Origin of the sequence: Curtobacterium sp. MCPF17_018 (assembly GCF_003234135.1) — a bacterium.
GTDB lineage: Bacteria > Actinomycetota > Actinomycetes > Actinomycetales > Microbacteriaceae > Curtobacterium > Curtobacterium flaccumfaciens.
In genome coordinates this window covers 57,220-113,794 of record NZ_QKSJ01000001.1, presented here as the reverse complement: position 1 = coordinate 113,794, position 56,575 = coordinate 57,220, and the positions used below count along the sequence as shown (strand labels likewise).

The following is a 56,575-nucleotide window of genomic DNA, read 5'->3' as shown; positions in this document are numbered from 1 at the left end:
CGGCGGGTTCACGACGACGAGCTCGGGCACCGCGTCCGGACGGGCGCGGAGTGCGTGCTCGGTCGCGTCGTCGGCGGCGAACCGGAGGCCCTCGAGGCCGGCCTCACGAGCGGACTGCCGCGCGGAGCGGATCGCCTCGGCACTCGTCTCGATGCCGGTCACCACGCGACCGGGGCGGGCTGCGTGCAGCGCGAACCCGCCGACGCCGCAGTACAGGTCCCACATCGACGCGGGATCGAGCTCGTCGATCCAGGCCGTCGCCTGCGCGTACAACTCGGTCGCGACGCCGGTGTTCGTCTGGAAGAAGCTCTGTGGCCGCAGGTGCATCGTGATCCCGCCGAGCCGCATCGGCAGCGTCTCCTGCTCGGTCAGCACGATCTCGCGGTCGCCTTCCGTGACGGCCTTGTGCTCGGGCAGCAGGTTGACGGTCACCACGACCGCGTTCGGCAGTGCGGCGCGCAGGGCGTCGAGGTGCTGCCGGAGCCGTGGCAGCTGTCCCTCGGAGCGCAGCACGAACCGGATCATCAGCTCGCCGTCGGGCGACTCGGTGACCAGGACGTACTTCAGCTCGCCCCGGCGCGCGGCGACGTCGTACGGGATCAGCCCCGCGGTCGAGACGAACTCGGCCAGCACGGGCAACGCGTGCCGGATGCCGGGCGTGCAGATCCCGCAGTGCCGCAGGTCCACGCCGCGCTGCCGGTGGTCGAGGATCCCGACGGTGGGGTGCTGGACGGATCCGCCCACGACCATCTTCGCCTTGTTCCGGTACCCCGACTCCGGACTGGTGATCGCGGGCGACCAGGAGACCGCTCCGGGACCCCCGGCAGCTTCGACCGCGTCGTGCAGGAGCTCGCGCGTCCGGAGTTCCTTGTCGAGGACCTGGTCGGCGTAGGGCTGACCCATGAGCGTGCACGACCGGCACACCCCGCGGTCGAAGTAGTCGCACTGCATGGCCGAGTCAGGATACGGCAGCGTCCCGCGTCGTCGTGGCGATCCGGTACACCGACGTCGTCGCGGTCAGGAACAGCGTCGTGCCGTCGTCGCCGCCGAAGCACAGGTTCGACGTGACCTCCGGCACGGCGACCGCTCCGATCCGGGCTCCCTCGGGGTCGAACACGACGACGCCGCGGTGGGAGGACGACCAGACGTTGCCGTGCACGTCGACCCGGATGCCGTCCGGCGCTCCCTCTCCGGGCTCGAGCCGCGCGAACACCCGGCCGTTCTTCAGCAGGTCGCCACGGCGGTCGTAGGCACGGATCACCGGCTCGTCGCCCGACGAGCTCGCGATGTACAGCACCCGCTCGTCCGGGGCGAACGCCAGGCCGTTCGGCTCGTCCAGGTCGGTCGCCACGGGTCGCAGGTCCCCGCCCTCCGGTCCGCACCGGAACACCCAGTGGTCGCCGTACTCGCGCACGCCCGGGTGCCCCTCACGCGGCTGGGTGATGCCGTAGGCGGGGTCGGTGAACCAGACGCCGCCGTCCCGCGCGACCACGACGTCGTTCGGGGAGTTGAAGCGGCCCCGGTCCCACACGTCGACGATCGGCGTGACGACTCCGTCGCGGTCACGCTCGACCCGACGCAGGCCGTGCGAGCACTGCACGACGCTGCCGTCCCGATCGAGCGTGCGGCCGTTGGTGAACTCGACACCGTCCGCGTACACCGAGGTCTCCCCCGAGTCGGCGTGCCACTGCAGGATCCGGTCGCCAGGGATGTCGGACCACCGCAGCGTGCGCGTCGACGGGATCCAGCAGGGCCCCTCGGCCCAGGTGCTGCCGGTGGCGATGCGCTCGAGCGCATCGCGGTCCGGCACGAGGTCGTCGAGCAGCACGGGTTCTCCTTCGAACGGGGTGCCCACCCTACTTTCGTCAGGCCGCGGCCGCCGCCTCGCTGCGTCGTCGCAGGGCCTTCTCGATCGCGGAGATCGCGAGGCCGAGCAGGATCGACGCCACGACCGCGAGGGTCGTGACGAGGAAGGGCTGCTCGCGGCTCCAACGCCCGGTGGCCGAGGCGATGCCGACGCAGTACGCCGCCCAGACGACGTCGGCGAGCACGCAGCTGAGCAGGAACCGCCGGAGGTCGAGCCCGCTGTCCGCGCCGACCAGGTTCGTCGTCAACCGACCCATCGGGATGAAGCGTCCGAGCACCGCGATGCGCCCGGGAGCTGCACGGTAGCGGCCGTCGATGGCGTCCCGGGCCGCGCGGACCTTCGGACGCGAGAACCACGACCTCGAGCCGAGGTCGACCGAACGCGCCAGGTGGTAGAGCCCGAGGTCGCCGAGGACCATGCCGATCGACGCCGCGACGACGAGGAAGAGGACCGGCAGGAGACCGCCGTCACCGCCCACCAGGAGGGTGCCGATCGCGACGACGAGTGCCTGACTGGGCAGGAAGACCGCGACACTGCCCACGGCGAGCACGAGGCCGACCACGAAGAACGCCCACGGGGTCCCGACGAGCTGGACGACCAGGTCCTGTGCTGCGTCCACGACTCACCCTCCACGGGCACCGGAGGGGCACACCGGGGTCCATCCTCGCAGGTCCGGGGCGCTCCACTCACGTGCGGTCGACGATCGCCCGCATCGTCGAGGCTGCTTCGTCCGGACGACCGTCGAGGACGGCATCGGCGAGAGCGAGGTGGAGGCCGACGTCGTGCCGGTCCGGGCGGACGCTCCCGCGTTCGCGCAGCACCTGGCCGACGACCTGGTGCAGTCGTCGGTACAGCGCGTTGCCGGACAGGTCGAGCACGAGCGCGTGGAACCGCACGTCCGCGATCACGAAGTCGAGGCGGTCGTCGCGGGTCGCGGCGGCGGCGAGTTCGTCGGCGGTGGTGCGGAGGGCCTCCCGTCGGTCCGCGAACTCGTCGAGCGCTGCCCGCCGGGCTGCTGCGGCAGCAGCGGCGGGTTCGACCGCCGCACGCAGCTCACGGAGCTCGGCCGCCACGCGGTCACCGTCCGGGCCCCGCAGCCGCCACCGCACCACGCGCGGATCCAGGACGTCCCACTCCCGCATGCCGAGGACGGTCACGCCGACCCGCTGCCGCGCGGCGAGCAGGCCGAGGGCGACGAGGACTCGGACGGCCTCGCGGACGATGCTGCGACTGGCACCCGTCCAGGCCACCAGGTCGTCGATGCTCCGGCGGCTGCCCACGGCGACGGCACCGGAGACGACGGCGGCACCGACCTGGTCGAGGACCCGTTCGAAGGTGCTCGTCACCGCTGCGAGACAGGCGACAGCACGAGCTCGTCGATGCGCACGTGCGCCGGCGCCCCGAGCACGAACGCGACCGTCCGCCCCACGTCCTCCGGCTGGAGCATGCGCTGCCGGGCGGCCGCATCGGGGACCTCCGGCCGCTGGTCGAGGAAGTCCGTCGCCACGTCACCAGGACACAGGTGCGTGGCACGGACGCCGTGCTCGGCCTCCTGCTGGTTGAGCGTGCGGACGACCGAGGCGAGCGCGGACTTGCTCGCCGAGTACGCGACACCCGCTCCCGGCTGGAAGGACCACCCGGCGTACGACGACACCACGACGACCACGCCGCCGGCCACGCGGAGTGCCGGCAGCGAAGCGTCCACCAGCGTGACGACGGCGGTGAGGTTCGTGTCCACGATCGCGCGGAAGTCGGTGAGCGACTGGTCGTCCCACCGGCGTCGCGGGGCGTTGAGTCCGGCCGCCAGCACGAGCCCGTCGAGCCGGCCGTGCCGCTCGAGCACGGCGTCTCGCGCGGCGGTGACGGCGTCGGGGTCGTTCGCGTCGAGGGGCAGGACGTGCGCGGTTCCCCCCGCGCCGCGGACGGTGCGCGCGACCTGCTCGAGCCGGTCGGCACGACGTCCGCTGAGCACCACGGTCCAGCCGTCCCGCACCGCCGCCTCGGCACTCGCGGCTCCCATGCCGCTGCCTCCACCAGTGACCCAGAGCACACGCTGATCCGTCATGCTCGAATAGTATGCCTATTGAAGGCACCGACGACGGGAGCAACGATGCACCTCGACCTGACCGACCGAGTGGTCGTCGTGACCGGCGCAGCGCGCGGGATCGGCCGCACACTCGCCGACCGCTTCGTCAGCGAGGGGTGCCGCGTCGTCGCGCTCGACCTGGCCTTCGAGCCGGACTTCCCGCTCGACCACGTCGTGTGCAACGTCGCCGACCCGCAGTCGGTGCACGACGCCGTGGACGAGGTCGTCGGGCGGCACGGCACGATCGACGTGCTGGTCAACAACGCCGGCATCAACGTCACGGGCACCGTCGCCGAACTGGAGTGGGACGCCTGGCGACGCTGCATGGACGTCAACCTCGGCGGCACGTTCCTGATGAGCCAGGCCGTCGCTCCGGTGATGCAGGCGGCCGGACGCGGTCGGATCATCAACGCCGCCTCGTTCGCGGCGATCGTGCCCAGCGTCGGGAGCGCGGCCTACGCGGCGTCGAAGGCCGCCGTCGTCTCGTTCACCCGCGTCCTGGCGTCGGAGCTCGGCCCGTGGGGGATCACCGTGAACGCCTACGCACCGGGCATGGTGCCGACGGCGATGAACGGCTTCGCGACGATGCCGACCGAGGCGCAGGACCGCCTGCTCGACACGCTGTCGCTCCGCCGGTGGGAGACGCCGGACGACGTCGCCGACCTGCTCGTCTTCGTGGCGAGCGACGCTTCCGGGTACATCACCGGCACCCTGCTCGACGTCTCCGGCGGCAAGCTCGCGACGCAGATCCCGGCTCGCGCGCACGGCCGGACCTGAGCGGACTGCTGTCCGGCCGCACAGGTTCTCCACATGGGTCGCTTCGTAAGCTGTGAGAGCCCAGTGAGCCGGACTGCAGCCCGACCCCGAGGAGGTGCCCGATGGTCCTCGTCCTCGTCGCGTTCGCGATCGTCGCCCTGATCGTCCCCGCCCTGACCCCCGTCCTCGGCCGCCGCGTCTTCTACGTCGCGGCCCTCGCCCCCGCCGCGGCGGCGGTGCTGACGATCGCCCAGACCGACGCCGCCCTGCACGGCAGCGTCGTCGAACGGCACCGGTGGGTCCCCCAGCTCGACCTCGACGTCACGCTGCGGATGGACGCCCTGTCGTGGGTGCTCGCACTGGTCGTGTCGATCGTCGGCGCGTTGGTGCTGGTCTACTGCGCCTCGTACTTCGAGCGGGACGAACCCGGGCTCGGTCGGTTCGCCGGGGTCCTGACCGCCTTCGCCGGCTCGATGTACGGACTCGTGATCGCCGACGACGTCATCGTGCTGTTCGTCCTGTGGGAGGCCACGACGGTCTTCTCCTACCTGCTCATCGGGCACGACGCCGCGAAGCGTGCCAGTCGCGCCGCCGCCATGCAGGCCCTGGTCGTCACCACCGCCGGTGGTCTGGCGATGCTCGCGGGCCTCGTGATGCTCTCGGTCACGGCGGGCACGACCTCGCTGTCCGCGATCGTCGCCGATCCCCCGAGCGGCACGGTCGTCTCGGTGTCGGTGGTCCTGGTGCTGCTCGGAGCGCTCACGAAGTCGGCGATCGTGCCCTTCCACTTCTGGCTCCCCGCCGCGATGGCCGCACCGACCCCGGTCAGCGCGTACCTGCACGCCGCGGCGATGGTGAAGGCCGGCATCTACCTGGTGGCCCGGCTCGCGCCCGCGTTCGCGCTGCTCGACGGCTGGCGCGAGACGATCACACTGCTCGGCGTCGCCGGGATGCTCGTCGGCGGGTACCGGGCACTGCGGCAGACCGACCTCAAGCTCCTGCTCGCCTACGGCACCGTGGCCCAGCTCGGGTTCCTCGTGCTCGCCGCCGGCTGGGGTGCCCCCGCGGTCGCCCTCGGTGGGGTCGCACTCCTCGTGGCCCACGCCGCCTTCAAGTCGACGCTCTTCCTCGTGGTCGGCGCGATCGACCACATCACCGGCACGCGTGACCTCGGCCGGCTCAGCGGACTCGGGCGCGCCCGCCCGTGGCTGGCGGTCGTCGCGGTGCTCGCGCTGGTGTCGATGGCGGGGATCCCGCCGACGATCGGGTTCGTCGCGAAGGAAGCCGTGCTGACCGGGTTCACCGAGTCCCTGCACGGCCCCGACGCCGGCTGGGCCTGGTTCGCCCTGATCGGCGTGACGGTCGGTTCGGTGCTGACCGTGGCCTACTCGCTGCGGTTCCTGTGGGGCGCCTTCGCCCGCAAGCCCGGTGTCGCGACCACCGAGCCGCACGCCCTGCACGGCCTCGCCGTCGTGCCCTCGGTGCTCGCGCTGGCCGGGCTCGCACTCGGCCTGCTCACCCCGGTGGTCGCGCACGGCATCGAGCCCGCGGCGACGACCGCAGCGCTCGGCGGCGAGGAGGTCCCGCACCTCGCGCTCTGGCACGGCCTCGAGCCCGCGCTCGGTCTGTCCGCGATCACCCTCGTGGGGGGCCTCGCACTGTTCGCCCTGCGGCGTCCGGTCGAGGCGCTCCAGCACCGGCTCGCCGGGTTCCCGAGTGCCGCGGGCACCTACCGGCACGGCATGCGACTGCTCGACCGCGGAGCGACCGGACTCACCGCGAGCCTGCAACGCGGCTCGCTCCCCTACTACCTGACGGTGATCCTGTCGGTCTTCGTCGCCGGGGCGCTCGCCAACCTGGTGCTCGGCGGGCCGTGGGAGTTCCACGTCCGGTTCGCCGACACGTGGGGCCAGATCCCGGTGATGATCGTGATGTCGATCGCCGGCATCGCGGTGCTCACGGCGAAGACCCGGTTCGCCGCCGCGGTCCTGGTCGGCGTCACCGGCTACGGCCTCTCGGTGCTGTTCGTCCTGCACGGCGCCGTCGACCTCGCCCTGACGCAGCTCGTGGTCGAGACGGTCACCCTGATCGCCTTCGTCCTGGTCCTCCGACGGCTGCCCCCGCGCATCGCCACGACCAACCCGTCGCGGTTCCGGGTCGTGCGGGCACTCTTCGCCGGTCTGGCGGGGCTGACCCTGGCGATCGTCGTCGTCGTGGCCGCCTCCGCCCGCACGGCACGCCCCCTCTGGCCCGACCTGCCCGCGCTGACGAGCTCGTTCGGGCACGGTCTGAACGTCGTGAACGTCGCCCTCGTCGACCTGCGCGGCTGGGACACCCTCGGTGAGCTCACCGTCGTGGTCGCCGCAGCCACCGGCGTCGCCAGCCTGATCTTCGTGAACTCGCGCGAGGACACCCTGCCCCGGTTGCGGGACCTGCCGGAGACCCTGACCGCGAACGGCGAGCGCACCGACGGTGAGCCACGCGCCTGGCTACCGACGAGCGCCGCGATCCCGACCGGCCGCTCGGCCCTGCTCGACGTGGTCGTCCGACTGCTGTTCCACGGCCTGATCGTGCTGTCGCTCTACCTGCTGTTCGCGGGCCACAACTCGGCAGGTGGCGGGTTCGCCGGAGGCCTGGTCGCCGGCATCGCCCTCGCGGCCCGCTACCTGGCCGGCGGTCCCGCCGAACTCGGCGCCGCGGCCCCGGTGCGCGCCGGTCGCCTGCTCGGCCTGGGTGTCGCGACGGCCGCCATCACGGCGATCGTGCCGCTGTTCTTCGGTCGCGAAGCCCTGTACTCCGAGTTCTTCGAGGCAACCGTCCCGATCCTCGGACACGTCGAGTTCGTCACCGCGACGTTCTTCGACATCGGCGTGTACCTGGTCGTCGTCGGCCTGGTGCTCGACGTCCTCCGCAGCCTCGGCGCCGAGGTCGACCGGCAGCGCCTCGAGGACGCCTCGACCCCGACCCGCGACACCACCGAGGAGTCCGTCAGCGACACCCTCGATGCCCCCACCCCGGAAGGGAGCGCCACATGACCGTCACCCTCGTCCTCGTGATCGCCATGGCGGTGCTGTTCTCGTGCGGCGTCTACCTGCTGCTCGAACGCTCCCTGACCCGGATGCTCCTCGGCTTCCTGCTGCTCGGCAACTCCCTCAACCTGTTGCTGCTGGTGATGTCCGGCGCCGCGGGCGACCCGCCGATCGGCACGAGCGCCGAGAACATCACCGACCCGCTCCCCCAGGCGTTCGCCCTGACCGCGATCGTGATCACCTTCGCCGTGAGCGCGTTCCTGCTGGCCCTGATCCACCGGTCGTGGCAGCTGTCCCGCGCCGACGAGGTCGAGGTCGACGAGGCCGACGCCGCCATCGGCCGTGACCGCGACGAGCCGGCCGACGAGGACCCGGAGACCACCACCGACGCAGAACAGGAGGCGACCCGATGACCTGGCTCGTCCCGCTCCTCGTCCTCGTCCCGCTGCTCGGTGCCGCGGTCGCGCTCGGACTCCTCCGCCACCAGAAGCTCCAGCGTGCGATCACCGTCGTGGTGCTCGTCGTGGCGCTGGCCGTGGCCGCCACGCTCATGGTCCTGGTCGACCGGCACGGCACGATCGTGGTGCAGGTCGGCGGCTGGGACGCCCCGTACGGCATCTCGCTCGTCGTCGACCGGCTGAGCGCCCTGCTGCTCACCGTCAGTGCGAGCGTCCTGCTGCTCGTCCTGCTGTTCTCGATCGGGCAGGGCCTGGCCGCCGACGACGAGGACGCCCCGGTCACGATCTTCTACCCGACGTACCTGGTGCTGGCCGCCGGCGTGCTCGACTCGTTCATCGCGGGTGACCTGTTCAACCTGTACGTGGCGTTCGAGATGCTGCTGGTGGCGAGCTACGTGCTCATCACCCTGGGCGGCAGCGAGCAGCGCGTCCGGGCCGGCACGACGTACATCGTCACGAGCCTGATCGCGTCGGCGATCTTCCTCGCCGCCATCGGTCTGGTCTACGGCGCCACCGGCACGGTGAACATCGCCCAGATCAGCGAGCGCGTCGCCGACCTGCCGGAGCACGTCCAGCTGCTCCTGCACACGATGCTGCTGATCGGGTTCGGCATCAAGGCGGCCGTGTTCCCGCTGGCGTTCTGGCTGCCGGACTCGTACCCGACGGCCCCGGCGCCGGTCACCGCGGTCTTCGCGGGCCTGCTGACCAAGGTCGGCATCTACGCGATCATCCGGCTCGAGACGGTGATCTTCCCGCGACCACAGCTCAACGAGGTGCTGCTCGTCGTCGCCGCACTGACGATGGTGGTCGGGGTGCTCGGCGCGGTGTCGCAGACCGACGTGAAACGGCTGCTGTCCTTCACGCTGATCAGCCACATCGGCTTCATGGTGATGGGCGTCGGCCTCGGCACCGTCGCGGGCACGGCGGCCGCGGTGTTCTACACGGTGCACCACATCGTCGTGCAGACCACGCTGTTCCTGGTGTCCGGCCTGATGGAGCGTGTCGGCGGGACGACCTCGACCCGGTCGCTCGGCGGACTACTGAAGGCCGCACCGCTGCTGGCCGCCCTGTACCTGATCCCCGCGTTCAACCTGGGCGGGATCCCGCCGTTCTCCGGCTTCATCGGCAAGCTCGGTCTGTTCCGCGCCGCCGCCGAGGACGGTTCCCCGATGGCGTACGTCACCATCGGCGCCGGCGTCGTCACCTCGCTGCTCACCCTGTACGCGCTCATGCGGGTCTGGGACGCCGCCTTCTGGCGGCCGAAGCCGGCGGCCGAGGCCGCCGCCCCGCACGCGACGAGCGCCGAACCGCACGCCCACCTGCGGTCGCCGGAACCGGCTCCGCTCACCGTCTCCGAGGAGACGGGCGAGGCGTACCACCCGGGAGGCTCGGTGGCGGTCACCGACGCACCGCACGCGACCCGTGCCTCCAGTCCGACCACCGGCGCGACCGAGGCGATCGGCGAGGCTCCCGAGAAGGTGCGCCTGCCGCGCATGCTCGTCGGCGTGACCACCGTCGCGGTGCTCGGGTCCGTCGCCCTGACCGTCGTCGCCGGCCCGCTCTACGGCTACGCGACCCGCGCAGCGGAGTCGCTGGAGTCGCCCGACCGCTACGTGCAGGCCGTGCTCGGAGGTGAACGATGACCGACGTCCGCCGCATCTCCAACGCCAGGCGGATCGCGCTGGCGTGGCGCTACGACGTGCCCCTCGTCGCGGGGCTCACCGTGCTCTGGGCGCTGCTCTGGGGGTCGTGGACCCCGCTGACGCTGCTGTGCGGCATCGTCGTGGCGCTCCTCGTCACCCAGGCGCTGCCGCTCCCGCCGGTCCCGCTGTCCGCACGGTTCTCGATCGTGCACGTGCTGCGGTTCCTGGTCGTGTGGTCCGGGCTCGTCGTCGTGGCGTCTTTCCGGGTCGCGTGGGTCGCGTTCCGTCCCCGCGGTGTGCGGCGCAGCTCGATCACGCTCGTGCAGCTGCACTCCACGTCCGAGATGACCTTCACGCTGGCCACCCTCGCGATCTCGCTCGTGCCCGGCTCGTACGTCGCCGACGTGGACCTGCGGCGCCGTCGCCTGCTGATCCATGTGCTCGACACCGAGCGCCTGGATCAGGTCGAGGACGAACGCCGCGTCGCACTCCGGATCGAGGCCATGGTCATCCGCGCACTGGGGTCGAAGCAGGACGTCTCCGAGCTGTCCGAGCCGCTGCCGGAGGTGACCCGGTGAGCCCCGCCGTCGTCGTGACGGGGATCGCGATCGTGCTCGTCCTCGCCCTGCTGGGTGCCACCCTGGCCCTGGCGGTCTACCGGATCGTGCGCGGGCCGACCATCCTCGACCGCATGATCGGCTCCGACATGGTGCTGACCACCGTGCTCGTGGTGATCGCCGCCGCGATGGTCATCCGCCAGGACCTGACCGGCATCCCCGTGCTCGTGGTGATCTCGGCGACGAGTGTGTTCGCCACGGTCGCCGTGGCCCGGGCCGTCACCCCCTCGGCGGATCCGTCCGACGAGGGACTGACCGTCACCACCCCCGAGCGTGCCGAGGAGGACCAGCCGTGATCGAGATCATCGAGTCGTTCGTGGACGACGCCGGCATCCGCGCCTGGATCGCCATCGGGCTGCTGCTCGTCGGGTCGCTGCTGTCGCTCGGTGCGGGGGTCGGCATCGTCCGGTTCCCGGACCCGCTCGTCCGTCTGCACGCGATGGCGAAGCCGCAGGTGCTCGGGCTCGCGCTCGCGCTGGCCGCCATCGTCGTCGCGGTGTGGACGTGGACGGCGTTCTGGGTCGTGCTGCCGATCATGGTGTTCCAGCTGTTCCTGGTGCCGGTGTCGACGCACATGATCGCCCGCGCCGGGCTGCGCGCCGACGACTACCGGCACGAGGACCTGCTCGTCGACGACACCGAGTCCTGAGCGTTCGCGAGCCTCGTCCATTCCCTTGACGGACCGGAGGCCCGTGGCGGCGTCGCCACGGGCCTCCCGTCCGTCAGGCGCTCACGTTCGCGGTCAGGCGGTCGCGACCCGACGCGGGAGCTGCAGGTTGAGGACGGCGGCGACCACGACGATCGCGGCGGAGACCGCCGGCAGCAGCATCGCTGCGGCGGTGCCGTGGTGCTCGGCGACGTCACCGGTGATGGCGGAGGCGATCGACTGGCCGACGATGACGGCGGACCCGAGGATCGTCATGGTGGTGGCGGACCGGCCGACGGGTGACCGGTCCGAACCGAGGCTGTACTGGGCGACCAGGGTGGGTCCGATCCCGATGCCCATGACCGCGAGGACGACGCCCGCGGCGACGACGGAGTCGGCGCCGGCGAACGCGACCGCACCGGCGAGGAGCACGACGCCGAAGACGAGCCAGCGCCAGCCGAGGCCGAAGGCCCGGGGGAACGCCGCGGACCCGAGTGCCAACCCGGCGGAACCGATGCCCATCAGGCCGTAGAGCAGGCCGGCCTGCGAGGCCTCGCCGTGGGTCTCCATGAACGCCGTCAGCGAGGTGAGGGTCGAGCCGAAGAACAGGCCGATGCCGAGGATGCCGACGACCACGACGACGAGCCGCGGGCGCAGCAGCTGCCGTGCGGGTGCCTGCGTCGACTCCGCGTGCTGGCCGACCACGAGCTTGCCGGTCGGGTGCAGCGCGAACGCCGTGACGAACACGAACGTCAGGACCGAGGCGCCGGCGACGGCCACCCACGGGGCGATCGCGCTGGCGAGGATGCCGACCAGGAACGGGCCGATGATGAACACGGTCTCGTCGGCGGCGGACTCGTAGGCCATGGTGCCGCTGAGGGTCTTCTCGCGCCGCGCCGGGGCCATTCGCTGCCGGATGATCGCGACGAGCCGCGTGCGGGACATCGGGGCGACCTGCGGGGCCGAGGCGCCGATGCAGAACGCGACGGCGAGCACGGCGAGGTCGGGCGCGGTGCCGCTGACGACGAACGGGAAGAACCCGAGCAGCGCCGCGTTCACCAGGCCGACGGGGACGAGCACCGCCCGCTGGCCGAAGCGGTCCGCCGCGGCGCCGACCATCGGGCCGAAGATCGCGGATCCGATGCCGACGGCGGCGGAGTTGATGCCGCCGAGGGCGACGGAGTCACGGGCGGCGACGACGAAGGTCAGGACGCCGACCACCATCATCGCGAACGGGAGCCGGGCGATGAACGCCACGGGGAAGTACCAGCGCCCGGCGAGCGAGACGAGCGAGCGGTCCGGAGCGGGCGGGGCGTCGCTGGTGGGCGGAGTGTCGCCGGTGGAACGGGTCTGGAGCATTGGGGTGTGCCTTCTCGGCCCGCCCGGTTCGGTGGCGGCGGACCCATCGGGTGCCGCCGTTGTCCGCCGGGGAGCCGGCGGCCGGTAGATACACACTGCGTGTTGTCGAACGCTGTCGATGGTACCAATCGGCCGCCGCGCACCGGAGGAGTTCGCTCCGGGCGCCGTCCCGCCGGTCACGACACCCCGTTGGCCGTCCGCGGTGCGGTCGCAGACCGTCGCCTGCGGCACCGCCAGCCGACACTTCATGACCGGTCGGCACGCGGCCCGCGACGTGTCGCGACCGGTCGACGGACGGGAGGCGCGTGACGGGGCGCCCCGCGCCTCCCGGCCGCCGCGCCACGCGCCCAGGGCCCCCGCACCGGTCACGACACCCCGTCGGCCGTCCGCGGTGCGGTCGCGGACCGTCGCCTGCGGTGCCGCCAGCCGACACTTCGTGACCGGTCGGCACGCGGCCCACGACGTGTCGCGACCGGTCGACGGACGGGAGGCGCGTGACGGGGCGCCCCGCGCCTCCCGGCCGCCGCGCCACGCGCCCAGGACCCCCGCACCGGTCACGACACCCCGTCGGTCGTCCGCGGTGCGGTCGCAGACCGTCGCCTGCGGCGCCGCCAGCCGACACTTCGTGACCGGTCGGCACACGACCCGCGACGTGTCGTGACCGGGCCGCCGCGCCCCGTGGCGCTCGGGTCAGGAGACCTCGCCCGCGCGGGCTCCCGCCCACAGGTCGACGTCCGTGATGCCGACGGAGTGCTCGTCGATGACACGGAGCTCCTCGTCGGTGAACGAGGTGTTCGACAGCGCGGCGACGTTGTCCTCGAGCTGCGACACCCGCGAGGCACCGATCACGAGTGAGGTCACCCGCTCGTCGCGGAGCGCCCAGGCGAGGGCGAGCTGCGCGAGGGACTGTCCGCGCGCGGCCGCGACGTCGTTCAGGGCACGGAGGTGCTCGACGACCTCGGGCGTGATGCTCGACGCGTCGAGGGACTTGCCCGCTGCCGCCCGGGAGTCCTCGGGCACACCGTTCAGGTACTTGCCGGTCAGGAGCCCCTGTGCCAGCGCGGTGAAGCCGATGACGCCGAAGCCGAGCTCGCCGGCGGCGTCGAGCAGCCCCTCGGTCTCGATCCAGCGGTTGAGCATCGAGTACGAGGGCTGGTGGATGAGGAGCGGCGTACCGAGGTCGCGGAGGATCTCGGCTGCCTGACGGCTGCGCTCGGCGTCGTACGACGAGATCCCGACGTACAGCGCCTTGCCCTGCTGGACCGCGGTGTGCAGGGCGCCCATCGTCTCCTCGAGCGGGGTCGAGGCGTCGAGACGGTGCGAGTAGAAGACGTCGACGTAGTCCAGGCCCGTGCGCTGCAGCGACTGGTCGAGCGAGGCGAGCACGTACTTGCGCGAGCCACCGCCCTGCCCGTACGGCCCCGGCCACATGTCCCAGCCGGCCTTCGTCGAGATGACCATCTCGTCGCGGTAGGGCCGGAAGTCCTCACGCATCAGGCGGCCGAAGTTCACCTCGGCGGCTCCGTACGGCGGGCCGTAGTTGTTCGCGAGGTCGTGGTGGGTGATCCCGAGGTCGAACGCCCGGCGGCTGATGGCACGCTGGTTCTCGAAGGGCATGTCGTCCCCGAAGTTGTGCCAGTACCCCAGGGAGAGCAGCGGCAGGTCGAGGCCCGAGCGGCCGGTCCGGCGGTACGTCATCGAGTCGTAGCGGTCGTCACTGGCGATGTAGGTCATGGGACGAGCCTGGCACTCGATCGGGCCCCGGCCTCGCATGCTTCGCTTCGCGGACCCATGATGGGTGCACGAGACCACGAGGAGACGACGATGGCACGGACGACGAAGACCGAGACCACCTTCACCGACGAGGAGCGTGCGGCGATGCAGGAGCACGCCGCGGAGGTCAAGCGCGCCCGCGGCACGAGGGGCACCAAGGCCGAGAAGGCAGCGGCCGACGCGGCTGCGGTCGAGGCGAAGATCGCCGAGATGTCCCAGTCGGACCGGGGGCTGGCGGAGCGCATCCACCGCATCGCGCTCGAGGTCGCGCCCGAGCTCGCGCCGAAGCTCTGGTACGGCATGCCCGCCTACGCACGGGACGGCAAGGCGGTGTTCTTCTTCCAGGACGCCGCGAAGTTCAAGGCCCGCTACGCGACGCTCGGGTTCCAGGACTCGGCCGCGCTCGACGACGGCACGTTCTGGCCGACGTCGTGGGCGATCAGCCCCGAGTTCTCCGAGGCCGACGAGGCACGGGTGGCCGACCTGATCCGTCGCGCGGTCGGCTGACGGTGCTCGGGCTGGGCGCCGCTCCGGTCTTCGCCCTGCTGTTCCTGGTGCTGTACGTCCTGGGGCGGCGACGTGACCCGCGGATGCTCCGCAACGGGGTGTTCCTGACGGCGGCCGTGCTGTTCGGGCTCGCGACGGTCGTGGCCGTGCTGACCAGGGTGGTCCCCGGGTTCAGCCTGCTCGTCGCCGTGGTGCTGCTGCTCGTGCCGCTGGCCGTCGTGGTGCTCGGGGTCGCCCTGGTCGCGAACGGCCTGCAGATGCTCCGGGCCGAGGGGCGCAGCGTCGGCAACCTGCTGTCGCTCGCTGCCGGGGTGGCGGTGTTCGTGCTGCCGGCGGTCGCCATCGCCCTGCTCGTCTCGGGCAGCGGCGAGGGCTTCACACTGTGGGACGGCACGAAGATCGCGATCGCCGTGCTGATGGTGTTCGTCTGCGGGTACTTCGCGCTGTCGCTGGTCGCGTTCGCCCTGTACTCCGTGGTCTACGGGCGGACGCGGCACGGCATCGTCCCCGACACGATCGTGGCCCTCGGCTCCGGGCTCGTGCACGGGGAGGTCCCGCCCCTGCTGCAGAGCCGGCTCGACCGGGCGCTCGGCGTCTACCGGGCCGAACGGGCGGCCGGACGCCGCCCGCTCCTCGTGCCGTCCGGCGGACAGGGCGACGACGAACCCCGCCCCGAGGGCACCGCGATGGCCGAGTACCTGGTGGCGCACGGTGCCGACCCGGACGACGTCGTCGCGGAAACCGCGTCGCGCAACACCCGTGAGAACCTCCGGTTCTCGCGGGACGTGCAGACGGCCGCCGGCCGGGACGGCCAGATGGTCGTGGTCACGAACAACTACCACGTGCTGCGGGCCGCGACCCTGGCCCGTCGCCTCGACCTGCCCGCCCAGGTCGTCGGTGCTCGCACGGCGGCCTACTACGTGCCGAGTGCGTTCCTGCGGGAGTTCGCCGCGGTGATCGTCGAGCACCGCTGGCTCAACGTGGTCGCCTGCACGCCGTTCGTGCTGTTCACCGGGTTCCTGCTCTGGGAGTCGTTCCAGCAGTAGAATCTCCACCATGGTCGAGATCTCGGCGCCGCGGCCGACCGACCTGCTGCCCATCGGCGAGATCGTCCGCCGCACGGGGGTCGCCGCCTCGGCCCTGCACTTTTACGAGCGCAAGGGCCTGATCCACCCGGAGCGCACTGACGGCGGCACGCGGATGTACCCGCGGCACGTCGAACGGCGGATCGCGATCATCCAGGTGGCCAAACGCCTCGGCATCCCGCTCAGCGAGGTCGCCGAGCAGTTCGAGGCGCTGCCCGCCGACCGCATGCCCTCGCTGCGCGACTGGAACCGGTTGAACGAACGGTGGCGCGCACGGCTGCGGGCCCGCCAGCTCGAGCTCGAGCGCCTGCAGCAGGAGATGACGCAGTGCATCGGCTGCGGGTGCGTCTCGCTCGGGGCCTGCTCGGTGGTGAACCCGGGCGATGCCCTGGGCGACGAGGGGCACGGAGCGCGTCGCCTGCTGCCGATCCAGGACGAGGCGGCCGACGATGCCGACACCGCTGCCGACGACGCAGCTGCTGCCGCCGACGCCGCCGCGGACGCCGTCGCCTAGCCCGCGCGGAGCCCGTCGTCGATCCGCTGCAGCAGCTCCAGCGCCTCGACCGCACCCCGTTCGTCGCCGCCGAGGGCCGTGCGGAGCTTGCCGGACCAGTGCCGGTGGAGCCGGTCGACGCTCTCCTGGGCCAGGGCGGTCGAGTGCAGCTGCACGGTCCGGGCGTCCGCCGGGTCCTGGCGCCGCTCGACCATGCCCTTCGACACGAGCGACCGGAGTGCGACGCTGAGGTTGCTGCGCTGCAGGGCGGTCGCCTCGGCGGTGGCACTGGGCGAGGTGCCGGGATTGCGGTTGATCCAGCGCATCACGAGCGCTTCGGTGCCGGTCAGCGGCACGATGTCGAGGGTCTCGGAGCCGTGTGGATCGATGTCACGCGCGATCCGGAGCAGGACGTCCGCGAACTCGGCGAGGACGTGGTCGGACACGGCGGAGTGCATGACCGTACTGTACCGATCTCCGGCGATGAGTTATGCTTTCATAACCATGACCACGGACACCGGAACCATCCGCGCGACGATCGCGACACCCACGACCAAGCAGCAGGGCATCACGACCGCGCTGCTCCTGGTGCTCGGCCTGCTCAGTGCCGTCGCCCCCTTCGCCACCGACCTGTACCTGCCGGCGTTCCCGCAGATGACCACCGAGCTCGGGGCGAGCGCGACCGCCGTCCAACTCACCCTCACCGCGTTCCTGGTGGGCGTGACCGCGGGCCAGCTCGTGTTCGGTCCGCTGTCCGACCGGTTCGGCCGCGTGCCGCCGCTCATCGCCGGTGCCGCGGTGTGCGTGCTCGCCAGCATCGCCGCGGTGCTCGCGCCGAACATCGGCGTGCTCATCGCGGCCCGCCTGCTGCAGGGCCTCGGCGGCGCGGCCGGCATGGTGATCAGCCGTGCGGTCATCTCCGACCTGGCGACCGGCAAGTCCGCAGCCCGCGCGTTCTCGCTCATGATGATCGTCGGCGGGGTCGCCCCGGTCGTCGCACCGCTGCTCGGCGGCCTGCTCACCGGCCCGATCGGCTGGCGCGGCCTGCTCTCGATCGTGCTCGGCCTGTCGGTCGTCATGCTCATCGCGGTCCTCGCCGTGATCCGCGAGACCCACCTGAAGGAACACCGCGACGCCCTGCGTGCGGAACGCCGTGGCTCCGGCTCGGCCCTGCGTGCCCTGCGCTCCCGCACGTTCCTCGGCTACACCGCGGTGTTCGGCTTCGCGTTCGCCGTGATGATGGCCTACATCTCCGCGTCGCCGTTCCTGTACCAGGACATGATCGGCTTCGGCACGGTCGGCTACGGCCTGGCCTTCGGGCTGAACGCCCTGGCGCTCATGGGCGTCAGCATCCTGTCCGCCAAGCTCACCGCGACCCGTTCGGTGACGGGCGTGCTGTCGCTCGGCATCGTGCTGGTGCTCGCGTCGACCGTGGCGTTCGCGCTGCTCGTCGTCTCCGGGGCGCCGGTCATCTGGCTCGCCGTGCCGCTGTTCACCGCGGTCGGTTCGCTCGGCCTGGTGCTCGGCAACGCCACGGCACTCGCTCTCGGTGCCGTGCCGTCGGCCGCTGGCAGCGCCTCGGCCGTGCTCGGTGCCCTGCAGTTCGGGCTCGCGGCGCTCGTGTCCCCGCTCGTCAGCATCGGCGGCTCGGACACCGCGGCGCCGCTGGCGATCGTGATGCTCGCCGCGGCCGTGGTGGCCGTCGTGGCGCTGCTCGCCGCGCGGGGCCGGACCAGCACGCTCCGCTGACCCGGAACGGCACCACCCGCTGGCCCACCCGGACCAGCCCACCCCGGACCCCCGGCGTCAGCCCCGCCCCGGCCGCAGGAACGGCACCCGCGGCATGAGCCAGTCGACCCACACCACCCGGACCCCCGGCGCCACGGCCAGTGCCCACAGGATCGAGGCGGCAGCGTCGGTCGGGTAGTGGACCGCGTCGATCGACACCGCGAAGAACACGACCACGATGGCCACGACCCCGAGCGTCAGCGCGAGCCGGTGCCACCGGGTCTCGCGGAGCAGCCAGATCAGGGCGATGACGAACGCCGTGATGTAGACGGTGTGCCCGCTCGGGTACCCGGGGTCGGGCTGCACGGGGAACGGGTGCGGCAGCACGGCGACGTCGGGCCGGGCGCGGTGCACGATCTCCTTCACGATCGCGGACGGCACCCACGTGATCGCGATGGTGCCGCCGAACGCCAGGGCGGGTCGCAGGTCTCGCGTGCGCCACCAGACCACGGCGACGACGACGACCGTGATCCCGATCGCCGGTGCCGGACTGATCACGTGGTAGACCGCCGTGCTGAACGCCCCGACGAACCCGGTGTGCAGCGCGTTGAGGGCCTTCGACAGCCCGAGGTCCACCGTGCCGAGGGTGAACCCGACGATGGTGATGACGACGACCGCGATGACGGCGATCGCCACCGAGACGAGCGGGTACGGCGAGCGCTCCAGGATCCCATACGTGGCTGGCTCCCGTCGGCGGGGACGGAGGAGCGGCGCGTCGTCGGTCATCCGGTCATCGTCGCAGCCCAAGCTCGACAGGCAGGGGCGAGCGGGCCTCACGATGATCCGAAAGCGTTCAGCGCAGCGGTCGCGAGTAGACAGGGCACATGCCAACCGTTGCCGAGAACATCGTCGCCACCCTCCGGGCCAACGACATCCACCGGGTCTACGGTCTGCCCGGGGACTCCCTGAACGGCTTCACCGACGCCCTGCGCAAGGACGGCACGATCCGGTGGGAGCACGTCCGTCACGAGGAGGCAGCCGCGTTCGCCGCCTCTGCCGAGGCCGCCCTGACCGGTGACCTGACCGTCTGCGCCGGCAGCTGCGGGCCCGGCAACCTGCACCTGGTCAACGGCCTGTACGACGCGAACCGTTCGCGGGTGCCCGTGCTGGCGATCGCGGCGCACATCCCCACGGCGGAGATCGGCTCCGGCTACTTCCAGGAGACCCACCCGCAGGAGCTGTTCCGTGAGTGCTCCGTCTACGTCGAGTACGTCGCCGACCCGGTGCAGATGCCCCGCCTGCTCGAGATCGCGATGCGCGAGGCGATCGAGAAGCGCGGCGTCGCGGTCCTCGTGATCCCGGGCGACGTCCTGCTCGCCGAGGCGAAGGACGACCGCGCCACTCGCATCGAGCGGGCCACCCCGCGCATCGTGCCGAGCGAGGCCGAGCTGCAGCGCACCGCCGACCTGCTGAACGGTGCCGACCGGATCACGATCCTGGCCGGAGCCGGCGTCGCGGACGCCCACGACGAGGTCGTCGCCCTGGCCGAGCGACTGCAGGCCCCGATCGTGCACGCGCTGCGCGGCAAGGAGCACATCGAGTACGACAACCCGTACGACGTCGGCATGACGGGGCTGCTCGGCTTCGCGTCCGGGTACCGCGCGATGGAGGACGCCGACGTCGTGCTCATGCTCGGCACGGACTTCCCGTACCAGCAGTTCTTCCCGGCCGAGGCGAAGCACGTGCAGGTCGACATCCGAGGCTCGCAGCTCGGCCGGCGGCACCCCGTCGACATCGGGCTGGTCGGCACCGTCAAGGACACCGCCCTCGCGCTCCTCCCGCTGCTGACCGGCTCGCACCCGACGAAGCACCTGGAGGACTCGCTCGGGCGCTACCGGAAGACCCGCGAGAAGCTCGACGACCTGGCCGTGCCCGCCGGCAGGAAGAAGCCGCTGCACCCGCAGTACGTCACCCGGGTGCTGGACCGGCTCGCCGCCGAGGACGCCGTCTTCATCCCCGACGTCGGCTCCCCCGTCGTCTGGGCCTCGCGCTACCTCACCATGAACGGCAAGCGCCGACTGATCGGCTCGTTCGTGCACGGCACGATGGCGAACGCCGTCCCGCAGGCGATCGGTGCGCAGACGGCGTACCCGGACCGGCAGGTGATCGCTCTTGCCGGTGACGGCGGGCTGACGATGCTCCTCGGTGAGCTCATCACGATCGTGCAGAACAAGCTCCCGGTGAAGATCGTCGTGTTCGACAACTCGTCGCTCAACTTCGTCGAGCTCGAGATGAAGGCCGCCGGCTTCGTGAACTACGGCACCGAGCTGCAGAACCCGGACTTCGCCGCCGTCGCCGAGGCGATCGGCATCAAGGGGTTCCACGTCGACGTGTCCGACGACTTCGAGGACGCGATGGCCGCCGCGCTCGCGCACGACGGCCCCGCGCTCGTGTCGGTCCGCGCGAACCGCCAGGAACTGTCCATGCCCCCGGCGGTCACCCTGGAGCAGGCGAAGGGCTTCACGCTCTACGCCATCCGCACGGTGCTGTCGGGCCGCGGCGACGAGCTGCTGGACCTCGCGTCCACCAACGCGCGCCAGCTGCTGTAGACGCGACCGGACGACGGCCAGGAGGCCCGTGGCGGCGCCGCCACGGGCCTCCTGGCCGTCACGGCGTCACCACCCGAGCGGCTGGCCGTCCTCCAGGAACACACCGGTCGGGCCCTCCGGGCCCGCGTTCGCGGCGGCCGCGATCGTCGCGGCGCTGACCTCGACAGGGCGACCGTGCGGGTTCGGCATGCCACCGAACTCGGTGGCCGTGTAGCCGGGCTCGATCGCGACGAAGTGCACCTCGGGCACGACGCGGGCGTACTGCACCGTCAGCATCGAGACGGCCGCCTTGGACGCGCCGTAGACCACGGCCGGCACGGTGAACGCCGGCTTCGACGGGTCGTGGGTGGCGGTGAAGGATCCGAGCGCGCTCGACAGGTTCACCACGATCGGGTTCGCGGAGCGACGCAGGAGCGGCAGCGCGGCCTCGGTCGCGCGGATGGTGCCGACGGCGTTCGTGTCGAAGACGGCGAGTGCCTCGGGGCCGCTCTGTCCCCAGACGGCGATGCCGGCGTTGTTGACCAGGACGTCGAGGCCGCCGTTCGCGTCGACGTGGGCGAAGGCCGCGGCGACCGAGTCGTCGTCGCGGACGTCGAGCTGGACGGAGCGGGCGCCGACCTCGGTGGCGACGGCGGCGCCCTGGTCGGCGTCGCGGGCGCCGATCCAGACGGTGTGGCCCGCCTCGACGAGCTGGCGGGCGGTTTCCTTGCCGAGGCCGCGGGTGGCCCCGGTGATGAGTGTCGTTGTCATGGGTCCAGCGTCACGCTCGGCGCCGACCTCAGGGAGTCGCCCGGTTGTCGTAGGACCGTCAGGGCCAGGACTCGACCGCTCGACGCGCGCAGACTGGGGACATGGCGGACACGGACTTCGGGCACACCCTGCGGCGGCTGCGCGACCACGTCTCCCCCGACGCTGCCGGCATGGTCGTCGGGCCGCGTCGACGCGCAGCCGGGCTGCGGCGCGAGGAACTGGCGCAGCTCGCGGGGATCTCGGCCGACTACCTGACCCGGCTCGAGCAGGGGCGGGCGACCTCACCGTCCGCCCAGGTGGTCGAGGCGCTCGCGCGGGCGCTGCGGGTCGCCGATGCCGACCGCGAGCTGCTCTACCGGCTCGCCGGGCACGCGGTCCCCGGAGCCGATGTGGTTCCGTCGCGGATCCCACCGAGCGTGCAGCGACTGCTCGACCGACTGGCGGACACCCCCGTCGCGGTGCTCGACGCCGCGGGGAACCTGCTCGTCGCCAACGCCCCGTACGACGCGCTGATGGGGCCGATCGGGGCACTCCGCGGGAACGACCGGAACACGGCGTGGCGGCACCTGGTCGGATCCGGCAGCCGAGCCGTGCACACGCCCGAGGAGCAGGCGGCGTTCGAGGCGAACCTGGTGGCGGGGCTCCGGATGACCGCGGCCCGCTACCCGCTCGACCGCCAGCTGCAGCAGCTCGTGCGGGACCTGCGGGCGGCGAGTCCGCGGTTCGTCGAGCTGTGGGACTCGGGCGCGACCGCGCTCGGCGAGACCGCCCGCCGGAAGGTGATCGACCACCCGGACGTCGGGCTGATCACGCTCGACTGCGACACCCTGGTCGTCGGGCCGGAGGACCTGCGGATCCTGGCGTACACGGCCGTGCCCGGGTCGGTGGACGCGGAGCGGCTGGCGCTGGCGATCGTGGTGGGGACGCAGTCGTTGGTGGAGTGAGGCGAAGTCACTGTGGTTGTGCGGTGCGGGTCCGCAGTGACCCCGCCGGCTTCAGTCGGCGACAGCCGCGACGGCTTCGATCTCGACCAGTTGGTCGTCGTACCCGAGGACCGTGACCCCGAGCAGAGTGCTCGGCACGTCGTGAGTGCCGAAGGCATCGCGGACCACCTGCCAGGCGGTGACGAGATCAGCCTGCCGCGAGGACGCCACGAGCACCCGGGTGCTCACGACGTCCTCGATGGAGGCACCTGCCGCACGCAGCGCCTCCTGCATGGTCTCGATGCACCTGGCGGCCTGGCCCGCGTGGTCCCCGACCGCGACGGTCGACCCGTCCGGGGCGAGCGGGCAGGCCCCGGCGAGGAACACGAGCCGCGTCCCAGCCGGCACGGTGGACGCGTACGCGTACTGCGCCACGTCGCTCAGGACGTCGGACCGGATGAGACGGACAGCGCTGGCCATCGCCCCATCCTGCCCGCGATCGCTGAGCAGCCAGGCCGAGAGAGACCAGCACCTGGTGCTCTGCACGGCCCCGGCCGGTTCACCCGACGCGGATGCCCTGGCGCTCCTCGGGCTGCTCGGCGTCCTCGACGTCGAACACGACGCCCCGGGCACTCGCTGCACCGATGAACTCGGCCACCGGCCGGTGCTCCGGGTGCGGCAAGTACTCGGCGAGCGCGGCACGATCGCGGAACCGGACGACGAGCATCCAGTGGAACCCGCCCTCCAGTCCCTCCGTGCTCACGCTCGTGCCGGACTGCACCGACTCGACCCCCTCGATCCGTGGCAGGTGCTCGCGCGACAGGGCCGATGCCTCGGACGACCGGTCCTCCCCGTCCCACTCGACCAGCACGGTGTGCGTCACTCCGGACACGTGGTCCCCTTCCTCGAACGCAAGAACACGAAACCCAGAACCTCAGAACGCCGGCGTCCCACCGGCGATCGTGATCGTCGACCCGGACTGGTAGCTCGACTCCGGGCTGACCAGGTGCACGTAGGCGGCGCCGAGCTCGGCGGGCTGCCCGGGGCGGCCGAACGGCGAGCTCTCGCCGAAGTGCGACACCGTCTCGGCGTCGTCGGAACCCGGCTGCAACGGCGTCCACACCGGCCCCGGCGCGACGGAGTTCACACGGATGCCCTTCGGCGCGAGCTGCTGCGCGACGGCCTCGGTGAAGAGCTTGATCGCGCCCTTCGACACGGCGTAGTCGATCTTGTCCGGCGAGGGCGTCGACGCCTGGATCGAACCGGTCGTCACGATGGTCGACCCGGGCTCGAGGTGCGGCACCGCGGCCTTGGTCAGCCAGAACAGCGAGTAGATGTTGGTCTTGAAGGTGGAGTCGAACATCGACGTGTCGAGCGTCAGGATGTCCTCGTTGCTCTCCATGCGACCCGCCACCATGACCAGGGTGTCGAGGCCGCCGAACTCGTCGACGCCCTTCTGCACCAGATCCGTGCAGTACTGCTCGTCGGAGATGTCCCCGGGGAACAGCACGGCCCGACGGCCTTCTGACTCGAGCAGGTCGCGGACCTGTTCCGCGTCCTCCTGCTCGTCCGGCAGGTACGAGAGCACCAGGTCCGCTCCTTCGCGCGACAGCGCGATGGCGGCGGCACGGCCGATGCCGGAGTCGGCACCGGTGACGATGCCGCGGTACCCCTTCAGGCGTCCGAGCCCGACGTAGCTCTCCTCGCCGTGGTCGGGCTTCGGGTCCATCTTCCACGCGGCGCCCGGCAGCGACTGCTCCTGCTTCGGGTACGGCGGTGCCGGGTAGAGGGTGTTCGGATCGCGCTTCTCGTACTGGCTCATGGCCCCACTGTCGTCGCAGCGCCCGCACGGGCGCTCAGCTGGTGGGTGACGGACGCTGAGCAGGCGACCGGGTCCTGGAAGACGGGTGGGGACGGACCGGAGGCGCGGTGCGGGCCCGCACCGCGCCTCCGGTCCGTCAGGTGGCTCAGACGCCGGCCGTGGTCCGGATCCAGGACGAGGCCTGCGACAGCAGGGCGTAGTTCGAGCCGGCCCTGGTGTTCGCACCCGGGTCGGCGCTGTCGCCGGTGGAGCAGACGGCGACGACCTTGCCGTTGACGAGCAGCGGGCCGCCCGAGTCGCCGTGGTTCGAGGCGCCGGTCACCCCGGTGAGGTGCTGGGCACGACCGTTGAAGGCGTCGGTGCTCGCGCCGGTGAGCGAGACGGTGGCCTGGTAGAGGCCGTCGGACTGTGTCGCGTTCGCGCGCAGGCCGTAGCCCTGGATGGTGCCGGTGCCGCTCGACTTGGCCGTCACGGTGAGGTCGAGGGGTGCGTAGGTGGACAGCGAGTAGGCGGTCCGCAGGTGCACGAGCGCGATGTCACCCGCCGGCGATGCGCTGACCCGGTCGACGGCGACGGCCGCGCCGCGGTTGACGGTGGAGTTGGAGTGGTACACGTTCATCGCACCGATGCCGTCGATGCAGTGCCGGGCGGTGAGGATCCACGAGGCGTTGAGCTGCTCGCCGGTGCAGTTGCTGACGTAGCCTGCGGGGATGCTCCCGCCCGAGGCTTCGAGCTGCACCGCCCACGAGGTGGTGGGGGCCTTCTCGCCGCCGACGACCTTCGTGCTGACGGGCAGCGCGGACGCGGGCGAAGCGGCGAACACGCCGGCGGTGATGACGGCGACCGCGGCGAACGCGGCTGCGATGGACTTCTTCATGACGACTCCTCTGTCGGTGAAGCACCTGCCAGTTGCTCTGTGCAACTGATGCGTCATCCTGACCCCCTGTCCGGGGGTCGCACCAGTCCGCACTTCGACGGACGCGCCTGCTTGCGGACTCGAGAGCCGTGATCCGGTACGCGAACTGGCTGAGCCGTGCGCCATCGGTCTGGTCGTAGCGTCGAAGCATGACGACCAGTGACGCGATCAACCTGCCGGATCGGTTGACTCCGGCCCTGGACACCGACCTCGAGGTGCTCGACGCCATGGACCGTGTCATCGCGGCGTGCGTGGAGGGGACCTCGGCGACGGAGGCGGGGATCGTGCTGGCCGACCGGTACGGCGTACTGCAGGTCATCGCCTCGACGAGCGAGCGCAGCAGCGAGGCCGAGGAAGCGCAGCTCGGCACGAACGAGGGCTCGTGTCTCGACTGCTACCGGACCGGGAAGACGATCGACGTGCCCGACGTGTCCACGCACGAGTCGGAGTGGCCGACGTTCGCGGCGACGATGCGCGAACGGGGGCTGCAGGGCACGTTCGCCGAGCCGATCCGTCTGCGGGACCGGACCATCGGCTCCCTGTGCGTCTTCGCCGACCACACCCGCGGGCACAACGACCAGGACGTCGTGCTGCTCCAGCTGCTCGCCGACGCGGCTTCGGCTGCCCTGGTCCGACAGCGCGACCGCGGGGTGTCGACCACGATCGAGGAACAGGTCGAGGACGCGCTCGAGGCCCGGGTGCTCCTCGAACAGGCCAAGGGCGCACTCGCGTACCGACGGGGCATCCGGATGGACGAGGCGTTCCAGATCCTGCGACGTACTGCTGCCGGTGCGGGCCGCGGGATCCGGGCCATGGCGGAGGACGTCGTGCACCGGGGTGCCGACCTCGGCAGCACCGGCTAGACCGGTTCCGTCCGGAGGACCAGCCCGTGGTGCTGCGTGGTGAGCGACACCGCGACCACCTCGCCGAACGCATCACCGTCGAGCTGCACACGCTCCGGGGTGTCGACGGTCAGCCGCAGCGTCCGTGCCCGGGTGTACCGGAGCGCACGGGAGGTCGGCAGCACCCGGGCCAGGAGCCGCCCGAACCGGGTGCGCGCGAAGAACCGGTTGAGCGTCAGGGCGTACCCGACCTTGGTCCACCCGAACCACCCGGCCGGCCGGAACGCCACGGCGTCGAGGATCCCGTCGTCCGGGCGGGCAGCGGGGAGCAGCAGGATGCCCGCGGTCAGGGTGCCGCAGTTCCCGACGATGATCGTGTGCGCGCTCATGCTGCGGAGCGGGCCGTCGTCGATCCCGTAGTGCACCGGGATCCGCCGGTTGCCGATCACGGACCGGGCGATGGGATCCGAGTAGGCCACCCACCCCAACCGCTTCTTCACCCACGCGTTCGTGTCCGCGGCCATGCTCGCATCGAGCCCGATGCCGGTCATCACCAGGAACGCGTGCGACGTCGTGGTGCCCGACGGGTCGGTCAGGTCGGCCAGCCCGACGTCGATCGGGCGGTCCGTCCCGCCGAAGCCCGCACGGACGGAGCGCACCAGGTCGCCGAGGGGCAGCCCGAGGTTCCGTGCGAACAGGTTGCCGGTGCCGCTGGGGACGAGCGCGACCGGCGTCCCGGTGCCGCGGAGTTCCTCGGCGACGACCCGGAGCGTGCCGTCCCCGCCGGCGACGAGGACGACGCTCGGGCGGGCGTCGCGCGCGGCCCGTGCGGCAGCCCGTCCGTCGTCGTCGGCCCTCGTGACGAACCAGAGCGACTCGGCCCATCCGTGGACGCGCTCCTCGGCGGCGAGCACCGCTCGGAGGCGCGCCTGGTCGATCTTGGTCGGGTTCACGACCACCGCTGCCCGCAGCTGGTGGGCGTCGTTCGGGAGGTTCGGCACGGGGCAGGGCGGGGCGGGGCTCAGTGGATCCGGAGTTCGGTCACCATGGGGCAGACGAAGGGGTCGCGGGCGGCGAGGCCGACGCGGTTGAGGTAGCGGACGACGATGCCGTAGGAGCGCAGCAGCGTCGTCTCGGTGTAGGGCACGTCGAGGGTGTCGCAGTGGTCACGGACGAGCAGGCGGGCCTGCTTCAGCGCCGGACGCGGCATCGACGGGAACAGGTGGTGCTCGACCTGGTAGTTCAGCCCGCCCATCAGGAACGACACCCACCAGCCGCCACGGATGTTGCGCGAGGTGCGCACCTGACGGGAGAAGAAGTCGACCTTCGCGTCGTGCGCGATGGTCGGCATGCCCTTGTGGTTCGGGGCGAACGAGGCACCCATCATCACGCCGAACACGGCCAGCTGCACCCCGAGGAACGCACACGCCATCCCGAACGGCAGGAACCAGAACACGACCGTCAGGTAGATGGCGAAACGCGCCACGAGCAGGATGCCCTCGAGGACCCGACCCCGGGTGTCGCTGCGGCCACCGGTGCCCCGGAGGACCGACACGACGGCAGCCCGGTGCAGGTTGATCCCCTCGAGCGTGAGCAACGGGAAGAACAACCAGCCCTGGTACTGCACGAACACCCGGAGCGGCCTGTTCGTCACGGCGGCGGCGTCCTCCGGCAGGAACCGGATCGCGTCCGGCGCGATGTCCGGGTCCTTGCCGACGGTGTTCGGGTTGCCGTGGTGGCGCGTGTGCTTGTTCATCCACCACGAGTAGCTGAGGCCCACCAGGAACGTGCCGAGCCAGCGGCCCGCGCGGTCGTTCCACTTCTGGGACTCGAACACCTGACGGTGCGCGGCCTCGTGCGACAGGAACGCGAACTGCGTGAACAGCACGCCCAGCGCACCGGCCACGATGAGCTGGAACCACGAGTCACCGAGGAACGCGAACACGACCCAGCACGCGGCCGTGGCCAGGACGAGCGCGGAGAACAGCGCCCAGTAGAAGCCCCGACGGCGCTCGAGCAGCCCGGCTTCCTTCACCTGCGCCAGCAGCGCGGAGTAGGACGAGGTGCCGCCGGTCCGCGGTCCGACCGGAGAGCCGGTCTTCCGGTAGCCGCTGGCGAGGGGTTTCGAGCTGGTCTCCCGCTGCGGGCTGGTACCGGCGTGCTGCGTCGTCATGGATTCCCTGGTCGTCATCGGAATGGCGGAACGTTCCGGCGGCCGGGGTCTGGGGCAGCTGCTCCAACGCTAGAGCCGCCGCGCTCCCGGGTGCAAGCCACAGGTCCGCGTGTCCGCTGCTCGGTTACGGTTGTCCCGCCTGCTCGACGGAAGGACCGCTCCACATGACCGAGGTACGCGAAGCACGACTGGTCGAGACGTTCGTGACCCTCACCGACAGCCTGGTGGCGGACTACGACGTGGTCGACGTCCTGCAGACGCTGGTCGACCGGGCAGTGGAGTTGTTCGACGCCGCCGCGGGCGCGATCCACCTGCTCGACCAGCAGGACGAGCTGCGCGTCGTCGCGTCGACGAGCGAGCGCAGCAGCTTCATCGGTCTGCTCCAGCTCAACGCCGGTGAGGGGCCCTGCATCACCGCCGTGACCACCGGCCGGCTGGTGACCTCGGAGAACGCCGACGACCTGCGGCAGCACTGGCCCCGGTTTGCCGAGGCATCGAGGGCTCGCGGCTACGCGGGCGTCCACGCCATCCCGCTCCGGCTGCGGGACACCACCGTCGGGTCGCTGAACCTGTTCCGCGAGACGGAGGGAGCGCTGAACGGTGCCGACGCCCGAGCCGCGCAGGCCCTCGCCGACGTCGCGACCATCAGCCTGTTGCAGCAACGGACCCTCGAGCACGCGACACTCACCGCGGAGCAGCTCCAGCGTGCGCTCGACAGCCGGGTCGCCATCGAACAGGCCAAGGGGTACCTCGCACGTGCGGCCGGGGTCGACGTCGAGGAGGCCTTCGGCATGATCCGTCGCTACGCCCGCACACACCAGCGCTCCCTGAGCCAGGTCGCCGCAGCCGTGGCACGCGACGACGTCCCGCTCGCCGACCTCATCGGGGCCGGAGTGTCCTGAGGGTTCCCTCGGGACGGTCCTCACCGGTGCGACGCGCGGGTGCCGGTCGGGTAGCGGCCCCGGCCCGGGATCGTGTGCCGGATGCCCCCGGCCGGGTCCGGCACGTCGCCGCCGTACCGTGGGATCACGTGCAGGTGGGCGTGGAACACCGTCTGCCCGGCTGCCGCGCCGTCGTTGAACCCGACGTTGTACCCGTCAGGTCGGTACCGGTCGTCGAGCACCAGCTTGAGTGCGCGGACGAGCCGCGTCATCGCGGCGACTTCGTCCGCGGTGGCGTCGAACCACGACACCACGTGGCGCTTCGGGACGACCAGGCTGTGCCCGGTCGAGACCGGGTTCGCGTCCAGCAACGCCACGACCAGGTCGTCCTCGACGAGCCGGGAGGCCCGTGGCACGTTGTCGAAGACGCATCCGGTGAGCGCGTCGTCACGGTCTCGGGCGTCGGGTTCGGGGATCAGCGCGTGCTCCAGAACGAGATGGTCCGGCTCTCGTCCCGCACGACCGCGGTGTGCGACGACGCCCGGTCGGCGACCGGGCGGTTGCCCTCGCCGCCGTACCAGTAGGAGACGTACCGGTTCTGGCTGGGTGACCATCCGACCACCTCGACCTTGTACCGGCCGGGGCTCAGGACCACGCCGAAGATGCCGCCGCGCCCCGGCGACCAGTAGACCAGGCGGGTGTCGAAGGTGCTGCCGATCGACTCGCCGTACACGTGCACCGTGGCCCCGGTGAAGTCGGTGTCGAGCTGCGGGTTCACGATGGCGGACAGGGTGACCCCGACGGTCGAGCTCGCGCCGACGTCGTCCAGCACGGTCTCGGCCCGGCCGCCCGCCTGGTTCGCGACGCGGACGTAGGAGCGCGGCGCGGTGGAGCCGGGGTCGCGGTGGAACCCCCACGACTGACCGCGCAGCGCCGGCCACGAGTCGAGGGACTCGTCGTGCGCGTTGACCTGCACGCTGTAGTCGTCGCTCGGCAGGCCGTGCACCCAGTAGTGCCCGTCTCGGGCGGTGACGGTGCGACGCACCGTTCCGGTGTTCCAGCCGCGCACGACGACGGCCGCGCCGGACAGGTCGGCGCCGTACGGGTTGTGTGCGGTCCCACCGATCGATGCGCCGCGTCGCACGACCAGGACGACGGTCTCGTGCGCTCCGGGGCCGACCGTGATGCCGGTGCGCTCGGCGGGGAGCACGTCGTCGAAGCCGTACGAGCCCTCGCGCTCGCCGTGCAGGCTCCACGTGCCGGACGGGACGGCGTCGAACGTCAGCCGCCCGCGTGCGTCGCTCGAGGCAGAGGCCGTGGTCGCGCCCTCCGGGGTCCGCAGGTCGACCACCACCCCCGACATCGGCAGCGGGCGCTTCTCCGGGTGGGTGAGCATCACGGTGAGCGCGCCGTCGTCCGGTGCTGCCAGGGCCGCGGTCGTCGGTGCGAGGATCACCCCGACCAGCGTCAACACGGTCGTGATGCCGACCACCGTGCGTCGTCGAGTCGTCATGGCGTACCCCTGCTCCCCTTGCGAGGCCGCCCCTGACCCCGTTGCAGTGGAGCGTAGACGTGTCGAGGCGCCTGCGCACCGTCGCCGGATGTGCACTGCTCGCGGGGTGCTGGCAACGGCGAAGGACCCCGCGACCGGGGTCACGGGGTCCTTCGGGGTTCGTCAGATGCGGCCGACGGTGCGACGGCGACGACGCAGCAGGACCATGAGGGTTGCACCCGCGGCGAGCAGCGCGGCGGCGATGCTCAGCGGGACGGTCGGGTCCGAGCCGGTGAACGCGAGCTCACCGGTGGGCTGGTCGGTTCCGCCGCCACCACCGCCGGTGCCTGCGGTCGCGGGGCCGCTCGGGGTGTCGGTGGGCGCCACTGCGGGTGCCGTCGGGGTGGGCGTCGCGGTCGGCACCGGAGCCGGGGCGCGGACGGTGATCGTGACGACGCTGGTGTCGTCCGGGCTGGTGCCGTTCGACGCGGTGATCGTCACGGTCGAGGTGCCCGGGGTGGTCGGGGTGCCGGAGATGACGCCGGTGGTGCTGTCGATCGTCAGGCCGTCGGGCAGGCCCGTGGCTGTGAAGGTCGGGTTCGGGGTGCCGGTCGCGGTGACCGTGGACGAGTAGGGCACGTCCACGGTGCCGTCGGACGGGGTGCCCGAGGTGATGGTCGGCGACTCGGACGGGGTGCCCGGCGCGGGGCAGCCGTTCGATGCCGTGATCGTGTTCGTGTCGAGGGTGACCGCGCCGGTGCGGGCCAACAGTCGGCCCTGCACGGTCGCGCCGGTGGTGGCGGTCACGGACTGCTGCGCCAGGACGGTGCCCTGGAACCGGGCGCCGGTGCCGACGGTGGCGGAGCTGCCGACCTGCCAGAACACGTTGCACGAGCTGGCACCGCCGGTGATCACGATCTGGCTGGCGGACCCGATGGTCAGGGTCGACGCGGCCTGGAACACCCACACGGAGTCCGCGCTGCCGGCCAGGGTCAGCGCACCGTTGTTCGCCAGGGCGAGGGCGCCGCCGGAGTACACGCCGGGTGAGAGCGAGAGGCCGTTCAGCTCGGTCAGACCGGTCTGGGTCGGGGAGAGCGACGCGGCGACGTTGTACGCGGTGGTGGTGTCGCGCTGGGCCTGTGCGGCTGCGGCGTCGGTCTGGTGCGTGGTGCCGTTGACGACACCGTCGGGTGCGCCGCCGAAGCCGGTGATGGACGTGCCCGGCGACAAGCCGAGGTCGCCGTTGATCACGGAGGGGCCGGTGTTCGTGACCGCGCTCGCCCCGAGGACGCCGTAGGTCGAGGCCGTTCCGAGGTTGACGGGGCCGTCGATGACCGTGGCGGCCGATGCCCCACCACCGGTACCGAGGGTGATCAACACGGCGGCGGCGGCCGCCGACACGACCAGGAGGGAACTGCGTCTGAGATGGCGAGCGTGCATGGTCCGGCCTCTTCCTGCAAGGAGAGGCGGGGTGACGTCGGCGACGAGCGCGCATTCTCAGTGGCTCGAAGTATGGCCCTCCGCACAGCGATCACCTAGGAATGTCTGGACATTCGCTCAAAGCCTGGCAGTTGGCCTGGCTGTCTAGGCGATCCCGGCCTGTTGGCGCATGCTCACCACAGGTTGACCGGTCGCTCTCACCAGCGGACGGGTAGGGAGTTCGGGTCTCCCGTCAGCCGGTGTGGCACCGGTCCCGGGTAGGACCGGTCGCCCGCCCCCGGCCACACGGCGAAGGGCCCCGCGATGGAGATCGCGGGGCCCTTGCTGGTGCCTGGTGCTACTTGATGACGACCGTGATGGTCGGGCTGGTGCTCGTGGCGATCTCGGAGGTGCCGAGGAAAACGGCGTGCAGCTTGTGCGTGCCCTTCTTCAGCTTGAGCGCCGAGGTGTTCGTGCCGTGCGACACCTTGACGTCGGCGAGGCGCTTCGAGCCCTCGTAGATCCGCACGGTGCCGTCGACACGGAAGCCGGTGGCGCCGACCTGCACGCTCGCCTTCCCGCCGCTGTACTTCAGGACGGCACGGGACGGGGCCTTCGACACGGTCACCGTCGTCGCCTTGGCCGTCGTCGAGTCCGTGCCCGAGTAGGTCGTGTCGGCGTTCGCGAACGAGGCCGTCACCGAGTGCTTGCCGATGGCGAGGGCGCTCGGCAGCGTGGTGCTGGCCGTGCCGTTCTTCACCGGAGCTGTGCCGAGCACCGTCTTGCCGTCACGGAAGGTCACGGTGCCCTGCTGGGCACCGACCCCGCCGCCGATGGTCGCGGTGACCGTGACGGGCGTCTTGGTGCGGTACGTCTGCGTCGCAGCCGACACCGAGAGCGTGGTGGTCGTCGTCGGCAGCGTGGCGTGCAGGTTGAACTTGTCGACCGTCGAACCGATCGCGGCCGGGTCGGCGGTGGCCGTCGGCTGGAGCGTCACGCCGCAGCTGTCGACCTTGCCGTGCTGCACCGCCGAGTTGAGCGTGGTGCAGTCGCTGGCACGGATGTTCTCGACGGCGAGCTTGTCGTCGGTGACCGAGACCTTCACGAAGGTGCGGACGTGCTCCTGGTTCTCGACCGAGTTGGCGAAGTGGCGCTGACCCGTCGGGTCGAGCGGGTCCGCGCCGTAGCCGCCCTGGGTGGCGTCCGGGGTGGTGAGGTCGTAGTACTTCGAGCCCGAGGCCGAGTTCGCCGTCATGTAGATGACGCCGCCGGGGCCGGAGAAGACGTCGGGAGCAGCGGGCTGCTCGTTGACGTTGGCCTTCTTGCCGTTCTTGATCGCGTAGCTGCGCGAGTAGGAGTGGTCGTGGCCCTGCAGGACGAGGTCGACGCCCATGTCCGAGAACGAACGCGTGAAGTCGAACCGGCGCTGCTGGTTGTCACGGTCGTTCGCGTGGTCGGCGGGCGAGTAGATCGAGTGGTGGTAGACCAGCGTGGTCCACTTCGCGTCGTCGCCGTGACGGGTGATGACGTCGCGCACGTAGTTCACGTGGGCAGCGTCCGAACCGGCCGCGTAGGCGTTCGAGTTGATGTCGATGAACAGGACGCCCTTGTACATGTACCAGTAGTCGCCACCCGAGTTCGCGGTCGTGTTGCCGCCCGGGTAGAAGTCCGGCACCTTCAGGGAGTTCGGCACCTGGTTGTGCTGCTCGTAGGCCTTGCCGCCCACGTCGTGGTTGCCGATGGTCGAGGCCCACGGGTAGCGCTTCAGCACGTCGCTGCTGTCGGCGAAGGCGCCCCACTCGTACTCGTTGTTGGCGTGCTCGACCTGGTCGCCACCGGAGACCAGGAGCTCGGCGTCCGGCTCGGTCGACGTGGCGTACTTCAGCGTGTCCGCCCAGCCCGCGCCGTCGTCGTCGGTGAAGCCCGACGATCCGATCTGCGGGTCGCCGAAGAACAGGAAGTCGAAGTCGCCGGAGAAGCTCTTCGTGGTGAAGGTGTACGACGCGGACCAGGCCGAACCGTCCGCCGCACCGACGTGGTACGTGTACGAGGTGTTCGGCTCGAGGGCCGAGATGGTCGCGTGGGCGTTGATGTAGCCCGACTCGGCGGCGATGCCGGGGATGCTCTTGGTGTTCGAGTCGGTCGCGCTCGTGTCGGCTGCAGTGTTCGCGGCCTTCGACGCGGCGATCGTCTGCTTGGCGTCGGTGAAGCCACCGTCCGTCATGGACGCGGTCTTCTGGATCTCGAGCGACTGCGCGACGTTGGTGGGGAAGTACCACGAGGCGATGCGCTGGCTCTCGGTCGCGCCGACGCCGAGCAGGATGTGGATCGGGCCACCGGTCGAGATGTTGGTGGTGGGGGTGTTCGTCGCAGCGGTGGCGGCGTTCGTCCCGACCATCGAGGCACCGGCGATGAGCGCCGCCCCGAGGACGGCTCCGCAGACGCGGAGGGTGGTGGTTCTGCGCCGGGTAGTGGCGCCGGACAGGAGACTCATGTGGGTCCGTTTCTCAGACGTGGGATGGTGCAGCACGGAAGACTCTGCATGCACTGCAAAACGTCTTGGTGAACGCTGAGTGACGGTTCGTCGCTGTTCAGGAACGAGCTCGACCTGTCGACGTTCCCTTGCGACCGTCAGCCCGCCGCCAGCCGTTCGACGAACCAGATCATCCCCATCACGAACACGCCGGCGGTCACGGCGCCCGTCACCCAGAGCGACGCCCGGTGTGCCTTCCGCCGCAGCAGTGAGAGCGGCGGGAACACGATGACGATGATCGCGAGCTGCACGGCCTCGATGCCGACGTTGAAGATCAGGAGCGAGACGAGCAGCTGCCACGAGAACGCCTCGTGGATGCCCAGCGCCCCGGCGAACCCGAGCCCGTGGATGAGCCCGAAGGCGAAGACGACGGCCAGGCGGGTCCACCCGGCACGATCGAGCGAGAAGTGTCCGTGCTCACCGACCACCAGCTCGTCGGCCCGCGATCGACGACGCCAGAGCCGCCACAGGTACCAGCCGGCGACCGCGGCGATCGACAGCGCGATGAGCGGTTCCACGACGATCGCGGGCGGGCTGACCACTCCGAGGGCGGCGAGGATGAACGTGATCGAGTGCGCGATCGTGAACGCGGACGCCGTGTAGACGACCTCGCGCAGTCGACGCGACCCGGCGATGAGCGCCACGAGGAACAGGATGTGGTCGATCCCGGTCAGCAGGTGCTCGGCGCCGAGGCGGAAGAACTCCCAGAAGCGCTCGCCCGCCGACTGCTCGGTCGAGAACGTGCGCTGGGAGGCGTCGAGGGTGGCCGAACCGGTCCGGTCGTCGACGTCGTAGGTGACGATCGTCTTGGTGTCGCGCACGAAGGTCTCGTCGTCGGGGAACAGCTCGGACGACACCACGTGCCCGGACTGCGTCTCCGAGGGTTCCGGGCAGGTGAAGTCCGCGGTCACGTGGGCGTACGGCACCTCGTCCTGCAGATCGACCGTGACGGTGTCGTCGAGCGTGCCCGTGCAGGCCTGCCCGCCGGCTCCGGTCACCGTGAAGCGGTCGAACACGTACTTCCCGATCGCGTCGGTGTGCGCCTCGGCAGCCGTCACCATCCCCGGGAAGTCCCCATCGTCCCAGGCCGTCTGCCCCTGCTCGTGCAGCGTGTCGTCGTGCTCGCTCGTGGCCACCGAGACGAGCATCAGGTCGTACTCGAGCCCGAGCTCCGCCTGCACGACCGTCGGCTCCGTGGACGTGACGTCGGCGTACACGACCGAGCTGAAGCCGTGCGCCGACGCCGGCGCCGCCCCCGCGAGCACACCGATCACGACCACCCCGAGCAGCACGAGCGCGGCGACGACCCGTGCGACGAGCGCGGACGCGGGAGACGAGTGGGCAGGGCGGGCGCGCAGGAGCGCGGCGGTGGTTCCGGAGGGCACGCGCAGACGATCCGGCCCGCAGACGACCGGCAGGTGAACAACCGGTGACCAGCGGCGGGACGGGTGTTGGACAGGTCCCCCGACCGGCCCGGGGCGGCCGTCGGGCGTGCTTGCATGGTGCCGTGACCCGCATCGCCACCCGGACGACCGTCCTGTTGACCGCCGTCGCCCTCGCCGGTGTCGGCGCCGTCCTGCTGGCCGGCTGCTCCGGGGCGTCGGACGGCACCACCGGCGGCGCCGGCCCGACGGCGACCGCGTCGGCGCACGCCTCGGCCGGGGTCCTGGGCGCCGGGTTCTCCGACCCCGACCAGCCGCCGGCGCCCGAGGCCACCATCCACCCGGAGCCCGGTTCGTGGTCCGGTGTGCACGCCCCCACCGGCTACGACGTCGTGCTGCTCTCCGACGCTGGTGACGCCGCCGACGCCCCGACCCGTACCCTGCTCGACGCCGTCGAGTCGTGGGCCGCGGACGAGGACGTCACCGTCACCCCGGTCTCGGCGAAGGACGCCGACGACCGCATCGCCGCGGTCCTGCGCGCCGTCGACGCCGAGCCCGACCTGGTCATCACCGTCGGCAACCACATGGTCGACCCGCTCGCGGCCGTCTCGCCGACCGCGCTCCACCAGCAGTTCCTGGTCGTCGGTGCCGAGATCGCCGAGCCGACGTCGAACGTCACGGCGGCGGACTGGACGGGCGGCGGGTTCCGCGGCGAAGGCCTCGGCCCGTCGAGCCACTACGACCCCGAGACCTTCACCGAGGACCGCGCGGCCCGTGGTCTGCGCGCCGGGCTCGCCGCCGTGCTCCACGACCTGCGCGGCATCGTCGTCTGGGTGCCCTGACCCTGGCGGTCCCCCGCTACGCGGTCTCCGGCTCCAGCACGCGCGCTCGCACCTGCGCCGCCGCGCCGAGTGCGACGGCGTCGGACCCGAGCGTCGACTGCGCGAGCCGGATCGTCGCCCCGCTGACCGGCGGTTCCGCGGCGATCGCCGCCGTGATGGCCGGTTCGAGCAGGTCCCATGACCGTGCGATCCCGCCGCCGATCAGGACGGTCGTGACGTCGAGGATCCCCGCGGTCAGCAGTGCGGCACGGGCCAGGCCCCACCCCGCGGTGGCGAAGACGGCGGCCGCGTCGGCATCTCCGCCGCGCGCGGCGACGGCGACGTCCCGTGCCGAGAGCATCCGCCCGGAGCGCTCGGCGTAGCGGTCGGCGATGCCGCGTGCGCCCGCGATGGTCTCCAGGTGCCCGGTCTGTCCGCAGGTGCACCGGGCGTCGCCGAAGCCGGGGACGTGGCCGATCTCACCGGCGGCGCCGCGCGGGCCGGCGAAGAGCCGTCCGTCGAGCACGAGCGCACCGCCGACGCCGGTACCGAGGGTCATGCCGAGCACGTCGGACTCCCCCACGACCGCGCCGGTGGCGATCTCGCCGAGCAGGAACGCGTTCACGTCGTTGTCGAGGGTCGCGGGGACGCCGAGGGCGTCCGTCACCGCCCGGGTCACGCCGTACCCGGCCCAGCCGGTGAACGAGTTGCCGGTGACCAGGACGGTTCCCGTGGTCCGGTCGACGACACCGGCCGCGCCCACCCCGACACCCGCCAAGGAGGCCCGGTGCGTCTCGAGCAGACCCGTCACGGCCCCGAGTGCGGCCGTCACGATCGCCGCCCCGCCCGCGTGCGCGGGCGTCGGCAGGTCGAGGCGGTCGATGACCTCGAGGTCGGGCGTGGTCAGGACGACCTTCGTGTTGGTGCCGCCGACGTCGACCCCGGCCAGGACCCGGGTCACGCGGTCACCGCCGCGAGCGAGGCGAGGCGCGCGGTCCGACGCTGCCGTTGCAGGACCGGGTCGGGCACCGGTACCGCTGCGAGCAACCGCCGGGTGTAGTCGGTGGTGGGGTGCAGCAGCGTCGTGCCGGTGGTGCCCTGCTCCTCGACGACGCCCTGGCGCATCACCACGACGCGCTCGGCGAAGTGCTGCACGACGGCCAGGTCGTGTGACACGAACAGGCACGCGAACCCCAGGTCGTCCTGCAGCTCGCCGAGGACCTCGAGCACGGTCTCCTGCACGCTGACGTCGAGCGCCGAGGTCGGTTCGTCGGCGACGAGCAACCGCGGTTCGAGCACCAGCGCCCGGGCGAGCGAGACCCGCTGCCGCTGCCCGCCGGAGAGCTCACGCGGCGCACGGGACGCCAGGGTCCGTGGCAGCCGCACCGCGTCGAGCACCTCGTCGATGCGGCGACGGCGGTCGGCCGAGGACATCCCGCGACGGTGCACGGCGAGGGGTTCCGCGATGCACTCGGCCACGGACATCCGGGCGTCGAGGGACGCCACCGGGTCCTGCAGCACGACGCCGATGCCGGAGCGGAGGGCACGACGGTCACGGCCCTTCGCGGTCCGCAGGTCCTGCCCGAACAGCGACACCGTGCCGGACGTCGGCTTGATGAGCCCGAGTGCCACCCGGGCCGCGGTCGACTTGCCGGAGCCGGACTCGCCGACCAGGCCGACGGTCTCACCGGCGTGCACCGCGATGTCGATGCCCGCGAGCGCGTGGACGGCACGCGCCCCGCGCCCGAACGTCACCGAGACGTCCCGCAGGTCGACCACCGGGGCCGCACCGGGCCTCCCGGCCGTCTCGGTCCCCGTGTCGGTGACGGGAGCCGACGGACGATCGCCCGCCACGTCGAGCCGCGGCACCGCGGCGAGCAGCCGCTTGGTGTACTCGTGCTCGGGGCGGAGCAGGACGTCCTCGACCCCGCCGGTCTCGACGATCTCGCCCTGGAGCATGACCGCGACCCGGTCGGCGAAGTCCGCGACGACCCCCATGTTGTGCGTGACGAGCAGCACGCCGGTGCCGGTCTCGACGGCGAGCGCACGGAGCAGCTCGAGGATCTCGGCCTGCACGGTCACGTCGAGGGCCGTGGTCGGCTCGTCCGCGATGAGCAGCTTCGGCGCGTTCGCGATCGCCATCGCGATGACCACGCGCTGGCGCTGCCCACCCGACAGCTGGAAGGGGAACGACCGGGTGCGCGACTCGGGGTCGGGGATGCCGACGCGACGGAGCAGGTCGACGGCCTCGGCCGCGGCGGCGGACGCGGAGACGTCACGGTGGTTCCGGATCACCTCGGCGATCTGCGCACCGACGCGGGTGAGCGGGTCGAGGGCGGTCGCGGGCTCCTGGAAGACCATCGAGACGGTCGAGCCCCGCAGTGCCCGGAGCGCGGGTTCGGGTGCACCGACGACCTCGTGCCCGGCGACGACGGCACTGCCCGAGGCCGTCGCGTTGCCGGAGAGCAGCCCCATCGCGGCGAGTGCGACGGTGGACTTGCCGGAGCCGGACTCGCCGACCAGGGCGAGGGTCTCGCCGGGGGCGACCGACAGGGACACCCCCCGCACGGCGTCGACGGTGCCGGACTCGGTGCTGAAGGTGACGCCGAGGTCGGTCGTCTCGAGGATCGGTTCGGTCGTCATCAGCGGCCCCGTACGTCGAAGGCGTCCCGCAGTCCGTCGCCCACCGCGTTGAACGCGCAGACGACCAGGATCACGGCCAGACCCGGCGGCACGATGAGCCACCAGCGTCCGGAGTAGGCGGCGGTGAGATGCGCCGAGAGCATGCCGCCCCAGTCCGTCGCGGGCGGCTGCACGCCGAGCCCGAGGTACGAGACGTAGGCGACCAGCAGGATCGCGTCGGCGACCTGGAACGTCGCCGCGACGACGATCGTCGACACCGAGTTCGGCAGCAGGTGCTTGCCGATCGCGCGGGCGTGCGAACCGCCGATCGCGCGCAGCGTCAGGACGTAGTCGCGGTTCTTGAGCGACAGGGTCTCGGCGCGGATCAGGCGGGACGGCACGAGCCACGACACCAGGCCGAGGATGACGATGAGGCCGCCGACCCCGGGGTTCGTGATCGCCGAGATGACGAGCAGGATGAACAGGGCCGGGATCGCGATGCCGGCGTCGACGACGCGCATCATCAGCGCGTCGACCCAGCCGCCGACGTACCCGGCGACGGAGCCCCACAGCGTGCCGACGACGGTGGCCAGGACCCCGGCGGCGATGCCCACCATCAGGGAGACCTTGCCGCCGTACATCAGGCGACCGAGGACGTCGTGGCCCACGGCGTCGGTGCCGAGCCAGTGCGCGGCGCTCGGGCCCTGGTTGGCCTGCTCGAGCAGCGTGTGGGTCTGGTCGGTCGGGTACACGAACGGGCCCACGAAGCAGAACAACACGATGACGACGATCAGGGCGAGGCCGATCACGGCGAGGGTGTTGCCCCGGAACCGGCGGGCGGCGAGCCGGAACCCGGTGGCCGCGACGGTGACGGGGGCGCCCGGGGCTTCGGGGGCCATCTGGACGGCGGTCATGCGCGGCTCGCCTTCACTCGCGGGTCGATCAAGGACTGTGCGACGTCGGCGAGCAGGGTGCCGATGACGGTCGCGATGGAGATGACGAGCACGCAGCCGAGCAGCGTCGGGTAGTCGGAGGACTGTGCGGCGTTCCAGAACAGCAGCCCCATGCCGGGGTAGTTGAACAGCTGCTCGGTCACCAGGGCGCCGCCGAACAGCACCGGCAGGTAGTACCCGAGCATCGCGACGACCGGGGTCAGCGAGTTCCGGAACACGTGCCGACGCAGGATCGTCGCGGTCGAGGCGCCGCCGGCACGGGCCGTACGGACGTAGTCCTCCTGCAGGTTCTCGAGCGTCGAGGCGCGCATGTACCGACTGAACACCGCGATCATCGCGAGGGCTCCGGTCACCACGGGCAGCACGAGTCCGGCGGGGTCCTGGAACACCTCGGCCAGGGTGGTGCCGCTCGGCGCCTGGGACGGCAGCCACGGCAACTGCTGGCTGAAGACGATGATCAGGACGAGACCGAGGAAGAACGCCGGCGTCGAGTAGAAGACGAACGCCAGGGCGGTGGCGGCGTAGTCGACCGCTCCGTTGCGGCGGGCCGCCTGGAGCATCCCGACCGGGATCGCGACGACGAGTCCGAGCACCGCGGAGATGCCGGTGAGCACGAGGGTCTTCGGCAGGCGCTCGGCGATGAGCTGCGAGACCGGCTCGTTGAGCGTGTACGAGGTGCCGAGGTCGCCGGTCAGCAGACGACCGAGGAACCGCAGGTACTGCACGGGCAGCGGCTGGTCGAGCCCCTGCGCCTGGTTGAACTGGGCGATCTGCGTCGGGGTCGCGGAGACGCCGAGCACGCCGCGGGCGGGGCCGCCGGGCAGCGCGTGCAGCAGGCAGAACACCACGACGGTGACGATGAGGATCACCGCGAGCGCCTGCAGGACGCGCCTGGTGAGGTAGAGAGCTGTGGTCATGCGGCTTCCGATGGTCGGATTGGAGACGTGCGAGGGACGGAAGGCGCGGGGCGCGTCGGACGCGCACCGCGCCTCCCGTCCGTGGTCACGGTCTTACTTGTTCCACTTCCACTGGGCCGGGTGGAAGTTGGCGAGCGAGTCCTGGTCGAAGCCGGACAGGCCCTTCTTGACGACCGAGATCTGGTAGTCGGGGCTCGGCAGCCAGATCACCGGAAGGTCCTTCGCGACCGCTGCGCTGTAGTCCTGCACGGCGGTGGCGTCGGTCGAGGTGGTGGTCGCGTCGATCAGGGAGTCGACCTGTTCGTTCGAGTAGCTGCCGAAGTTCGCCGAACCGCCGGTCTGGAAGAGCGACTCACCGGTCGGGTAGGCCGGGAAGTACCAGCTGCCCGCGGTGCCGAAGAACGACAGGTCCCAGTCGCAGCTGGCCTCGTCCGAGGTGCAGGTCGGGGTCTGCGACAGCACGCTCGACACCGGTGCCGTCTTGATGGTGAAGTCGATGCCGGTCTTCGCGAGCGAGGACTGGATCGCGCTCATCATGTTGTCGGTCACGGTCGAACCGGACTGCGACAGCACCTGCATCGAGAACTTCGTGCCCTGCTCGACGCCCTCGCCGCACTGGCTAGCGGACGTGCCCGGGTCGGTGCAGACCATCGTGCCGCCCTGCTCCTTCCAACCGTGGCTGGTCAGCAGGTCCTTGGCCTTCGAGGTGCTGAACGGGTACGGGTTCGACTTCTGCACGTCGGAGACGTAGTCGGACTCCTGCGCCTGCGGGATCGGACCGTACGTCGAGGTGGCGGTGCCGTTGAAGACGACCTTCGACAGCGACGTCTGGTCGATCGACATCTGGACGGCCTGACGGGCGTACAGCTGCTTGAAGACGGCGCCCATCGTCGGGTTGTTGAAGTTGTACGGCATGTACGTGATCGCCCAGCCGGTCCACGGCTCGACCTCGTAGCCCTTCCCGGTGAAGGACGACTTCTGGTCCATGTCGGTGGCGTTGATGTAGCCGTAGTCGACCTCGCCCGAACGGACGGCGTTCACCTCGGCGTCGGCGGTGGTGAAGGGCAGCAGGTTCACCGTGGTGATCGACGGCTTCTCACCACCGTCGTACTTCTCGTTCGCGGTCAGGGTGACCTTGCCGGCCGTGGTGAAGGTCTTGACGCCGTAGGGGCCGGAGATGGTCTTCCACAGGTCGTCGGTGGCGTAGTCGGAGATCTTGCCGGCGGCGGTGTTGAGGTACTTCCACACCTGCTTCGCGCCGGCGGTGGTCTCGTCGGCGTCGGTCACCTTCGCGGTCGCGCTGGTCTTGTCCCAGGCGTGCTGGGGCAGCGGGATGATGTGGCTCAGCTGGTTGGCGAGCATCCAGTCCGCGTTGTAGGCCTTGTCGAACGTGATGGTGAAGTGCGTGTCGTCGACGGCCTTGAACGACGTCCAGTTGTCCGGCGCCTTGCCCTTGGAGTACGAGCCCCACTGGTCCTTGTTCGCCTTGATCAGGTTGAACCAGAACCCGACGTCGCGGCTCGTGATCGCCTCGCCGTCCGACCAGTGCCGGTCGCCGAGCGTCATGGTGACGCTCTTGCCGTCGTCGGCGAACTGCGCGTCGGTGGCGACGGAGCCGGCCTTGTTCCACGCGATCTTGCCGGTGGACCCGTCGTACGCGACGAGCGGCTCGTACAGCGACTGGGCGATGGAGCCGTTGTTCGTGTTGAGGTGCGCGGCGGTGCCGATCGGCAGGATCCAGTTCGGCGTGAAGTTGGCGGGGAGCGCGTAGTCGATCTCGTCGGTCGATCCCTGCGAGGCGTTGCCGCCTCCGGAACAGCCGGCGAGCAGCGCGCTCACGGCGATCGCAGCTCCGGTGAGGAGCGCCCAGCGACGGGGCTTGGACATGCGGTGTCTCCTTGTGCGAGGGACTTCGGGGAGGTGGAGCACGGGTGCCGAGCGGCACGAGGACAGTCAAGGACCAAAGCGATTGGAAAAACAAACATCTCGATGTAAAAACTGCGTTACTGCGGAACGGACGAAAGGGTGGACTGCTCGATCCGCCCCGTAGGCTCGCGGCAGAACGGACCACCGACCGGTGTTCCGTTCCCGTTCCGCCCGGATTGGAGAAAGTCGTGGCCGATCTCAGCGCCCGCGTCCTGGAGCTCGTCGCCTCGGGGCAGGCCGCCAGCCGGACCGAGATCGCGAAGGTGCTCGGAGCCGCTCCCTCGACCGTCTCGCACGTCGTCGGCCAGCTCCTGGAGCACGGGATCCTCGCCGAGGAAGGCACCGACGTCTCGACCGGCGGTCGCCCCCGCAAGGTGCTCCGCATCGGCGGCGTCGACGAGTACGCGGTCGCCGCGGACGTCGGTGGCGGGCACGCGCGCATCGGCGTGGTCCTGCCAGGAGGCGCGCTCGAGTCGGTCGCGAACGTCCCGTTCGCGCTCTCCGACGGTCCGACCGCCGGGCTCCAGCGCCTGGCCGCGCTGCTCGAGCGGCTCGCCGACGACCGTGGTCGCGAGGGACTGCGGGGCGTCGGGCTCAGCCTGCCGGGGCCCGTCGACGTCGTCGCCGGCGTCGTGGACCTGCCCAGCCGGATGCCGGGGTGGAACGGGTTCCCCGTGGCCGCGTGGCTGAGCGACCGGTTCGGCCTGCCGGCGATCGTCGACAACGACGCGAACTGCATGGCGGCGGGTGAACAGACGGTGCAGGACCCTGCTCGACGCCAGACCATCACGATCAAGGCCGGGTCGGCGATCGGCGCGGGCATCGTCATCGACGGTCGGCTCTACCGCGGGTCGACGGGGGCCGCCGGGGACATCACGCACGTGCGGATCGACGCCGCCGGGGACACCCCGTGCTCGTGCGGCAACACCGGCTGCCTCGAGACGGTGGCGTCCGGGGCCGCCCTGGTCCGGATCCTGTCGAACGCCGGGGTCGACGTCGCCTCGACCGCCGACGTCGTCCGGCTCGCCTCGGACGCGCATCCCGAGGCCACCCGTGCCGTTCGGATGGCGGGCAGGTACCTGGGCGAGGTGCTCGCCGCCAACGTGAACTTCTTCAACCCGGACGCCGTGTACCTGGGCGGCATCCTGTCGACCCTCGACCCGTTCATCGCCGCCGTGCGGAGCCAGCTCTACGAGAGCTGCCACCCGCTGATGACCCAGCACCTGGCCATCGAGCCGGTGTCGCTCGGCGCCGATGCCGGGCTCGTCGGCGCCGGGCAGTTCGCGCTGCAGCGGGGCCTCGCCGCCTCGCTCGAGGAGCTCTCCGCACCCATCCCCCAGTCCACCACCAGGAACAGGAGCGTCCGTGTCTGAGACCGGCCCCGTCACCCCCGCCGTCCCCGTCGCCCCCGCTGGCGCCCGTCGTCCGGTCATCGCGATCGCCGGCCTGGCCATCGAGACGTCGACGTTCACACCGACCCGGACGCACGCCCCCGCGTTCCACCCGGACCGCGGGGACGAGGCCGTCGCCCGGTACCCGTTCCTGGCGACCATGGCGGACCGGGCGGACTTCCGCGGGGCGCTCATCGGGCACGCGCTGCCCGGCGGGATCGTCGACCGGGCATCGTACGAAACCCTGGCCGACGAGATCGTGGACCGGCTGCGTGCGCTGGGTCCGGTCGACGGGCTCTGGTACGACATCCACGGCGCGATGGTGGTCGAGGGACTCGACGACGCCGAGACGGACCTGCTCGGCCGCATCCGCCAGGTCGTCGGCCCCGACGTCATCGTGTCCGCGTCGATGGACCTGCACGGCAACGTCACGCGCGAGCTCGCCCACCGGGTCGACCTCGTCACCTGCTACCGGATGGCCCCGCACGAGGACACCCTCGAGACGAAGGAGCGCGCCGTCCGGAACCTCGTCGACGTGCTCACCGAACGACCCGTCGGTGCGCAGCGCCCCGTGAAGGCCTGGATCCCGATCCCCGTCCTGCTGCCGGGCGAGCAGACCTCGACCCGTCTCGAGCCGGCGAAGTCCCTGTACGCGCAGGTCCCGCTCGTCGAGCAGACCGAGGGCGTGCTCGACGCCGCGATCTGGGTCGGGTACGCGTGGGCCGACCAGCCCCGCGACCAGGCCGTCACCGTCGTCACCGGGTGGGACGAGGTCGCCGTCGCCGCCGGTGCCGAGCGGCTCGCGGCGGCGTTCTGGGACGTCCGCGAGGACTTCGTGTTCGTCGCCCCCACCGGCACGTTCGACGAGTGCCTCGACGCCGCGCTCGCCCCGGGCGCCGCGAAGCCGTACTTCGTCTCGGACTCGGGCGACAACCCGACGGCCGGCGGCTCCGGGGACATGACCTGGGGCCTGACGCAGGTGCTCGCCCGCCCGGAGTTCCAGGACCCGTCGGGCCCGACCGTCATCTACGCGAGCGTGCCCGGACCGGCCGCCGTCGCCGCTGCGGTGGACGCCGGCGTCGGTGCGACGATCACCGTGACCGCCGGCGCCGAGGTCGACGACGTGCACGCTGGTCCGATCACGATGACCGGCCGGGTGCACGCGATCAAGCACGGTGACCGCGACGCCGAGACGGAGGTCGTGCTGCAGGTCGGCAGCGTCTTCGCGATCCTGACCAAGCTGCGGAAGCCCTACCACCACGAGCACGACTTCACCGACCTCGACCTGGCGCCGCGGCAGGCGGACGTCGTCATCGTGAAGATCGGGTACCTCGAACCGGAGCTGTTCGACATGTCCGCCGACTGGATGCTCGCGCTCACCCCGGGCGGTGTCGACCAGGACCTGCTGCGCCTCGGGCACCACAGGATCGAGCGCCCGATGTTCCCCTACGATCGAGTGTTCCCGACGGCACCGGACCTCCGCGCCCGCATCGTCCCCGCCTCCAACGAACCGCTCGGAGCCCCTGCATGAGCACCACCGCCGCACTCGAGATCGCCGTCACCTCACCGGCGGGTGCGATCACCGCGCGGGACGGCGGTGCCGACCGCGTCGAACTCTGCGTCGGGCTCGAGCTCGGCGGGCTCACCCCGTCGCAGGCCCTGGTGGAGACGACCCACGAGACCGGGATCCCGGCGCACGCGCTGGTCCGCTGCCGTCCGGGCGGGTTCGTGCACTCCCCCGACGAGGTCGAGCTCATGGTGCGCGAGGTCCGCACGGTCCTGCGCTCCGGGGCCGCCGGCGTCGTGGTCGGTGCCCTGCGCCCCGACCGGACCCTGGACGAGGACGCCCTCCGCCGCTTCGTGGACGCCGCCCGCTCGGTCAGCGCCACCGCCGAGGTCACCCTGCACCGTGCGATCGACCACGCGACCGACCCCGTCGCCGCTGCCGGGTCGCTCGCGGCGCTCGGGTTCACCCGCGTCCTGACCTCGGGGGCCGCCCCCACCGCGGTCGCCGGCGCCGAGACGATCGCACGCATGGTCGAGGCCGCCGGGCCCGTGCAGGTGATGGCCGGCGCCGGGGTCACCCCCGCCGACGTCCGCGCGCTGCTCGCCACCGGTGCCGCCGCCGTGCACCTGTCGGCCAAGCGACCGGCCGCGGACAGCGCGCACGCCGGGGTGCCGATGGGCGCCGGGGACGACGGCTCCGCGCACTTCGTCACCGACGCCGAGGTCGTCGCGGCCGCGCGGCGCGCGCTCGACGCCTGAGTCGTCCCGGACCCGCACCGGGTCCCCGGACCCACACCGCGCTCCGGACCCGCACCGGGTCGGTGGTGCGGCGCGTGGCGGACGCGCACCGCGCCTCCAGGCCAATCCGTGACCACCCGGAGGGACCCGCTCCTACGGTCGACACCACCTGACCGAACGGAGAACCGTGTCCGCTCCCGTGACCGACAGCACCGAACCCGACACCCGTCGCGCCGAGGTCGCGCGGTTCCTCGAGGAGCGCCGCGAGCACCTGGTGCGGCAACTCAGCGAGTGGGTCCGCATCCCGTCCGTCGCATCGCAACCCGAACGGGCGATCGACGTCGACCGGTCCGCGCACTGGCTGGCCGGAGCGATGCGCGAGGTCGGCCTCGAGACCGAGATCCTGCAGGCCGGTCCCGCACCGGCCGTGTACGCCGAACTGCTCGTCGACCCGGCGCTGCCGACTGTGCTCGTCTACAGCCACCACGACGTGCGGCACGCGAAGCCCGAGGAGTGGCACGAGACCTCACCGTGGGAACCCGCGTTCCGCGACGGACGCCTGTACGGGCGAGGGGCGTCCGACGCGAAGGGACAGGTGCTCGCCCACCTGTGGGGGCTGCGCGCGCACCTCGCCACCCGACCCGACGGCACCCCGGCCGTGAACCTCAAGTTCCTCGTCGAAGGAGAAGAGGAGCTCGGCTCCAGCCACTTCGCCGACCTGCTCGACGCCGAGCAGGAGCGGCTGGCGTGCGACGTCGTCGTGTTCTCGGACACCCTGCAGTGGAAGGCCGGCAACCCCGCCGTCGTGACGTCGATGCGTGGCATGACGGGCGCGACCCTCACCGTCACCGGGCCCGCACGCGACGTCCACAGCGGCGCCGTGTCCGGCCCCGCGCCGAACCCGGTGCACGCGCTCGTCACCGTGCTCGCGGCCCTGCACGACGACCAGGGCCGCATCACGATCCCCGGGTTCCTGGACGACGTCGACGCGCTCACGGACGAACGCCGTGCCGAGCTGCAGGCACTCGACTTCGATCCCGACGTCTGGGTCGAGCGCACCGAGACCGGAGCGATCACCGGCGAGGCGGGGTACTCGGTCGAGGAGCGCCTCTGGGCACGACCCTCGATCGAGGTGCTGACCCTGCTGGCAGGCGACCCCACCGGGTTCCCACGAGCCGTGGTCCCGCGCGAAGCCACCGCCGAGATCAGCATCCGGACCGTGCCGGGGCAGCGCGTGCAGGCCGTCGCCGAGCAGCTGCGCCGGTTCGTCCGGGACACGATGCCCGACGGGGTGGCCTACGAGCTGACGATCCCCGAGGAGACCGGCCAGGATCCGTACGTGACCCCGTCGGGCCCCGAGCTCGACGCGCTCGTGCGGGCGATGGAACTCGGGCACGGCACCGAGACCGCCGGGCGGATGGGCAACGCCGGGGGCGGTCCCGCGGAGCTGCTCGGCCGGGTGTTCGACGTCCCCGTCCTGTTCGTCGGCACGGGACTGCCGGAGGACCACTGGCACTCCAGTGACGAGAGCATCGACCTGCGGACCCTGCTCGACGGCGCGGCGACGATCGCGCACCTGTGGAGCGAGCTCGGTGCCGAGGGGAATGGACTGCAGCACTCCGGGGCTTGATGTCCCCATGACATCGTCAGCAGAACGCCGCGGGTGGCTCAGCGTCACGTCCGTCGCACTCGGGTCGTTCGTGCTCGTCCTGTCCGAGTTCCTGCCCATCGGGCTGCTCCCCGCCATCGCCGACGACCTCGACGTCGGCATCGGCACCGCCGGTCTGATGGTCGTCGCCACCGGACTCGTCGGAGCCGTCGCGGCACCGGTCGTCACCGTCCTGACCTCGCGACTCGACCGCCGGGTGGTGCTCGTGTCCCTGACCGTGCTGCTCGTGGTCGCCGACGGCCTCGCCGCGATCGCGCCGTCGTTCTGGGTGCTGCTCCTCGCACGGATGCTGCTCGGTGTCGGCATCGGGGGCTTCTGGGCCATCGGCGCCGGGATCGCCGGGCGACTCGTCCGGCCGGAGCTGACGATCCGCGCGACCTCGCTCATCACCGCCGGCGTCTCCGTCGCGACCGTCGTGAGCCTGCCGCTCGGCGCCCTGGTGTCGTCGCTCGCCAGCTGGCGCCTCGGCTTCGTGATCGGCGGGGTGCTCGGTCTCGTCGCGCTCGTCCTGCAACTGGCGATGCTGCCGAAGATCCCCGCGCAGCAGCGGGTGCGGTTCGCCACGCTCGGGTCGCTGCTCCGCGTGCCCCGCGCCCGGGTCGGGCTCATCGCGGCGGCCTTCGTCTTCGCAGCCCAGTTCGCCGCGTACACCTACATCGCGCCGTACCTGCAGCAGCTCGTCGGCGTCGGCCCGGACACCGTGACGATCGCGCTGCTGGTGTTCGGCGTCGCGGGCATCGTCGGGAACTTCGCCGCGGGCTTCACGCTCGACCGCAGTGTCCTCGCCACCATCGGGGCGTCGAAGTTCGTGCTCGCGGCGGCCGTCGTGCTGCTGCCGCTGCTCGCCCACTCCGTCGTGGGGGTCTTCGTGCTGCTCGTCGTGTGGGGCCTGGTGTGGGGTGCGCTGCCGCTCGGGATGCAGACGTGGATGTCGACGGCGTCGCCGGCCGGGTCCGAGACCGGGCTCGCGCTGTTCGTCACGACGATCCAGCTCGCGATCGCCGCCGGTTCGGTGCTCGGTGGTGCCGCCGTGTCGTCGTTCGGTCTGGCTGCCGACTTCTGGCTGGCCGGCGGGGTCGCGATCGTCGGTGCCGTCGTGCTCGTCGCGATGGGGCTGCGGAAGTCGAGTGCCGTGCCGTCGGTCGAGCCGGTCGCGGCCGACCACGTTGCCGCCGAGCCGGTCGCGGCCGACCCGACGCCGACCGCTCCCGTGGCCGTCGCCTGCCCCTGACGCCGGTCGGGGACTGGTCGGGGGCGGTCGGGACCGGTCGCAAGACACCGGTGTTCGCGCGTTGAACACGTGCAGACCGCGGTTCAACGGGCGAACACCGGTGTTTTGCGGAATCGGTCAGGTCAAGGCGACGACGCGGTCGGCCGCGACGATCGCGGCGGGGTCGTGGGCCGCGTGCACGACCACGACCCCTGCCGCGGCCTCGTCGGCGAGCGCCGCCACCACGAGCGCCGCCGACTCGGCGTCGACCCCCGCGGTCGGTTCGTCCACCAGCAGCACCCCGGCCCGCTGTGCCAGCCCGAGCGCGACGAGCGCGCGCTGACGCTGCCCGCCTGACAGCTCCTCGATCGGCCGGTCTGCCAGGTCGAGGACCGCCATCCGCTCGAGCTGCGCGTCGACGATCACACGGTCGGTGCGTCCGAGCGGCCGCCACCACGCGCGGTGCCGCCACCGCCCCATCGTCACGGCCGCGCGGACGGTGAGCGGGAGCGTGGTCGGCGGCACGGACTGGGTCACGTAGGCGACACCGTCGGACGGGAGGCCCGTCACCCTCCCGGCGGTCGGCCGCACGACGTCCGCGACCACGTCGAGCAGCGTCGACTTGCCCGAGCCGTTCGGTCCGGTGAGCGCGGTGACGACCCCGGCGGGGAACGTCACGTCGAGCGCGTCGAGGACGGTCCGGTCGCCGAGGACGGCCGTCACGCGGTCCAGGTGGACGGCGGATCGGGGCTCGGTCGGCTCGGTCGGCTCGGTCGCAGGCACCTGAGCACGCTATCAGTATCGATACTCGTTTTCATGTAGCGTCTCGGACCGTGACCTGGCTGACCGATCCGTTCTCCGTCGACTTCATGGTGCGCGCCCTGGTCGGCGGCTCCCTGGCGGCGGTCCTCTGCGCCGTGGTCGGCACGTGGGTGCTGGTCCGGGGCATGGCGTTCCTGGGCGAGGCACTCTCGCACGGCATGCTGCCCGGCGTCGCGATCGCCACCCTGACCGGGATCCCGCCGGTGCTCGGCGCCGCGGTCAGCGCGGGCGTGATGGTGCTCGGCATCGGGGCACTGCGACGTCGTGCCCGGCTGTCGTACGACACCTCGATCGGCCTGCTCTTCGTCGGGATGCTCGCGCTCGGCGTGATCATCGTGTCGTCCTCGCGGTCGTTCACCACCGACGTCACCGCCATCCTGTTCGGCGACGTCCTCGCCGTGACCCGGGCCGACGTCGGCGGCCTTGCGATCGCCGCAGCCGTGGCCCTGGCCGTCGCCGTGGCGTTCCACCGACCCTTCACCGCGCTGGCGTTCGACACCCGCAAGGCCACGACGCTCGGACTGCACCCACACCTGGCCGAGGTCGTGCTCATCGGGCTCGTCACCCTGGCGGTCGTCGCCTCGTACCGGGCCGTCGGCACCCTGCTCGTCGTGGGCCTGCTGCTCGCGCCGGCGGCCGCCGCCCGCGCCTGGACCCGGCACGTGGCCTCGACGATGCTCCTCGGCGCCGGCATCGGTGCCGCCGCCGTGCTCGTCGGGCTGCTCGTCTCCTGGCACGCCGGCACCGCCGCCGGCGCGAGCATCGCCGCGGTCGCCGTCGGCAGCGTGGTGGCCTCGCGCACCCTGGCCGTCGTCGTCCTGCGGCGCACCCCGATCCCCACACCGGCGCGCGCGGCCGCGCCGGCAGCACCACGATCCGCCGCACCGTCTCGAGAGGGAGCATGAAGCACTCGACCACCAGCCGCGCCCCCGCGCGCCTCCTGTCCACCATCGGCCTCGCCACCGGCCTGGCCCTCACCGTCACCGCCTGTTCCACGGGCACCCCGTCGGCCGACAGCTCGACCGGCACCGCCCGTCCCCACGGTTACGTGGCGGGCGCGAGCGAGTCCCAGGAACCCCAGGTGGGCCTCCTGGCCGTGTCGGCGACCGGCGCGACCGCGCTGCACGACCTGCTTGCCGAGGAGACCACCGAACTCGAGGACGTGGACGCACCGGAGCACTCGGCGACCGACGGCCGGTTCCTCGTGACGAGCGGTGCCGACCGCACCACGATCGTCGACGGCGGGTCCTGGACGGTCGACCACGGCGACCACACGCACTACTACGCCGCCGAGCCCCGGGTCGTCGGCACGATCGACGGCGGCGGCCGGGTCGCGGTGCACTCGTCCGAGACCATGACGACGATCACCTGGCCGGACCGGGCCGAGGCCGTCGTGCTCGACCGCCAGGCACTGGGCCAGGGCGAGGTCGACGAGACCGCCCGGATCGACGCGAGCGTCCTGCTGCCGATGGGCGAGCAGCTCGTGGCGGCCGACGGCGACACGGTCCGCGTGCTCGACGCGGACGGCGAGGCGACCGACGCCGCCGACACCGCTGAGCAAGCGTGCACCGACCCCGCCGGCGGGATCGTCACCCGCGCCGGCGCCGTCGTGGGCTGCGCCGACGGAGCGGTCGTGGTGGACGACGCCGGCGAGACCTCGTTCGTCGACCTGCCCGACGGCGCCGAGCGTCCGACGGCCTTCGCCGCACGTGCCGGTCGGCCCACCGTCGCCGGACTGGCCGGCACCACCGGGTTCTGGTTGCTCGACGTGCGACAGGGCTCCTGGCGGCTCGTGCCGACCGACCGCCCACTGCGGGCCGTGGTCGCGGTGGACGACGAGGACGAGCACGTGGTCGGGGTCGACGACTCCGGGCGGGTGATCGTCGTGACCGCCTCGACGGGGAAGGTCGCCACGACCGAACCACTGATCGACGCCCGAGCCGGCGACACCGGCACCGACCCCGCACCGCTGCTGCAGCTCGACGCCCAGCGCGCCTACCTGGCCGACCCCGCGGACGGCACCGTGCACGAGATCGACTTCGCCGACGGCGCCCGGGTCGCCCGCACGATCGAGCTCCCCGTCGCCCCCGTCGCCTTCGCCGAGGTCGGACTGTGACGGGCACCAGGGCCCTGACCGCGGGCCTCGTCGCCGCGGTCGTCGCCCTCGTCGCCACCGGGTGCACCACCGCAGGCTCCGACCGCCCCCTCGTCGCGGTGACCACGAACATCCTCGGTGACGTCGTCAGCGAAGTCGTCGGGGACCAGGCCGATGTCATGGTCCTCATGCCCCCGGGCGCCGACCCCCACTCGTTCGAGGTCTCCGCGCAGGAAGCCGCACGACTGCGGAGCGCCGACCTGGTGGTCGAGAACGGGCTCGGGCTCGAAGAAGGGGTCGCCCGCCACGTCGCGGCGGCGGCCGAGGACGGCGTGCCGGTCTCCACCGCCGGAGACGCGTTCGACCCGCTGGAGTGGACCACCGAGGACGACAGCGGGCCCGACCCGCACTTCTGGACCGACCCCGCCCGGATGGTCGACGTGGTCGAGGCCCTTGACCAGGACCTGCGCGACGCCGGGATCGAGCCGACCGGCACCGACGCCTACCTGGACGAGCTCCGCGACCTGGACGACACGATGACGACCGCGTTCCGTGCTGTGCCCGAGGAACGCCGGGCGCTCGTCACGAACCACCACGTGTTCGGCTACCTGGCCGACCACTACGGGTTCCGGGTCGTCGGGGCGGTGATCCCGAGTGGGACCACCCTGGCCTCCCCGAGCGCCGCCGACCTGCGCGACCTGGCCGCCGCGATCGACGGGGCGGGAGTCCGGACGATCTTCGCCGACGCCTCGCAGCCCGCGCGACTGGCCGAGGTGCTGGCGGAGGAGGTCGACCTGCACGTCGAGATCCGACCCCTGGCGACGGAGTCCCTCACCGAGGACGGCGACGCCGCCACCTACCTCGGGATGATGCGCTCGAACACCGAGGCCATCGTCGACGGCCTGTCGATTGGTAATTGAGAATGAGAATCAATACAGTGAGCGACATGACGAACACGAAGACGCTCCGGGTCGTGTGGCCCGCCGCCCTGCTCGGCGCCGCCGCCCTGGCCCTGACCGGGTGCGCGACGAACACCGCCGACGCCGGGTCCGAAGACACTGCGACCCCGAAGGCCGACGGGACCCGCATCACCCTGACCTACGACGGTGGCCTCCTCGTCCTCGACCAGGACCTGCAGGTCGTGGCCGACGACGCGATCGACGGCTTCACCCGGGTCAACCCGGCCGGTGACGGACGCCACGTGCTCGTCACGGTGCCCGAGGGCTTCCGGGTCCTCGACACGCAGGCCGAGCCGGCCCTGACCGACGCGGTGTTCCCCGCCGACACCGGCGGCCACGCGGTCGTCCACGGCGACACCACCGCACTGTTCGCCGACGGCACGGGGGACGTGACGACGTTCGACCACACCGAGCTCGACGGCGCCGAGCTGCCCGAGGTGGAGACGACGAAGTCCGAGGCGGCCCACCACGGCGTCGCGATCGAGCTCGAGGACGGCACGCTCCTGACGACCATCGGCACCGAGGAGAGCCGGTCCGGCGTGCGCGCCCTGGACGCCGACGGCGAGGAGATCGCCCGGTCCGAGGAGTGCCCCGACGTGCACGGCGAAGGTGCGGTCACGGGTGAGGTCGCGGTGTTCGGCTGCACCGACGGCGCCCTGGTCTACGACGACGGCGCGTTCGAGAAGATCGACGCCCCGACCGAGTACGGCCGCACCGGCAACCTGTTCACCACCGAGGACTCGTCCGTCGCGGTCGGCGACTACAACGACGACCCCGACAGCGAGGGCTACCTGCTCGACCAGATCGCCCTGATCGACGCGGCCTCGGGCGAGTACACCGTCGCCGACATGCCCGACGGCGTCGGCTTCACCTTCCGCGACCTGGCCCGCGGCCCCGGCGACGAGGCCGTCGTGCTCGGCTCCGACGGCGCGCTGCACACCTTCGACGAGACCACCGGCGAGCAGCTGGAGTCGTACCCGGTGATCGACGCGTGGGAGGGCCCGGCCGAGTGGCAGGACGCCCACCCGGCCCTGAAGGTCGAGGGCGACGTCGCCTACGTCACCGACACCGCCGAGCAGAAGGTCCACGCGGTCGACCTGACCACCGGCGAGGTCATCGCCTCGAGCGACGAACTGCCGGGCGTGCCCAACGAGATCGCGGTCGCGTAGGGCTGGAACCGACCCGAGACGCGACAGGAGGCCCGTGGCGATCCCGCCACGGGCCTCCTGTCCGCTTTCAGCGCGTGGACCGCGCGACGTCAGCCGCCGTGCGTCAGCCCTTGACCGGGATCGACTGCGCCTTGAGCGCCGCGATGGTCTTGGACTGGCCCGACTCGAGCGCCTCGGCCAACGTGCCCGAGCCGGACGCCGCCTGCCCGAAGCCGTCGGACACGTCCGAGTAGGTCTGCGTCATCGTCGGGCCCCAGGTGAAGGGCTGGATGTCCTTCGCCGCGGTGGCGAACTCCTCGTAGATCTTCTGGCCGCCGTAGAAGTCGAGCCCCTCGGTCAGGGCCGGCAGGTCGGCGCCGGTGGTCGAGGCCGGGTACAGGTTGGCCTCCTTGTTCAGTGCGGAGAGCGCCTCGGTCGAGGTGTTCAGCCAGACCAGGAACTTCGACGCCTCGGCCGGGTGCTCGCTGCCCGCGAAGACGACGTTCGACGAACCGCCCCAGGCGGCCGACTTGGTCTCGCCGGACTCCCACTGCGGCATCGGCGCGACGGCCCACTTGCCCGAGGTCGACGGCGCACCGCTCGAGATGGTGTTCGCACCCCAGACCGCGGAGACCCAGGTCCAGTCCTTGCCGCTGTCGTAGGCGCTGTTCCACTGGTCGGTGAAGCTCGGCAGGGTGTTGACGAGCTTCTTGTCGATCAGGTCCTGCCAGTAGTCGGCGACCTTCTTCGACGCGTCGTCGTTCAGGTTGACCTTCCAGTCCTGGCCCGAGTTCTCGAACCACTGGCCACCGGCCTGCGAGACGAGCCCCGCGAACTGGTTGACGTCGCCCTTGGCGAAGTTGGTGATGTTGCCGCCGAGCGCCTTGATCTTGACGGCGTCCTCGGCGTACTCCTCCCACGTCTTCGGGGCGTCGAGACCGGCCTTCTCGAACAGGTCCTTGCGGTAGTACAGCGCCATCGGACCGGAGTCCTGCGGCACCGCGTAGACCGACTTCGACTCGCCGAACGTGACCTGGTTCCACAGGCCGTCGGAGAAGTCCTTCTCCGCGTCGCTGATGCCGGCGCACGCGCCGATGTCCTCGAGGCCGCCCTGCACGCGGAACGCCGGCAGGGTGTCGTACTCGACCTGGCCGATGTCCGGCGCCTGCTTGGCCTTCAGCTGGTTGAAGAAGTTCTGGTAGGTGCCGCTGTTGCCGTTCGCGACGATCGAGACCTTGACCTGGATGTCCGGGTTGGCCTTGTTCCAGATCGCGACGACCTTGTCCATGTTCGGCACCCAGGTCGTGAAGTCGAGGGTGACCTTGCCGTCCGAGGGCTTGCAGCTGGCGGCCGCGGTGTCGGATCCGCCGCCGCTGCTGCTGCCGCCGGTGCTGCAGCCGGCGAGGGCCACGGTGGCGGCCACGGCGATCGCGGCGACGCTGAGGAACTTCGTTGTCTTCATGCTGTTTCCGTTCGGATGTGGTGTGGGGAGAACTGGTGCGGGAAGGGGTGCGGGTCGAGGGGCTACTTCAGGCCGCCGGAGCCGAGGCCGGAGCGCCAGAAGCGCTGCAGGCTCAGGAAGGCGATGAGCAGCGGGATGATCGAGACGAACGACCCGATGAGCACGAGGGTGCGCAGGTCCGGGTACTGGTTCACGCTCGAGTTCCACGTGTAGAGGCCGAGGGTGACGGGGAACAGCGACGAGTCGCGGAGCATCACGAGCGGCAGGAAGAAGTTGTTCCACACGGCGACGAACTGGAACAGGAAGATCGTCACGAGCGCGGGCGACATGAGCCGGACCGCCACGGTGAAGAACGTCCGGACCTCGCCGGAGCCGTCGATGCGAGCGGCCTCGATGATCTCGTCCGGCACGCTCGACGCCGCGAACAACCGCGACAGGTAGACGCCGAACGGGCTGACGATGCTCGGCAGGAACACCGACCAGAACGTGTCGGTCAGGTCGACCTGGCTGAAGATGAGGAACAGCGGCAGGGCCAGGGCGGTCGCCG

At 71.6% G+C, this 56,575-nt stretch carries 54 protein-coding genes (2 of these 54 running past the window's edge); 25 read left to right on the top strand and 29 right to left on the bottom strand.

Annotated elements, in window-relative coordinates; translation table 11 throughout:
* The 5 genes from rlmC to DEJ27_RS00520 form a co-directional block, all read right to left on the bottom strand.
* Window positions 1-951, bottom strand: the 5' portion of a protein-coding gene (gene rlmC / locus DEJ27_RS00540; RefSeq protein ID WP_110858590.1) for a 23S rRNA (uracil(747)-C(5))-methyltransferase RlmC. 201 nt of this gene lie to the left of the window's left edge; only the first 951 of its 1,152 coding nucleotides appear in the window; it begins with the start codon at window positions 949-951; its stop codon lies beyond the left edge, outside the window.
* 7 nt (window positions 952-958) lie between these two features.
* Window positions 959-1,825 carry an SMP-30/gluconolactonase/LRE family protein gene (locus DEJ27_RS00535; RefSeq protein WP_375231887.1) on the bottom strand — a complete coding sequence of 289 codons (867 nt, stop codon included), beginning with the start codon at window positions 1,823-1,825 and terminating at the stop codon, window positions 959-961.
* A 40-nt stretch (window positions 1,826-1,865) separates the two neighbouring features.
* The gene (locus DEJ27_RS00530) at window positions 1,866-2,486 is read right to left on the bottom strand and encodes a DedA family protein (protein WP_110858588.1); all 621 of its coding nucleotides are present in this window, start codon (window positions 2,484-2,486) and stop codon (window positions 1,866-1,868) included.
* Window positions 2,487-2,553: 67 nt separating this feature from the next.
* Window positions 2,554-3,213: a FadR/GntR family transcriptional regulator gene (locus DEJ27_RS00525; protein ID WP_110858587.1), complete on the bottom strand. Its 660-nt coding sequence runs from the start codon at window positions 3,211-3,213 to the stop codon at window positions 2,554-2,556.
* The gene (locus tag DEJ27_RS00520; RefSeq protein WP_258369756.1) at window positions 3,210-3,932 is read right to left on the bottom strand and encodes an SDR family oxidoreductase; all 723 of its coding nucleotides are present in this window, start codon (window positions 3,930-3,932) and stop codon (window positions 3,210-3,212) included. The genes DEJ27_RS00525 and DEJ27_RS00520 overlap by 4 nt, the downstream gene beginning before the upstream one ends.
* 45 nt (window positions 3,933-3,977) lie before the next feature.
* On the opposite strand from DEJ27_RS00520, the gene DEJ27_RS00515 reads away from it, so the two are divergent.
* From DEJ27_RS00515 to mnhG, 7 genes are all read left to right on the top strand, one after another.
* On the top strand, window positions 3,978-4,730 hold the full coding sequence (locus DEJ27_RS00515; protein WP_110858585.1) for an SDR family NAD(P)-dependent oxidoreductase: 753 nt from the start codon (window positions 3,978-3,980) through the stop codon (window positions 4,728-4,730).
* A gap of 101 nt (window positions 4,731-4,831) precedes the next feature.
* On the top strand, window positions 4,832-7,744 hold the full coding sequence (locus DEJ27_RS00510; protein WP_111090116.1) for a Na+/H+ antiporter subunit A: 2,913 nt from the start codon (window positions 4,832-4,834) through the stop codon (window positions 7,742-7,744).
* Window positions 7,741-8,151: a Na(+)/H(+) antiporter subunit C gene (locus DEJ27_RS00505; RefSeq protein ID WP_110858583.1), complete on the top strand. Its 411-nt coding sequence runs from the start codon at window positions 7,741-7,743 to the stop codon at window positions 8,149-8,151. Before DEJ27_RS00510 ends, DEJ27_RS00505 begins: the two co-directional genes overlap by 4 nt.
* Entirely contained in the window at window positions 8,148-9,839 is a 1,692-nt protein-coding gene (locus DEJ27_RS00500) for a Na+/H+ antiporter subunit D (protein WP_110858582.1), read from the top strand. Before DEJ27_RS00505 ends, DEJ27_RS00500 begins: the two co-directional genes overlap by 4 nt.
* A complete protein-coding gene (locus tag DEJ27_RS00495; RefSeq protein ID WP_110858581.1) occupies window positions 9,836-10,417 on the top strand; it encodes a Na+/H+ antiporter subunit E in 582 nt (193 codons plus the stop codon). Before DEJ27_RS00500 ends, DEJ27_RS00495 begins: the two co-directional genes overlap by 4 nt.
* Window positions 10,414-10,752 (top strand): sodium:proton antiporter, encoded by a 339-nt coding sequence (locus DEJ27_RS00490; protein WP_110858580.1) that lies wholly within the window; start codon window positions 10,414-10,416, stop codon window positions 10,750-10,752. Before DEJ27_RS00495 ends, DEJ27_RS00490 begins: the two co-directional genes overlap by 4 nt.
* On the top strand, window positions 10,749-11,105 hold the full coding sequence (mnhG, locus tag DEJ27_RS00485) for a monovalent cation/H(+) antiporter subunit G (protein ID WP_071245814.1): 357 nt from the start codon (window positions 10,749-10,751) through the stop codon (window positions 11,103-11,105). Before DEJ27_RS00490 ends, mnhG begins: the two co-directional genes overlap by 4 nt.
* A 93-nt stretch (window positions 11,106-11,198) precedes the next feature.
* Here mnhG and DEJ27_RS00480 read toward each other — a convergent pair whose 3' ends face one another.
* Together DEJ27_RS00480 and mgrA are read right to left on the bottom strand one after the other, a co-directional pair.
* Complete coding sequence (locus DEJ27_RS00480; protein ID WP_110858579.1) at window positions 11,199-12,461, bottom strand: MFS transporter; 1,263 nt, start codon at window positions 12,459-12,461, stop codon at window positions 11,199-11,201.
* Between the two features lie 690 nt (window positions 12,462-13,151).
* A complete protein-coding gene (gene mgrA / locus DEJ27_RS00470) occupies window positions 13,152-14,195 on the bottom strand; it encodes an L-glyceraldehyde 3-phosphate reductase (RefSeq protein ID WP_071245810.1) in 1,044 nt (347 codons plus the stop codon).
* A gap of 90 nt (window positions 14,196-14,285) precedes the next feature.
* Between mgrA and DEJ27_RS00465 the strand changes: the two genes are divergently transcribed.
* The 3 genes from DEJ27_RS00465 to soxR are packed head-to-tail and all read left to right on the top strand — an operon-like array spanning window position 14,286 to window position 16,340.
* Entirely contained in the window at window positions 14,286-14,741 is a 456-nt protein-coding gene (locus DEJ27_RS00465) for an iron chaperone (RefSeq protein WP_220032909.1), read from the top strand.
* Window positions 14,742-14,743: 2 nt separating this feature from the next.
* Window positions 14,744-15,787 carry a YdcF family protein gene (locus DEJ27_RS00460; RefSeq protein ID WP_258369755.1) on the top strand — a complete coding sequence of 348 codons (1,044 nt, stop codon included), beginning with the start codon at window positions 14,744-14,746 and terminating at the stop codon, window positions 15,785-15,787.
* A gap of 10 nt (window positions 15,788-15,797) precedes the next feature.
* Entirely contained in the window at window positions 15,798-16,340 is a 543-nt protein-coding gene (gene soxR / locus DEJ27_RS00455; protein ID WP_110858576.1) for a redox-sensitive transcriptional activator SoxR, read from the top strand.
* On the opposite strand, the gene DEJ27_RS00450 is transcribed toward soxR, so the two are convergent.
* On the bottom strand, window positions 16,337-16,777 hold the full coding sequence (locus DEJ27_RS00450; protein WP_258369754.1) for a MarR family winged helix-turn-helix transcriptional regulator: 441 nt from the start codon (window positions 16,775-16,777) through the stop codon (window positions 16,337-16,339). The two genes, soxR and DEJ27_RS00450, sit on opposite strands and share 4 nt — an antisense overlap.
* Window positions 16,778-16,823: 46 nt before the next feature.
* Between DEJ27_RS00450 and DEJ27_RS00445 the strand changes: the two genes are divergently transcribed.
* Complete coding sequence (locus DEJ27_RS00445) at window positions 16,824-18,068, top strand: multidrug effflux MFS transporter (protein ID WP_111032645.1); 1,245 nt, start codon at window positions 16,824-16,826, stop codon at window positions 18,066-18,068.
* 57 nt (window positions 18,069-18,125) lie between these two features.
* Here DEJ27_RS00445 and DEJ27_RS00440 read toward each other — a convergent pair whose 3' ends face one another.
* Window positions 18,126-18,833 (bottom strand): phosphatase PAP2 family protein, encoded by a 708-nt coding sequence (locus DEJ27_RS00440; protein WP_110858574.1) that lies wholly within the window; start codon window positions 18,831-18,833, stop codon window positions 18,126-18,128.
* 98 nt (window positions 18,834-18,931) lie between these two features.
* Between DEJ27_RS00440 and poxB the strand changes: the two genes are divergently transcribed.
* Window positions 18,932-20,656 carry a ubiquinone-dependent pyruvate dehydrogenase gene (gene poxB / locus DEJ27_RS00435; RefSeq protein ID WP_110858573.1) on the top strand — a complete coding sequence of 575 codons (1,725 nt, stop codon included), beginning with the start codon at window positions 18,932-18,934 and terminating at the stop codon, window positions 20,654-20,656.
* Between the two features lie 66 nt (window positions 20,657-20,722).
* Here poxB and DEJ27_RS00430 read toward each other — a convergent pair whose 3' ends face one another.
* Window positions 20,723-21,406 (bottom strand): SDR family NAD(P)-dependent oxidoreductase, encoded by a 684-nt coding sequence (locus tag DEJ27_RS00430; RefSeq protein WP_110858572.1) that lies wholly within the window; start codon window positions 21,404-21,406, stop codon window positions 20,723-20,725.
* A 101-nt stretch (window positions 21,407-21,507) separates the two neighbouring features.
* Here DEJ27_RS00430 and DEJ27_RS00425 point away from each other — a divergent pair, with 101 nt between their 5' ends.
* Entirely contained in the window at window positions 21,508-22,350 is an 843-nt protein-coding gene (locus DEJ27_RS00425; protein ID WP_110858571.1) for a helix-turn-helix transcriptional regulator, read from the top strand.
* Between the two features lie 51 nt (window positions 22,351-22,401).
* On the opposite strand, the gene DEJ27_RS00420 is transcribed toward DEJ27_RS00425, so the two are convergent.
* The 4 genes from DEJ27_RS00420 to DEJ27_RS00400 all read right to left on the bottom strand — a co-directional run bounded on the left by DEJ27_RS00420 (window position 22,402) and on the right by DEJ27_RS00400 (window position 25,028).
* Window positions 22,402-22,809: a RidA family protein gene (locus DEJ27_RS00420; RefSeq protein WP_110858570.1), complete on the bottom strand. Its 408-nt coding sequence runs from the start codon at window positions 22,807-22,809 to the stop codon at window positions 22,402-22,404.
* A 79-nt stretch (window positions 22,810-22,888) separates the two neighbouring features.
* Complete coding sequence (locus tag DEJ27_RS00410; protein ID WP_110858569.1) at window positions 22,889-23,221, bottom strand: Dabb family protein; 333 nt, start codon at window positions 23,219-23,221, stop codon at window positions 22,889-22,891.
* A gap of 42 nt (window positions 23,222-23,263) precedes the next feature.
* Entirely contained in the window at window positions 23,264-24,151 is an 888-nt protein-coding gene (locus DEJ27_RS00405; RefSeq protein ID WP_110858568.1) for an SDR family oxidoreductase, read from the bottom strand.
* Between the two features lie 145 nt (window positions 24,152-24,296).
* Entirely contained in the window at window positions 24,297-25,028 is a 732-nt protein-coding gene (locus DEJ27_RS00400; RefSeq protein WP_111090114.1) for a trypsin-like serine protease, read from the bottom strand.
* Window positions 25,029-25,216: 188 nt separating this feature from the next.
* On the opposite strand from DEJ27_RS00400, the gene DEJ27_RS00395 reads away from it, so the two are divergent.
* A complete protein-coding gene (locus DEJ27_RS00395) occupies window positions 25,217-25,930 on the top strand; it encodes a GAF and ANTAR domain-containing protein (RefSeq protein WP_110858566.1) in 714 nt (237 codons plus the stop codon).
* On the opposite strand, the gene DEJ27_RS00390 is transcribed toward DEJ27_RS00395, so the two are convergent.
* Both DEJ27_RS00390 and DEJ27_RS00385 read right to left on the bottom strand, forming a co-directional pair.
* The gene (locus DEJ27_RS00390) at window positions 25,927-26,910 is read right to left on the bottom strand and encodes a diacylglycerol kinase family protein (protein WP_110858565.1); all 984 of its coding nucleotides are present in this window, start codon (window positions 26,908-26,910) and stop codon (window positions 25,927-25,929) included. The genes DEJ27_RS00395 and DEJ27_RS00390 overlap by 4 nt on opposite strands.
* A 20-nt stretch (window positions 26,911-26,930) precedes the next feature.
* Entirely contained in the window at window positions 26,931-28,082 is a 1,152-nt protein-coding gene (locus tag DEJ27_RS00385; RefSeq protein WP_111090113.1) for an acyl-CoA desaturase, read from the bottom strand.
* A 164-nt stretch (window positions 28,083-28,246) separates the two neighbouring features.
* On the opposite strand from DEJ27_RS00385, the gene DEJ27_RS00380 reads away from it, so the two are divergent.
* Window positions 28,247-28,984 carry a GAF and ANTAR domain-containing protein gene (locus DEJ27_RS00380; protein ID WP_110858563.1) on the top strand — a complete coding sequence of 246 codons (738 nt, stop codon included), beginning with the start codon at window positions 28,247-28,249 and terminating at the stop codon, window positions 28,982-28,984.
* A gap of 20 nt (window positions 28,985-29,004) precedes the next feature.
* Here DEJ27_RS00380 and DEJ27_RS00375 read toward each other — a convergent pair whose 3' ends face one another.
* The 5 genes from DEJ27_RS00375 to DEJ27_RS00355 form a co-directional block, all read right to left on the bottom strand.
* Window positions 29,005-29,379 carry an HIT family protein gene (locus tag DEJ27_RS00375; RefSeq protein ID WP_220032908.1) on the bottom strand — a complete coding sequence of 125 codons (375 nt, stop codon included), beginning with the start codon at window positions 29,377-29,379 and terminating at the stop codon, window positions 29,005-29,007.
* Between the two features lie 59 nt (window positions 29,380-29,438).
* The gene (locus DEJ27_RS17900) at window positions 29,439-30,476 is read right to left on the bottom strand and encodes a carboxypeptidase-like regulatory domain-containing protein (protein WP_110858561.1); all 1,038 of its coding nucleotides are present in this window, start codon (window positions 30,474-30,476) and stop codon (window positions 29,439-29,441) included.
* Between the two features lie 162 nt (window positions 30,477-30,638).
* Complete coding sequence (locus tag DEJ27_RS00365) at window positions 30,639-31,895, bottom strand: ice-binding family protein (protein WP_111090112.1); 1,257 nt, start codon at window positions 31,893-31,895, stop codon at window positions 30,639-30,641.
* A gap of 337 nt (window positions 31,896-32,232) precedes the next feature.
* Window positions 32,233-34,368, bottom strand: coding sequence for an Ig-like domain repeat protein (locus DEJ27_RS00360; protein WP_111090111.1), 2,136 nt, complete (start codon window positions 34,366-34,368; stop codon window positions 32,233-32,235).
* Window positions 34,369-34,505: 137 nt separating this feature from the next.
* Window positions 34,506-35,792, bottom strand: coding sequence for a HupE/UreJ family protein (locus DEJ27_RS00355; protein WP_110858559.1), 1,287 nt, complete (start codon window positions 35,790-35,792; stop codon window positions 34,506-34,508).
* Window positions 35,793-35,914: 122 nt separating this feature from the next.
* Here DEJ27_RS00355 and DEJ27_RS00350 point away from each other — a divergent pair, with 122 nt between their 5' ends.
* Complete coding sequence (locus tag DEJ27_RS00350) at window positions 35,915-36,631, top strand: hypothetical protein (protein ID WP_110858558.1); 717 nt, start codon at window positions 35,915-35,917, stop codon at window positions 36,629-36,631.
* 16 nt (window positions 36,632-36,647) lie between these two features.
* Here the strand turns inward: DEJ27_RS00350 and DEJ27_RS00345 are convergent, their stop codons facing one another.
* From DEJ27_RS00345 to DEJ27_RS00325, 5 genes are all read right to left on the bottom strand, one after another.
* Complete coding sequence (locus DEJ27_RS00345) at window positions 36,648-37,571, bottom strand: ROK family protein (RefSeq protein WP_027467215.1); 924 nt, start codon at window positions 37,569-37,571, stop codon at window positions 36,648-36,650.
* Window positions 37,568-39,253: an ABC transporter ATP-binding protein gene (locus tag DEJ27_RS00340; RefSeq protein ID WP_110858557.1), complete on the bottom strand. Its 1,686-nt coding sequence runs from the start codon at window positions 39,251-39,253 to the stop codon at window positions 37,568-37,570. Before DEJ27_RS00340 ends, DEJ27_RS00345 begins: the two co-directional genes overlap by 4 nt.
* Window positions 39,253-40,146: an ABC transporter permease gene (locus DEJ27_RS00335; protein WP_111090110.1), complete on the bottom strand. Its 894-nt coding sequence runs from the start codon at window positions 40,144-40,146 to the stop codon at window positions 39,253-39,255. Before DEJ27_RS00335 ends, DEJ27_RS00340 begins: the two co-directional genes overlap by 1 nt.
* Window positions 40,143-41,102, bottom strand: coding sequence for an ABC transporter permease (locus DEJ27_RS00330; protein ID WP_027467218.1), 960 nt, complete (start codon window positions 41,100-41,102; stop codon window positions 40,143-40,145). The genes DEJ27_RS00335 and DEJ27_RS00330 overlap by 4 nt, the downstream gene beginning before the upstream one ends.
* A 93-nt stretch (window positions 41,103-41,195) precedes the next feature.
* On the bottom strand, window positions 41,196-42,989 hold the full coding sequence (locus tag DEJ27_RS00325; protein ID WP_110858555.1) for a peptide ABC transporter substrate-binding protein: 1,794 nt from the start codon (window positions 42,987-42,989) through the stop codon (window positions 41,196-41,198).
* Between the two features lie 227 nt (window positions 42,990-43,216).
* On the opposite strand from DEJ27_RS00325, the gene DEJ27_RS00320 reads away from it, so the two are divergent.
* The 5 genes from DEJ27_RS00320 (at window position 43,217) to DEJ27_RS00300 (ending at window position 49,563) form a co-directional block, all read left to right on the top strand.
* The gene (locus DEJ27_RS00320) at window positions 43,217-44,401 is read left to right on the top strand and encodes an ROK family protein (RefSeq protein ID WP_027467220.1); all 1,185 of its coding nucleotides are present in this window, start codon (window positions 43,217-43,219) and stop codon (window positions 44,399-44,401) included.
* Entirely contained in the window at window positions 44,394-45,950 is a 1,557-nt protein-coding gene (locus DEJ27_RS00315; RefSeq protein WP_110858554.1) for a M81 family metallopeptidase, read from the top strand. Before DEJ27_RS00320 ends, DEJ27_RS00315 begins: the two co-directional genes overlap by 8 nt.
* Entirely contained in the window at window positions 45,947-46,684 is a 738-nt protein-coding gene (locus tag DEJ27_RS00310; protein WP_110858553.1) for a copper homeostasis protein CutC, read from the top strand. The genes DEJ27_RS00315 and DEJ27_RS00310 overlap by 4 nt, the downstream gene beginning before the upstream one ends.
* Before the next feature lie 178 nt (window positions 46,685-46,862).
* Entirely contained in the window at window positions 46,863-48,293 is a 1,431-nt protein-coding gene (locus DEJ27_RS00305) for a M20/M25/M40 family metallo-hydrolase (RefSeq protein WP_110858552.1), read from the top strand.
* 7 nt (window positions 48,294-48,300) lie between these two features.
* Window positions 48,301-49,563: an MFS transporter gene (locus DEJ27_RS00300; RefSeq protein ID WP_111090109.1), complete on the top strand. Its 1,263-nt coding sequence runs from the start codon at window positions 48,301-48,303 to the stop codon at window positions 49,561-49,563.
* Between the two features lie 117 nt (window positions 49,564-49,680).
* On the opposite strand, the gene DEJ27_RS00295 is transcribed toward DEJ27_RS00300, so the two are convergent.
* A complete protein-coding gene (locus DEJ27_RS00295) occupies window positions 49,681-50,325 on the bottom strand; it encodes an ATP-binding cassette domain-containing protein (RefSeq protein ID WP_258369753.1) in 645 nt (214 codons plus the stop codon).
* A 50-nt stretch (window positions 50,326-50,375) separates the two neighbouring features.
* On the opposite strand from DEJ27_RS00295, the gene aztB reads away from it, so the two are divergent.
* The 4 genes from aztB to DEJ27_RS00275 are packed head-to-tail and all read left to right on the top strand — an operon-like array spanning window position 50,376 to window position 54,587.
* Complete coding sequence (aztB, locus tag DEJ27_RS00290; protein ID WP_111090108.1) at window positions 50,376-51,269, top strand: zinc ABC transporter permease AztB; 894 nt, start codon at window positions 50,376-50,378, stop codon at window positions 51,267-51,269.
* Window positions 51,266-52,480, top strand: coding sequence for an ABC transporter (locus DEJ27_RS00285; RefSeq protein WP_110858549.1), 1,215 nt, complete (start codon window positions 51,266-51,268; stop codon window positions 52,478-52,480). The genes aztB and DEJ27_RS00285 overlap by 4 nt, the downstream gene beginning before the upstream one ends.
* Window positions 52,477-53,379, top strand: a complete 903-nt coding sequence (locus tag DEJ27_RS00280) for a metal ABC transporter substrate-binding protein (protein WP_258370266.1) — start codon at window positions 52,477-52,479, stop codon at window positions 53,377-53,379. The genes DEJ27_RS00285 and DEJ27_RS00280 overlap by 4 nt, the downstream gene beginning before the upstream one ends.
* A 26-nt stretch (window positions 53,380-53,405) precedes the next feature.
* The gene (locus DEJ27_RS00275) at window positions 53,406-54,587 is read left to right on the top strand and encodes a hypothetical protein (protein ID WP_110858919.1); all 1,182 of its coding nucleotides are present in this window, start codon (window positions 53,406-53,408) and stop codon (window positions 54,585-54,587) included.
* Between the two features lie 103 nt (window positions 54,588-54,690).
* Here DEJ27_RS00275 and DEJ27_RS00270 read toward each other — a convergent pair whose 3' ends face one another.
* Window positions 54,691-56,028: an ABC transporter substrate-binding protein gene (locus tag DEJ27_RS00270; protein ID WP_111090107.1), complete on the bottom strand. Its 1,338-nt coding sequence runs from the start codon at window positions 56,026-56,028 to the stop codon at window positions 54,691-54,693.
* A 62-nt stretch (window positions 56,029-56,090) separates the two neighbouring features.
* A protein-coding gene (locus DEJ27_RS00265; RefSeq protein WP_258370265.1) for a carbohydrate ABC transporter permease crosses the window boundary here: on the bottom strand, window positions 56,091-56,575 show its 3' portion. Its footprint extends 466 nt past the window's final position; only the last 485 of its 951 coding nucleotides appear in the window; its start codon lies beyond the right edge, outside the window; it ends in the stop codon at window positions 56,091-56,093.

Coding starts and splice junctions, on each gene's coding strand:
- DEJ27_RS00520 (WP_258369756.1), bottom strand. CDS start 3,932: ATGACGGATCAGCGTGTGCTCTGGGTCACTGGTGGAGGCAGCGGCATG.
- DEJ27_RS00515 (WP_110858585.1), top strand. CDS start 3,978: ATGCACCTCGACCTGACCGACCGAGTGGTCGTCGTGACCGGCGCAGCG.
- DEJ27_RS00510 (WP_111090116.1), top strand. CDS start 4,832: ATGGTCCTCGTCCTCGTCGCGTTCGCGATCGTCGCCCTGATCGTCCCC.
- DEJ27_RS00505 (WP_110858583.1), top strand. CDS start 7,741: ATGACCGTCACCCTCGTCCTCGTGATCGCCATGGCGGTGCTGTTCTCG.
- DEJ27_RS00500 (WP_110858582.1), top strand. CDS start 8,148: ATGACCTGGCTCGTCCCGCTCCTCGTCCTCGTCCCGCTGCTCGGTGCC.
- DEJ27_RS00495 (WP_110858581.1), top strand. CDS start 9,836: ATGACCGACGTCCGCCGCATCTCCAACGCCAGGCGGATCGCGCTGGCG.
- DEJ27_RS00480 (WP_110858579.1), bottom strand. CDS start 12,461: ATGCTCCAGACCCGTTCCACCGGCGACACTCCGCCCACCAGCGACGCC.
- mgrA (WP_071245810.1), bottom strand. CDS start 14,195: ATGACCTACATCGCCAGTGACGACCGCTACGACTCGATGACGTACCGC.
- DEJ27_RS00465 (WP_220032909.1), top strand. CDS start 14,286: ATGGCACGGACGACGAAGACCGAGACCACCTTCACCGACGAGGAGCGT.
- soxR (WP_110858576.1), top strand. CDS start 15,798: ATGGTCGAGATCTCGGCGCCGCGGCCGACCGACCTGCTGCCCATCGGC.
- DEJ27_RS00450 (WP_258369754.1), bottom strand. CDS start 16,777: ATGCACTCCGCCGTGTCCGACCACGTCCTCGCCGAGTTCGCGGACGTC.
- DEJ27_RS00445 (WP_111032645.1), top strand. CDS start 16,824: ATGACCACGGACACCGGAACCATCCGCGCGACGATCGCGACACCCACG.
- DEJ27_RS00440 (WP_110858574.1), bottom strand. CDS start 18,833: ATGACCGACGACGCGCCGCTCCTCCGTCCCCGCCGACGGGAGCCAGCC.
- poxB (WP_110858573.1), top strand. CDS start 18,932: ATGCCAACCGTTGCCGAGAACATCGTCGCCACCCTCCGGGCCAACGAC.
- DEJ27_RS00430 (WP_110858572.1), bottom strand. CDS start 21,406: ATGACAACGACACTCATCACCGGGGCCACCCGCGGCCTCGGCAAGGAA.
- DEJ27_RS00425 (WP_110858571.1), top strand. CDS start 21,508: ATGGCGGACACGGACTTCGGGCACACCCTGCGGCGGCTGCGCGACCAC.
- DEJ27_RS00420 (WP_110858570.1), bottom strand. CDS start 22,809: ATGGCCAGCGCTGTCCGTCTCATCCGGTCCGACGTCCTGAGCGACGTG.
- DEJ27_RS00405 (WP_110858568.1), bottom strand. CDS start 24,151: ATGAGCCAGTACGAGAAGCGCGATCCGAACACCCTCTACCCGGCACCG.
- DEJ27_RS00400 (WP_111090114.1), bottom strand. CDS start 25,028: ATGAAGAAGTCCATCGCAGCCGCGTTCGCCGCGGTCGCCGTCATCACC.
- DEJ27_RS00395 (WP_110858566.1), top strand. CDS start 25,217: ATGACGACCAGTGACGCGATCAACCTGCCGGATCGGTTGACTCCGGCC.
- DEJ27_RS00385 (WP_111090113.1), bottom strand. CDS start 28,082: ATGACGACGCAGCACGCCGGTACCAGCCCGCAGCGGGAGACCAGCTCG.
- DEJ27_RS00380 (WP_110858563.1), top strand. CDS start 28,247: ATGACCGAGGTACGCGAAGCACGACTGGTCGAGACGTTCGTGACCCTC.
- DEJ27_RS17900 (WP_110858561.1), bottom strand. CDS start 30,476: ATGACGACTCGACGACGCACGGTGGTCGGCATCACGACCGTGTTGACG.
- DEJ27_RS00365 (WP_111090112.1), bottom strand. CDS start 31,895: ATGCACGCTCGCCATCTCAGACGCAGTTCCCTCCTGGTCGTGTCGGCG.
- DEJ27_RS00360 (WP_111090111.1), bottom strand. CDS start 34,368: ATGAGTCTCCTGTCCGGCGCCACTACCCGGCGCAGAACCACCACCCTC.
- DEJ27_RS00340 (WP_110858557.1), bottom strand. CDS start 39,253: ATGACGACCGAACCGATCCTCGAGACGACCGACCTCGGCGTCACCTTC.
- DEJ27_RS00335 (WP_111090110.1), bottom strand. CDS start 40,146: ATGACCGCCGTCCAGATGGCCCCCGAAGCCCCGGGCGCCCCCGTCACC.
- DEJ27_RS00330 (WP_027467218.1), bottom strand. CDS start 41,102: ATGACCACAGCTCTCTACCTCACCAGGCGCGTCCTGCAGGCGCTCGCG.
- DEJ27_RS00325 (WP_110858555.1), bottom strand. CDS start 42,989: ATGTCCAAGCCCCGTCGCTGGGCGCTCCTCACCGGAGCTGCGATCGCC.
- DEJ27_RS00310 (WP_110858553.1), top strand. CDS start 45,947: ATGAGCACCACCGCCGCACTCGAGATCGCCGTCACCTCACCGGCGGGT.
- DEJ27_RS00300 (WP_111090109.1), top strand. CDS start 48,301: ATGACATCGTCAGCAGAACGCCGCGGGTGGCTCAGCGTCACGTCCGTC.
- DEJ27_RS00285 (WP_110858549.1), top strand. CDS start 51,266: ATGAAGCACTCGACCACCAGCCGCGCCCCCGCGCGCCTCCTGTCCACC.
- DEJ27_RS00275 (WP_110858919.1), top strand. CDS start 53,406: ATGACGAACACGAAGACGCTCCGGGTCGTGTGGCCCGCCGCCCTGCTC.
- DEJ27_RS00270 (WP_111090107.1), bottom strand. CDS start 56,028: ATGAAGACAACGAAGTTCCTCAGCGTCGCCGCGATCGCCGTGGCCGCC.